Origin of the sequence: Serratia sp. Ag1 (assembly GCF_000743355.1) — a bacterium.
In the GTDB taxonomy this organism is placed as follows: Bacteria; Pseudomonadota; Gammaproteobacteria; order Enterobacterales; family Enterobacteriaceae; genus Chania.
In genome coordinates this window covers 115,344-173,014 of record NZ_JQEI01000023.1, presented here as the reverse complement: position 1 = coordinate 173,014, position 57,671 = coordinate 115,344, and the positions used below count along the sequence as shown (strand labels likewise).

Here is a 57,671-nt window from a genome sequence, read left to right as displayed (position 1 = left end):
AGGAGATGAAGCGATGAATAAGCTGGAGGCAGGGTTATCTCGTGGAGGTGTCGGATGTCTCGCACAATAAAGCTCACTGACTGGGCAAAGGAAGAGTTTGACGAGCCGGTGCCCAGTTACCCCACACTGATTAAGTTCGCTAAAAATGGCATGATATCGCCCCAGCCAGTCAAGGCTGGCAGGTACTGGCGAGTAGATAGAACGGCGCGATTTGTCGGTATGTCTGCCCGTCCAGTGGTTAAAAAAGATGATGATCCACGCTTGAGAAGGATACTTGAAGATGGCGCGGCCACGTAAGTACAACGTCACCATCCCTGGACTATCGTGCTACACCGACGCAAGAACCAAAAAGGTGTATTGGCGTTACAAGCACCCCGTAACAGGGAAGTTTCATGGCCTGGGTACCGATGAAGAGGCAGCGAGAACGATCGCCGCAGAGGCCAATTCTAGGCTGTCCGAACAGAAGATGAACCAATTACTTTTGGCTCGAGACAAGATCAGTCGAAGCTTGGGCGAAAGTATTTCGGTCAGCGGTTGGCTTGATCGTTACTGGAAAATTCAGGAAGAACGCCTGCAGCTTGGCGAAATCAAGCCTTCAACCGTGAACCAGAAAAAGAACCCGGTAAAGGTGATGCGTTCAGAAATTGGTAACAAGCAGCTCGCCGAAGTTAGCGTGCGAGATATCGCTGACATTCTGGAACCATACAAGGAGCGCGGGCAGGCTATCATGGCTCAAGTTGTACGCAGGGTGATTATTGATGTGTACAAGGAAGCGCAACACGCCGGGGAGGTTCCTCCTGGTTACAACCCTGCTCAGGCAACAAAGAACCCCAAGGCCAAGGTTCAACGTCAGCGTCTAGATCTGGATGAATGGCAATCCATTCTCGAAGCAGCGGCATTATTCCAACCTTATCTGCGTAGGTCTATGCTGCTGGCCATTGTTACCGGCCAACGTCTTTCAGATATCGCCAACATGAAATTTGCTGACGTTTGGGACGATCATTTGCATGTAGAACAGGAGAAAACAGGGGCACGCTTGGCTATCCCATTAAGCTTGCGGTGCAATGCAATAAACGTGAGCCTTCGTGAAGTCATAGCGGAATGCCGGGATCGGATTGTAAGCCCGTACTTACTTCACCACCACCATTCTATATCGACCGCAAAGAGGGGTGGCCAAATTGGCTATCAGAGCATTACGACAACATTTAGCAAGGCAAGAGATCGGTCCGGACTGAAATGGAGTAAGGGAACCCCGCCAACATTCCACGAACAGCGGTCACTCTCCGAACGCCTGTACCGCGATCAGGGTATCGATACGATGTCTTTACTGGGACATAAAAACCAGCAAATGACCGATAAATACAATGATGATAGGGGTAAAAATTGGACAGTTATCGCGGTGTGATAACGGTTATTTTTCGTACCGTTTTGCAGAAAAGTTTTGCAGGGGTTTTGCAGAAGAGTTTGTGTGAGTGGCGGAAACAGCGGTTTTCAGTCATATCACTGAAAGAAAACCGCCTTAAAATTTAATTAGTTATAAACAATCTCACCCTTAGGTTCAAACGCCGCCGCATCCAACGGTGAATGCTTCTCGATATACTGCTTCAGCACTTCTGCGTCAATAAAGCCGGTATTCACATAGCTCGGCAGAGTAGAAACCTTCGGATAACCATCACCACCCAACGCGTTAAAACTTAGCGTGGCCAAGCGATAGGTTTTATCTGCCTGCAGCGGTTCACCTTTGATTTTCACCTCACTGACGCCTTTACCGTCTGCCACCAGGCTGACGTTGGCAAGTTGGGCATAGGCACCGGAATCCACCTTCATATTCGCCACTGTCGCCAGATACTGCTGGACTTCGCTGCCTTTCATATCGACATAGGTCAGCGTATTGCCAAACGGCTGTACCTTGAGCACGTTTTTATAGGTGATCTCGCCCGCCTCGATCGAGTCCCGCACGCCTCCCCCGCTCATCACGGCAAAATCAGCGTTGGCTCTTTCGATTTGTGCAGCCAGCAGCACACGGGCCAAGTTGGTTTGCACAAAACGCACTTTGCTGCGATCCCCTTCCAGTTTGCCGTTAACACTGCCGATCTTCACGCCCAACTGTGCCTGGCCTTTTTCCTGGAACGGCGTCAGCAGCTTCATCATGCCTGGATCTTCGGCAATCGCCTGGGTGTAGTAGACACGTTCGCTGGTGCCATCGGCCTTCTCGACCTTCTTCTTTAGGTTGACCGGTATCAGTTGGTAATGCATCAGCTTCAGCTCGCCGTTGCGGAACTGGAAGTCGGCACGGCCCACGTACTTGCCCCATTCGTGCGCCTGCACAATCCAGGTACCGTTCTGACGATCCGGCGCGCACGGCGTTCCTGGCACATAATCCACCTGTTTGTGATTCTCACTGGCCATACAAACCGGATCCTGCGAATGGCCCCCCACAATCATATCGAGGTAACCGGCAGGCAGGCTGCGGGCCATTTCCACATCGCCCGGTGCGTTAGAACCGTGGTTGCCATCATCGTAGTGGCCCATATGGGTGGCGGCGATAATCACGTCCGGCTTTTCATCTTTGCGTAACTTCTCGACCACCCGTTTGGCTTCCTGCGCCGGAACGCGGAACTCAATATCGGTGAAATACTCCGGGTTGCCGATCTTGGCGGTGTCGTCGGTGGTCAAGCCAATTACCGCAATCTTGACCCCTTGCTTATCAAATAACGCATAGGGTTTGAATAAACGCTGCTGGGTGCTTTTCTGATAAATGTTGGCTGACAGCAGCGGGAAAGAGGCCCACTTTTCCTGCTGACGCAATACGCTGAGTGGGTTGTCAAATTCGTGGTTACCGATCGCCATTGCGTCGTAGCCAATCAATGTCATGCCACGGAAATCCGGTTCAGCATCCTGTAAGTCAGATTCCGGTACACCGGTATTAATGTCGCCACCGGACAACAGTAATACGCTGCCACCTTTGGCAGCCACTTCCTGACGAATGCTGTCCACCAGCGTTTTTTGCGCGCCTAAACCGTATTCACCGTGATCGTTTTGCCAGAAATGTCCATGATGATCGTTGGTGTGCAAGATGGTGATGTCGTAGGTTTTATCCTTTTCCCAGGCACTGGCCGCTCCCGCAAACAAAGTCAGGGACACGGCCAACGCACATGCGGTGGTTTTTAGTGAAAAACGCATGGCGGATCTCCATTGCTGATAACAGGTATTGTCGATGTGTGCAGAAGTGTAACGCGAATTATCAGCAAGCAATTTCAAATTTTTGTGACACAAGCTGGATTATGCCGGATAGGCTACCGACCAATCAGGCTGGAGGTATCGCCACGGTGGAATAACATCTATACCCAAAATAATTCGAGTTGCTTGTAGGCGGCAACTGAACGAATCCCTAGGAGCTTACTCAAGTAAGTGACTGGGGTGAGTGAAGGCAGCCAACACCCAAGCAACTTGAAGTATGACGGGTATAAGCAACAATATTTCATGAGCCAGATAAAGGGTATAAGATGACGACTTTGTATCCACTTATCAGGCTAATAATAATATGACTGACCGTAGCGAGGCCGCCCTGCCACCAGCCAGAAGCAGTGCGGTTAAAGGCACCGTTTTTTCGATTCTCGGTGCTATCAGCGTTTCTCACCTGCTCAATGATATGATTCAATCGCTGATCCTGGCGATTTACCCGATCCTGCGCGCCGATTTCAACCTCAGTTTTGTGCAAATCGGCATGATCACCCTGACCTATCAGCTCTCCGCATCGTTGCTGCAACCGCTGATTGGTTATTACACCGATAAACATCCGCAGCCCTACTCGCTCCCCGTCGGTATGGGGTTCACCCTTTCCGGCTTATTGCTGCTTTCGGTGGCGAATACTTTCCCGCTGGTGCTGTTGGCCGCAGCGCTGGTGGGCACCGGCTCTTCGGTTTTCCACCCGGAATCCTCACGGGTCGCGCGCATGGCCTCTGGCGGGCGGCACGGTCTGGCGCAATCCTTATTCCAGGTAGGCGGCAACTTCGGCAGCGCACTCGGCCCATTGCTGGCGGCTCTGGTGATCGCGCCATATGGCAAGGGCAATGTCGCCTGGTTTTCGCTCGCCGCCCTGCTGGCGATTGTGGTGTTGCTACAGGTCAGCAAATGGTATCAACAGCAGCACAGAGCCGCACAGAGCAGGCCCAAACCTGCGGTCCAGGGATTGGCGCTGCCTAAACGCACCGTGCTGTTCTCTCTAGGCATCCTGCTGGTACTGATTTTTTCCAAATATTTCTATCTCACCAGTATTACTAGCTATTACACCTTTTATCTGATGCATAAGTTCGGCATTTCGATACAGAATGCCCAGCTTCATCTGTTTGCCTTCCTGTTTGCCGTGGCTGCTGGAACCCTGATTGGTGGGCCTTTGGGTGACAAGATCGGGCGTAAATATGTGATTTGGGGCTCGATCCTTGGTGTGGCACCATTTACCCTGATTTTACCCTACGCATCTCTCTACTGGACCGGGGTTTTGACAGTGATTATCGGCCTGATTCTGGCTTCGGCGTTTTCGGCCATTCTGGTGTATGCGCAAGATCTTATTCCGGGGAAAGTGGGCATGGTTTCCGGGCTATTCTTCGGTTTTGCTTTCGGTATGGGCGGCGTAGGTGCGGCAGTTCTTGGTTATGTGGCCGATTTGACCAGTATCGAGCTGGTTTATCAAATCTGCGCTTTCCTGCCGTTAATCGGGATTGTCACTGCTTTTCTGCCAAATGTGAATCACAAAACGCATTAACCCTGGCAATAACCCGGTTGAAAATCATTTTCTTCCGGGTTAATCACCCTGTAAAACCGCATTATTTACCCTACCCAGCCTTAAAATAATCCATTTGGTACAAAAAATGTGAAATTCTCTGTTTTTTTACATTAATCGTAAAATTACCCCAACACGATCCCAGCAAATGCAATAAACTCTCTGTCTATTTTCGTCAAATGGCTGTGATGCGAACTAGAAGGAGTCTGGATGCATAACTCAACCCCCCTGATCACCACGATTGTCGGAGGATTAGTACTCGCCTTCCTCTTCGGAATGCTGGCAAACCGCCTGCGCATCTCCCCTCTGGTAGGGTATCTGGCTGCTGGCGTGCTCGCTGGCCCGTTTACTCCCGGTTTTGTTGCCGATATCTCTCTGGCACCCGAGCTGGCAGAAATCGGCGTGATCCTGCTGATGTTCGGTGTTGGCCTCCATTTCTCTCTGAAAGATCTTCTCGCGGTAAAATCTATCGCCATCCCCGGCGCTATTGCCCAGATAACCGTCGCCACTTTGCTGGGGATCGGGCTGTCGAAGCTGATGGGATGGGATCTGGTTTCCGGCCTGGTATTTGGCCTGTGTCTGTCTACCGCCAGTACCGTGGTGCTGCTGCGAGCGCTGGAGGAACGGCAACTGATTGACAGCCAGCGCGGGCAAATTGCCATCGGTTGGTTGATCGTCGAAGATTTAGCCATGGTGCTAACGCTGGTTCTGCTGCCAGCTTTCAGCAACATGATTAATAACGACAATGCCAGCACCACGAAGTTGCTCACCGAACTGGCGATCACCATCGGTAAGGTTATTGCCTTTATCGCGCTGATGATCGTGGTTGGCCGCCGGTTGGTGCCGTGGATCCTGGCCAGAACCGCCAGTACCGGTTCACGTGAGTTGTTTACGCTGGCGGTGCTGGCATTAGCACTGGGGATCGCTTACGGTGCCGTCGGCCTGTTTGATGTCTCATTTGCGCTGGGTGCCTTCTTTGCTGGCATGGTGTTGAACGAATCAGAACTGAGCCACCGGGCGGCACACGATACGCTACCGCTGCGCGACGCCTTCGCGGTGCTGTTCTTTGTCTCTGTCGGGATGCTGTTTGATCCGATGATTCTGCTGCATGAACCTTTAGCCGTGCTGGCCACGCTGGCGATCATCGTGTTTGGTAAGTCCCTGGCGGCATTCCTGCTGGTAAAAATGTTCGGCCATTCCAAGCGTACCGCGCTAACGATTTCTGCCAGCCTGGCGCAGATCGGTGAGTTTGCCTTTATTCTCGCCGGGCTGGGGATCACCTTGGGCATGATGGACCAGCACAGCCGCAATCTGGTGCTGGCCGGGGCGATTCTGTCAATTATGCTCAACCCGCTGCTGTTCACCCTGCTGGATCGCTATCTGGCGAAAACCGAAACTTTGGAAGACCAGATTCTGGAAGAGGCGGTAGAAGAAGAGAAGCAGATCCCGGTGGATATGTGTAACCATGCCCTGATCGTCGGTTCTGGTAACGTTGGTACCTTGCTGGGCGCCAAACTCGAACGGGCCGGTATCCCACTGGTGGTGGTTGAAAACTCACGCCCACGGGTCGAGGCTTTACGTGAACAAGGGGTTAAAGTGGTGCTGGGTAATGCAGCCAACCCAGAAGTGATGGAGCTGGCGCGCCTTGACTGCGCACGCTGGCTGCTGTTAACCATCCCCAACAGCTATGAAGCCGGTGAGATCGTGGCCTCTGCCCGCGCCAAGCGGCCTAACCTCGAGATCATTGTCCGAGCCCATTATGATGATGAAATCTCGTATCTTGCTGAACAGGGGGCGGATCAGGTGGTGATGGGCGAGCGCGAGATTGCCAACAGCATGCTGAATAATCTCAAGCTGGAGACGCTGTCGGAAGAAGAGAAAATGGGCGCTTGCCCAATCTAACGTTGATGTACCGGCAGGAGCGCTAAAACGGCGCTCCTGCTATTGCGGTTACCTTTCCCAGTAAGACTCTTCCAGACTATCTTCCCGTTCCGGCAAGCCGCGCGTCAGACGCGGTGAATGCTGGTTAAGCACCTGATAACTGACGCGGTTGGCATATTTGCACACCTGTGCCAAAGACGAATAGGTCAGATAACTGCGCACATGTTTGCTGGAGTTCGGTACGTTGTTGCGGTGATAACCATTGGCAGCAATGTCATGCAGCAAAGCCGACAGCGCAGCATCGCCAGCACCGTTGGTATTCATAATCTTTTCTGGGCCGCCCATGTAAGGAGCAATATGTGAATAGATACGCAATGGGTTTACGCAGTGGAGACGGCGCATGCCACGGCTGAATTCGTAACGGTTGAACTCGGCAATCTGACCAGGCAACAGCGGATGCTGGGTTTCACGCTTGTTGGCTTCTTCGGTATAGCCTGCCATATACAGGCCGCTTGGCCCAGCGGTACACAGCACCAAATCCACCCACTCTAATGCCATATCCGCAGCCATCAGCGGATCGCTCAGCCCGGTCAACTCCAGAGCTTCATCTTCGTTCATCGCCAGAATAGCAACGTGTTCGTTGAGAAAATCACGCCACCACTGCGGGTTGTCAGCGATCACATACTTGGTGCCCAGCGTCAGCACCACCGGCACATCGTACTTTTTGGCATATTCGATCGCCTGCATGGTGGCGGCAGGCATCGGTTCGCCCGGTTTGCAACGCACCAGATAAGAAGTCAACACCAGTGCAGAAGCCCCGGCAATCACCTCTTCAGGAATGCTCTCTGGGCGCAACTGGTTCATCTGCCCAGGGCTGATAGCGAAGGTGCGCTCACCGCTTTCACCAATCAGCGTAAAGCAGCGGCCAATCGCATTATCCACCGCTTGCAGGTAGTTGAGATCGGTACGGCTGGAAGTGTTACACAGATAGCGGTAGGCATAGCTGCCAATCTTGATATTGCTGCACATAACACCGAGCAGGATCGAACGATCGTCTGCCAGCACTGAATAATTGTGCAACGTGTTGCCGATCGTCCCACCGGCAAACTGATGAGTAATCAGGTTGTTGTCGATCAATTCCTGATACAGAGCTTCGGCAATCTCATCGTCGATCACCAGCGAATGGCCTACGCTCAGGCCATAACGTGCGACAAACGCGTCGTCCACTTTCGCTTCGATATCCACCAGGGTCTGATCGATACCGACGATATAAGAGGTGCCAATTTCATTTTCTGGCTGTGCCTGTTGCAGTAGCGGATCGCGAGCGTTAACCGGAAAATAGTGTTTGGATTTGCGTTTACCAGGAAATTTCATGTGAGTGGCAGAAGTGGCTGTGAACAGGCAGGAATATTAGCATATTCCCGCCACAATCTTGCTGTTAAAACCGCTGTGCCACCAGCTGCTGCATCATATCAATATGCGCGGGGTCGTCATTAAGCGCAGAGATATACTCGAATTTCTCACCGCCAGCCTGCAAGAAAATCTCCCGGTTCTGCTCTTTGATCTCTTCCAGCGTTTCTAAACAGTCAGCCGAAAAACCGGGGCAAATCAGTTGAATATGTTTCACCCCCTGCGCTGGCAACCCTTTCAGGGTTTCATCGGTGTAGGGCGTTAACCAGGGTTCACGGCCAAAGCGTGATTGATAAGTCAGCATCACCCGATCTGCAGCCAACGGCAGCGTAGCCGCCAGCGCCCGGTAGGTATCCTCACAACGCTGCGGGTAATCATCCCCCAAACTGGCATAACGCTTGGGAATACCGTGGAAAGACATGATCAGACGATCGGGCTGACCGTGTTCGGCAAAACAACTTTCAACGCTGTGCTGCAAAGCACGGATATAAGCGGGATGTTCAGCATAGTCACGGATAAAGCTAATCGATGGCAAACGGCGGTAACCTTTAAGCACCCGAGCCACGCCATCCCACACCGCCGCGCTAGTGGAGCAGGAATACTGTGGATAAAGCGGCAATACCACCAGATTGGTTACCCCTTGCGCCAACAGCTTATCGAGCGCCTGCGCCAGGCTCGGTGAACCATAGCTCATCCCCAACTCTATCGGCGTGTTCGGCATACGTTCCGCCAGCGCCTGCTGCTGACGGCGGCTGTAAACCAGCAAGGGTGAACCTTCATCCATCCAGACCGATTGATACAGCTTGGCCACGCGCGGCGAACGCAGCGGCAAAATGGCCCCGTTCAGAATCGGCCACCAAAGCAACGGCGAAAGATCAACCACACGGCTATCGCTGAGGAACTCTTTCAGATAGCGTTTCACCGCCTGCGGAGTCGGGGCATCAGGCGTACCCAGATTGACCAGCAATACCCCGTGTTTCTCTTGCTTCATTACAGGCCCCTTTTCCTGCCAGGCTAATACGTTGTTATTAACCGTGATTAATGGCGCCTATTGTAGCGGAAAAGTGCTTAGCCGGAACCGATATCAGCAAGAGGTGCTCCCCTGCTGCGCCAATTGCCAAACCGCAGCAACGTTGCGTGCGGTCACTTCCAGATTGCGAGCCGCACCCGCCAGCGCCTCTTCCAGCGTCATAATGCGATCCAGCACTGAGAAAGCGGCATCGATGCCGTGCTGATGTACCACCTGATAATCCGCCGCCAAGCTACCGGCGATGCCGATCACCGGCAACCGGTGGCGCTTTGCCACCCGCGCTACGCCGATCGGGGTTTTGCCGTGAATGGATTGGCTGTCGAGCCGCCCTTCGCCGGTGATCACCAGATCGGCATCGCGCAGCGCTGCTTCCAGTTGCAGCGTTTCAATGACGATCTCAATACCCGGTCGCAATTCTGCCGCCAGGAAGCCGATTAGTGCCGCCCCCATTCCCCCTGCCGCCCCGGCTCCCGGGGCATTCATTACCTGGCGCCCCGTGGCCTGCTCCAACAGCGTCCCGTAATGCTGCAGTGCCTGATCCAACTCCTGCACCATGGCTGGCGTCGCCCCTTTCTGTGGGCCAAAAACCGCCGAAGCGCCTTTTGCACCACACAACGGGTTATCCACATCGCAGGCCACCGTGATCTTGACCTGCTGTAAACGCGGATCTAACTGGCTGAGATCGAGATGGGCCAATTGTGCCAACGCGGCTCCCCCTGCAGGCAATGGCTGATGATTTTCATCCAGCAAGCGGGCTCCTAGCGCCTGCATCATGCCTGCGCCACCATCGTTGGTGGCACTGCCACCGATTCCCAGAATGATCGCTTTCGCCCCGCGATCCAGCGCCGCGAGGATTAACTCCCCGGTGCCGTAACTGGTGGTGAGGCGAGGATTACGTGCCTCGCCCACGGCCAGATGCAACCCAGAAGCGGCAGCCATCTCGATCACCGCCGTTTCCCCATCCCCCAGCCAACCATAAAACGCCTCTACCGGTTTACCCACAGGATCAGTCGCCCTGACCTTAACAATCTCACCGCTCGTGGCGGCTACCATCGAATCCACCGTGCCTTCGCCGCCATCAGCCATCGGTAGCAACACAGCCTGCACATCTGGGAATATCTGGCGAAAGCCACGCTCAATGGCCTGTGCCACTTCCAGCGCGCTCAGGCTTTCTTTAAACGAGTCTGGCGCGATCACGATTTTTTTCAGGATTGTCATTGCAGATTCCTCAGCCTACGAGATTGAATGACCGTTAACTTAACGCCAGTGCCACATTTTCGCCTGAGAGAAAACAACAAAAATAGCCGGTCAAAAAGGCTGGAAAATTGTGGGTTAATACAGTTCAGTCATTAATCAGCATACCGATATACAGCTGTAGGTTATCGCCTAAGTTATTAATTTTTAAACCTGTTATAGCTTCTATTTTTTGCAGGCGATAACGCAGCGTATTCACATGAATATGCAGTTGCAGTGCGGTTTGCGTCTGATCACAATTTTGGTAAAAATATTGGCGGAGCGTACTGCGCAGCACTCCCTTTTCGTCTTTTTCGCTCAACACCGCCCACGGCCTGGACAGTTCCTGCGCTCGCCAGCCCTCCCCCATGTCGCACAGCAGCGAAGGCAGCGGGTAGTCCTGATAGAACAACGTTTTATGCCGCAGCTTCAACCTGCGTGCCATCACCTGGGTTGCCCGCGCGGTCAGGCTCGAACGCTGTAATCCTTCCAGCCCGGCGAAATAGCCACCGATAATCAATCTGACGTTGAAGCGCCCTTGCAGTTGGTTCAACAACTGCTGCGCCTGACGGCGTTCCTGCTTGAGACTCCATTCCCCTCGCTGCAGCATGGCAGGCCGCAAAAGCACCAGCTCATTGAAACGCGTCATAGAGATCAAGGCACCGTGCTGGGTGCTTTCCAATTCGGCAAACAGCTCGCGTAATAATTGCGGCGGCTGGTCGTGGTGTTCGACAATCCAGACAATGCGTGGTTGCTGCAGATCTAGCCCCAGATAGGCCGCCATCGCCTCCAGCGAACCGGGCTCCGCTTGCGGCTGCAGCAGTTGATCCGCCAGTTCCTCACGGTAGCGTTTCTCCCACTGATTTTGATCCAACAATGCCGCCTGCTCTACCATCATTTCAGCGGCCATTTTCACCAGTTCAGCGTAGGCACGGACTTCCTGCGGTTCCCCCGAAATCCCGATCACCCCAACGTATTGCTGGCGAAAACTAAACGGCAGGTTGATGCCGGGCTTAACCCCTTTCAGATGAGCCGCTGTCGCAGTATCTATTTCTACAACCCGATTTTCCGTCAGCGCCAACAGTGCACCTTCGTGGCGCTGATACAACCGTGCCGGATCGCCCGAGGCAATAATCACCCCGTTATTGTCCATCACGTTGACCGAATGGTGAATAATGCCCATCGCGCGTTGCACAATCTGTCGGGCTGTGGCCTCTTCCAGAAAACTTGTCTGCCTGAGCATGCGTCTTTTCCTGTCAGCTAAATAGGGTGGTTCGGTAAACGCGCCAGCAAAGGGAAAAAAAACGCCGGGCGTCAGGCCCGGCGTTCGGTACAGCAACAAAACCGATCAGCCCAGAATGTTCGCCAGCTCAGCGCTCACTTCCGTCACTTTACGTGTGCCATCGATTTTATGGTAAGCGGTATTGCCCGCATCAGCTTCTTTACGATAGTAAGACACCAATGGTGCCGTCATCTGATGGTATTCCACCAGGCGCTTACGCACGGTCTCTTCCTGATCGTCTTTACGGGTGGTCAGCTCTTCGCCAGTGGCGTCGTCTTTCCCTTCCACCTTCGGCGGGTTGAATCTAATGTGATACACGCGGCCAGAAGGGGCATGCACACGGCGACCAACGATGCGATCAACGATCAATTCGTCCGGTACGTCGAACTCCAGCACATAATCCACTTTGATCCCGGCTTCTTTCATGGCATCAGCCTGCGGAATAGTGCGCGGAAAACCGTCCAGCAAGAAGCCGTTACGGCAGTCTTCCTGAGTGATGCGCTCTTTAACCAGCGCAATGACCAGTTCATCGGTAACCAGCTTGCCGGCATCCATGATCTCTTTCGCCTGCTTGCCCAGTTCAGTACCGGCCTTCACGGCTGCGCGCAACATGTCACCCGTAGAGATTTGCGGAATACCGTATTTCTCCATGATGAATTGAGCCTGAGTACCTTTACCAGCGCCCGGAGCGCCCAGCAGAATGATACGCATTGCGTAAATCCCCTTGCTATGTAGTTTTTATAAAGTTGCGAAAACACTCAACCATACCATTTACCGGGGTGCTGGCTCAAGGTTGGTACAAGAGATCAATGGCGGAAAAAGCCCGCTGAAACGAGGCAATTAGCGAAGAGAGAAAAAATACGCCCCTCACCGCTGGGTGAGGAGCGCGGGTGGGATCTATTACGCAGACAGTAACTTATTCATCCGGCGGATAAACTGGTTTGGATCTTCCAGCGTACCGCGCTCTGCCAACAGAGCCTGATCCAACAGCAGATCGATCCATTCGGCAAATTGTTCGTTATCGCCCACGTCAGAGGCGCGTTTAACCAACGCATGCTCCGGGTTCAGCTCAAAAATATACTTCACTTCTGGCGCTGCCTGGCCCGCAGCGGCAAACAGCTTCGCCATCTGGGTGGTCATTTCATCGGCATCGGTGGTGACAATCGCCGGAGTATCAGTTAAACGGTGCGTCAGGCGCACGTCTTTCACCCGCTCACCCAGCAGCGTTTTCACCCGCTCGATAAATGGCTCAAGCTGTTTCTCGGCTTCTTTCTGCTCTTCGGTTTCATCCGCCAGTTTATCCAGCGCTTCATCCGCTTTGCTGACCGACTGGAACACCTTGCCATCAAACTCGGTCAGGTAGCTCATCATCCATTCGTCAATGCGATCGGAGAGCAGCAGCACTTCAATGCCTTTCTTGCGGAACAGTTCCAGATGCGGGCTGCTCTTGGCGGCGGCGTAGCTGTCGGCAGTGATGTAGTAGATTTTGTCCTGGCCTTCGCTCATGCGGCCAACATACTCTTCCAGCGCAACGGTCTGCGCCGAGCTGTCGTTATGCGTAGAAGCAAAGCGCAGCAGTTTGGCAACCGCTTCCTTGTTGCTGTGATCTTCCGCCGGGCCCTCTTTCAGCACCAGGCCGAACTGCTGCCAGAATTTCTGGTAGCTTTCTGCGTCGTCTTTCGCCAGCTTGTCCAGCATCTGCAATACGCGCTTGGTTAACGCGCCACGCAGGTTTTGCGTGATGCGGTTATCCTGCAGAATTTCACGGGAAACGTTCAGCGGCAGATCGTTGGAATCGATCAGGCCGCGCACAAAACGCAGGTAATTCGGCATAAACTGTTCGGCGTCGTCCATGATGAACACGCGCTGCACGTACAGCTTCAAACCATGTTTGTGATCACGGTTCCACATGTCCCACGGCGCTTGCGCCGGGATATACAGCAGGCTGGTGTATTCCTGCTTGCCTTCCACACGGTTGTGGCTCCAGCTCAGCGGTTCAGTGAAGTCATGGGAAATGTGTTTGTAGAACTCTTTGTACTCTTCGTCGGTGACGTCTGATTTGCTGCGAGTCCACAGGGCTTGCGCCTTGTTGATTTTCTCCCAGGTCACCGTATCGTCTTCTTCATTCTTGGTTTCGATCTCTACCGGCAACGCAATGTGATCGGAGTATTTGCCGATCACCGAACGCAAACGCCAGGCATCAAGATATTCATCTTCGCCTTCGCGCAGGTGCAAGGTAATTTCGGTGCCGCGATCTTCTTTAGTGATGTCCGCGATGGTGTAATCGCCTTCACCGGCAGATTCCCAGAACACGCCAGCATCAGCCGCCGTACCCGCCGCGCGGGTGCGCACGGTCACTTTATCTGCCACGATAAACGCGGAATAGAAACCAACGCCAAACTGACCAATCAGCTGGCTGTCTTTCGCCTGATCGGAACCAATCGACTCCAGGAACGCCTTGGTGCCAGATTTAGCAATGGTGCCCAGGTTTTCGATCACCTCTTCACGGTTCATACCAATGCCGTTGTCAGTAATCGTCAGGGTACGTTTGTCTTTGTCGAAAGAGAGGCGCACGCGTAGCTCGCCATCACCTTCATACAGCTCAGGAGCTGAAAGCGCACGGAAGCGCAGTTTGTCAGCAGCATCGGATGCGTTGGAAATCAGCTCACGCAGAAAAATTTCTTTATTGGAGTACAGCGAATGAATCATCAAATGAAGCAGTTGTTTTACTTCAGACTGGAACCCACGGGTTTCTTGACCTTTCATACTCATTGATTACCTCAAAGACAGTAGTGAGCAAAGCGAACAATGCAGGTTAAGTGGGGTCAAGGTTGAGATTTTTCAAGCGAATGGAGAGGAATTTTTACCAAGCGATGACGGGGCAGTGGCCTGCCCCGCAGAAAGGCATCAGAACTTGATCACGTTGCGACCGGCCAAAGAGTGCGACAGCGTGGTGCCATCAACCATCTCCAGTTCACCGCCCACCGGCACACCGTGAGCGATGCGGCTGGCCAGAATGCCATACTGGCCGCACATTTCAGCAATGTAGTTGGCCGTCGCATCCCCTTCCACCGTCGGGTTGGTGGCCAGGATCACTTCGGTAATGGTTTCCTTTTCCAGCCGTTGCTCCAGCCGATCCAGGCCGATATCACCAGGCCCGATACCGTCGAGCGGCGACAGATGGCCCATCAGCACAAAGTAGCGCCCGGCAAACTGCCCGGTCTGCTCAATGGCGTGGATATCTGCCGGGCTTTCTACCACGCAGATCTGGCCGTTTTGCTGACGACGCGGATTATTGCAGATGGTGCAGGTGTCCTGTTCGGTAAAAGTGCGGCAATCGGCACAATGGCCAATCTCCGACATCGCACGGGTCAACGCCTGTGCCAGGCGCATCCCACCGCTGCGATCGCGCTGCAACAGCTGAAACGCCATGCGCTGCGCCGACTTCGGGCCAACGCCCGGCAGGCAGCGCAATGCTTCCATCAAGGATTCAAGCAGCGGACTGGTTTGCATCAGAACGGCATCTTAAAGCCAGGCGGCAGTTGCATACCGTTAGAAACCGATGCCATCTTCTCTTTCTGGGTTTCTTCAATGCGGCGCGCCGCGTCGTTGAACGCCGCAGCGATCAGATCTTCCAGCATCTCTTTATCATCTTCCATCAGGCTTTGATCGATCTCCACCCGGCGGCAGTTATGCGCCCCGTTAATGGTCACTTTCACCAGGCCTGCACCAGATTCGCCCGTCACTTCCAATTTGGCGACTTCTTCCTGCATCTGCTGCATTTTTTCCTGCATTTGCTGGGCTTGCTTCATCAAGTTACCCAGACCGCCTTTACCAAACATAGTCGTCTCTCATAGCATTGGCCGCGCACGGTGCGCCGCGTTAAATAGGGCGGATACTGTCTTCATCCAGATCCGCGTCGAAAAATCGGCGCAGCGTCTGGATATTGGTATCCGCAACGATGGACTGGCGAGCCTGCGCCAGCTTTTCTTCATATATGGCTTGCCGCCACTCCAGCGGAGTCCGCTCCACCGGATTATCGTCTTCCACAACGATGAGTTCAACCGGGTTGCCATACAGCTCGCCGAGTGCATCAGCCAGCGTCTTCTGCGCCGAAGGCGAATTCAGATGACGCTGCGAAGAACGTAAGTGGAGACAAATTCTGCCTGGTTCTGGCACTTCTTTAAAGGCGTTCAACGCCAGTTGCTGGACCAGTTTCGGTATTTGCAGCCGATCAATTTCTGCCGCCCAGGGATCACGCGCAATGGCCTCAACCACCAGCTTAGCAGACAGCTCGGGCGTTTTTTCATGCTCCAGCGCCGTGCGTAAAGCTTTTGGTGTGGTTAATGGCTCAGGAGCAGCTTCCGGTTCGGTCTGCGCACGCCAGCGATAGGCCTCTGGCTTGGCGGGCTTTTCCGCCACGACCTTTTCCGCCTGACGCTTCTGGCTACGCTCAGTCACGGAAGCTAACCGCTCCAGCGCTGAGTTTGCCGACCGCGCTGTTCCAGGCGCAGCCGGCTCATTCTTTTTTGGTGTGGATGCCCCCTGTTGCCGCAGCAACTGGGTTCGCGCTTTCAGCAGTTGCGCGGTAGCATCGGGTAAACTCGCTGGTTGATGATTCTGTGGTGGCGCCGCCTGCCCCAAAGGGGGCGGGGCGTCTTGAAATTGTGGTTGCAGCGCCGGGCTCTGCGGCTGCGCACTCGGTGCTGCTGGAGCCGGCTGCAGCATGGCGACCGGTTCAGGGATCACAGCTTTAGGGTGAAATGCCAGCGCACGCAGCAGGGTCATCTCCACGCCCATACGGCGATCCGGCGCATAAGCCAGCTCTTTACGCCCGACCAACAGAGTTTGGTAATAAAGCTGCAGTTCTGCCGGTGGCAAGGTCCGCGCCAACTCGCGCAAACGTTGTTCAATCGCGGCATAGTGATTATCCAGCGCCGCAGGCAACAGCTGAATCATCGCAATGCGGTGCAACAGTGCCAGCGTTTCCACCAGCAGGTTTTCCCAATCGACACCGCGTGAAGCCGCCTGAGCCACCTGAGCCATCACCTTTTCGCCATCGGCACCCACCAAGGCTTCAAGAATCGCCAGTGGCTGTTCGTCATCTAGCGTGCCAAGCATTTGGCTGACGGTGGCGGTGGTCACCTGGCCTTGCCCCATGGCAATGGCCTGATCGGTCAGGCTGAGGGCATCGCGCATACTGCCATCGGCAGCTCGTGCCAACAACTGCAACGCTCGGGCGTCACTGGTAATCTGCTCCGCCTGCAGGATGGTTTCCAGTTGAGTGCGGATCTGTTCAACGTCTAATGCTTTGAGATGAAATTGCAGGCAGCGCGAAAGGATTGTCACCGGCAGTTTCTGCGGATCGGTGGTTGCCAGCAGGAATTTGACGTGCGAAGGCGGCTCTTCCAGCGTTTTCAGCAACGCATTGAAGCTGTGGCGCGAGAGCATATGCACTTCATCGATCAGGTAAACTTTGAACCGGCCACGAGCAGGCGCATATTGCACGTTATCCAGCAGATCGCGGGTGTCTTCCACCTTGGTTCTGGATGCCGCATCGATCTCGATCAGATCGACAAACCGCCCCTGTTCGATCTCGCGACAGTTATCACATTGGCCGCAAGGCGTGGCAGTAATACCGGTTTCACAGTTCAGGCCTTTAGCCAACAGGCGGGCAATCGACGTTTTACCCACGCCACGCGTGCCCGAAAACAGATAGGCGTGATGGATGCGCCCCAAAGAGAGGCCGTTAGCCAGCGCCGTCAGGACATGTTCCTGTCCGACAACATCTGCAAACGTTTGAGGGCGCCACTTACGGGCTAGAACCTGATAGCTCATTGATACCGGAGAAGTCGAGTGGTCTGGAGGGCCATGCTAACACAGCCCCGCGGCGTTCCGCGAGGCCGTTATGGTCATGCCGAACGGCTGCGATGGATCAGTGCCCGGCAAAGTCGACCAGGCTGTAGCAATCGATGCCCAAGCCATTCAGGCGCGTTTCACCACCGAGATCCGGCAGGTTGATAATAAACGCCGCGTCGGTTACTGCACCACCTAACCGGCGGATCAGTTTAACCGTGGCTTCGATGGTGCCACCGGTTGCCAGCAGATCGTCCACCATCAGCACTTTGTCATCTGCAGTAATCGCATCGCTGTGAATTTCCAGCCGATCGGTGCCATATTCCAGCTCATAGCTTTCGCACAGAGTTGCACGCGGTAATTTACCCGGCTTGCGCACCGGCACAAACCCAACCCCTAACGCCAGCGCCACCGGGGCTCCAAACAGAAAACCACGCGCCTCAGTCCCCACCACTTTGGTAAAGCCTGCCTCGCGGTAACGCTCAACCAGCAGTTCGATGCTGGCAGCATAAGCCAGCGGGTTTTCCAACAGGCTGGTCACATCACGAAACAGAATGCCCGGCTTCGGATAGTCGGGGATGGTTTTGATACTGTCTTTAATAAACTGAAGCTGCTGTGCAGTCGCGGTCATAGTTATTGCCTGATAAAACTACCTGATAACTTCCACACAGGCCCCTCAGACCCTGGCCAGGCGGTGGCCTTGAGCGAGAATAATCAGAGGGAAGAAACCTGCGCACGAAAACGCCCAAATCTATGCAAAATGCGTGATAAATGCAACTGACGCAGCACAATCAGCGCGTTTTTTGTTGCTCCCGATCAATAACCGGCATCCGCAACATAAAGGCCAAAAGAATGGCCAGAATCACCAACAAAACGCCCCTGGCCCACCAGACTTTCACCAGCCAGAGCGAAACCGCAAACGTCACTATAATCAGCAGCAGCGCTTTCCATTTGGCTCCCGCTGGCAATGCACGATGTTGTTGCCAATGGCGTAAATAGGAACCAAACCATGAACGATATAGCAGCCAATGATGAAAACGTGGCGACGAACGGGCAAAGCACCACGCGGCTAATAGCAGAAATGGCGTGGTCGGCAGCAACGGCAACACCACGCCCAGCGTTGCCAACACTACGGCCAGCCAACCTAATGACATTATTAACCAACGCGTCATGCCTTTCCTTTTATCTTCATGAGGGCCTGCCTAGGATATTATCGCCAGCTTTTGTTCTGCCAGCCAGTTCCCCACGCCCTGCTTGTTTCAAATGCCGTTCACGGGCAAGCTTAACGACAAATTGTTTCCTCAAAGGACATCATGTGAGTACGCAGCGCTTGCTACAAGCCCTTGAACAGCAGATCGCCACGTTAGCCAGCGAAGTGCAACCCCGTAGCGATGAAGCAATCCCACAGGCACGCTTTGACGCCACGCTATTTTCCAACCACGGTACGCGCCTGCGTGATTATCTGGCAGAGGTTCGCAAGAATTTTGCTCAGTTACAGAACGCGGTAAAAGATAACCGAACCGCTCACGTCGCGTTTCTGGCGGAAAAACTGATTGCCCAGATCACCGCATTGCAGCGTGAGATCGCAACTCTGGGGATCAGGCGAGAAAATCAGTCAAAAGAAGGGGTTGCCGTCGATTTGTATCATAAACTGGCCGAACACCAGGATTATGAGCGCCGCTTGATTGCGATGATAGAGGATCGTGAAAACCTGTTGGGGCAGCAAACCACTTTTGCGGCGCAGAAAAAGCTTCAGCAAGAATTGGCGGCATTGGAAGGTCGCTTGATGCGTTGTCGGCAAGCATTAGCGCGCATTGAGCGTAATATTGAACGAAAAGAAAACGGTTTTTGAATAGTTATCACATTATTTGAATGATTATTCCCTGACCGACGTGATGTTCACTATACTCACCAAAACGATCTACCCGATACTCATTCACTCAACACGTTGGACCTATGTCTATAGAAAATGCTTCTCCAGAACTGCAACTGGCGGTAGATCTGATTTACCTGCTGGAGTGTAACGAAATCGATCCGGCAACGGCGCTGGCAGCATTGGACATCGTCAAAAGGGATTATCAGGAAAAAGTTCAGCGTGCGAGCGTTATGTCGCACTATCAGACCACCAGCCAACAATCATAGCGGGCCGCGCAGCCGGTCACTGCCTTTATTCCCAGCTTATGCCCGCTTTATTGCCAAATCGATTAAAGAAAAGTCAGAAGGTCAGCACCTTTTCAGCCGCTAACGTCCACTGGGCCAGTTCAACCAGCGTACCAATTTCAACGCCATCGGCCAGCTTCAGTTGGCTGATGCCTCGGGCGTCGGTGCAGGTTTTACACAATTTTACCGTGACCTGCTGTGCCGTCAGGATCTCCAGCATCTGCTGCAGGTGATACCCCTCACGTGGCTGCTGCCCGGCGAGCCCAGCAACGACAGCGTCAGACATCAGAAACAGCCTGAGATTAAGGCCAGGTTGCTGTTCTTTCAGGCTAATCGCCAAGCGCAGCGCATTGAACAATGATTCCTGACCGTAAGCCGCACCATTGGCAATCAGTAAAACAGATGACATAAAACTCTCCTTTATAAAGGGGGGCACTCTGCCTGCTCGTGCGGTTGCGTGCGCAAGCTCGGGCTGAGTTGCACCATATCGATGAAGGCATCAACCAATACGCTCGCTTCGGCTTTCAGATCAAAGCTTTCCGGCATAAATAGCCAGTTCTCCATCAACCCCGTAACGTAGGCATGTAATATGATAGCGGCACGACGCGTGTGGAGATCGGCAGGCAGTTGGCCATGATTCATCCCGTTACGCAGCACGCTTTCGATACGCTCATAACCCTCGAGATAAAGTATTTTGCGGGCATCATGAAACGGCATCATTTCACCGACAAACTCGCACTTGTGAAAAACGATCTCCATCAGATCGCGACGGCGGCTATCAATTACCGTCGCTGTCAGAATGTAAATCAGGATTTCCCTTAAAATACGCAGTGGATTATCAGGATACTTTGCCTGATACTCTACCTCCAGGTCGCCTATTTTCGACTCTGACAATTCACAGACCTCGCTGAACAGGTCTACCTTGTTTTTGAAATGCCAGTAAATTGCTCCACGTGTAACCCCCGCAGCGGTAGCAATATCTGTTAGTGACGTTGCTGAAACGCCACGCTCAGAGAATTCTCTCACAGCAGCGTCAAGGATCTGCTGCCGTGTTTCTAGCGCCTGCTGTTTGGTTTTTCGTGCCATGACATTGCTTTTTAGGGGAAGTGTGATTTACATACATTCGCGAATGTATGTACCATAGCACGCACATAAGATTAACGCAGCAATGGGTTTTAAAGCTTGTGATCCATTGATCATTTTGAAATCGGACACTTGAGGTTTTTCTATGAACAAAAACAGAGGGTTAACGCCTCTGGCGGCGGTTCTGATGCTTTCAGGCAGCTTAGTGCTTACAGGATGTAACGACACAGAAACCCAGCAACAAGGTGCCCAACATCCCGCTCCTACCGTGGGTGTCGTGACGCTAAAAGCTGAACCTCTTAACATTACTACCGACCTGCCTGGCCGCACTGCAGCATACCGCATCGCCGAAGTTCGCCCTCAGGTGAATGGTATTATCCTGAAGCGTAACTTCACCGAAGGCAGCGATATCAAGGCGGGGGTTTCACTGTATCAAATCGACCCAGCTCCTTATCAAGCCGCTTATGACAGCGCCAAAGGTGAGTTGGCAAAAGCTCAGGCCGCTGCAGAAATCGCCCGCCTGACCGTTGCTCGCTACAAACCGTTACTGGGTACCAACTACGTCAGTAAGCAGGATTATGACACTGCCGTTTCAACACAGATGCAAACCAATGCCGCCGTTGTGGCTGCCAAGGCTGCGGTAGAAGCTGCACGTATCAATCTGGCTTACACCAAAGTGACTTCACCCATCTCTGGCCGTACCGGGATCTCTACCGTCACCGAGGGTGCGCTGGTTTCCAGCGGTCAAGCCGTTGCCATGACCACCGTGCAACAGCTTGATCCGATGTACGTGGATGTGACTCAGTCCAGCAATGATTTTCTGCGCCTGAAACAGGAACTGGCTGATGGCACCCTGCAGCAGGAGAACGGCAAAGCCAAGGTGAAACTGCTGCTGGAAAACGGGCAGGAATATGCGCATGAAGGTACGTTGGAGTTTTCTGACGTCACGGTCGATCAAACCACCGGCTCTATCACTATCCGCGCGATCTTCCCTAATCCAAAGGATGCGCTGTTGCCAGGCATGTTCGTTCGTGCCCGTCTGGATGAAGGCGTCCGCAGCGAAGCCTTACTGGTTCCACAGCAAGGCATAACGCGCAACCCACGCGGTGAAGCAACGGCCTTGGTAGTTGGCGCTGACGATAAGGTAGAGTTGCGTACGCTGACCGCCACGCAGGCCATCGGCGATAAATGGCTTGTGACCGCTGGCCTGAAAGCTGGCGACCGTGTGATTGTCACTGGCTTGCAGAAGATCAGACCAGGTGCTCAGGTGAAAGCGCAAGAGGCTGACAGCCAGGCACCTGCTCAGACTCAGCCTGAATCCGCGAAGAAGTCATAAAAAAGGAGCCGGTAATACATGGCTAAGTTCTTTATAGATCGCCCCATTTTCGCATGGGTCATTGCCATCATTATTATGCTGGCAGGCATCTTGTCGATAATGAAGCTGCCTATTGCGCAATATCCCACTATTGCCCCACCGGCAGTGACGATTTCCGCTAACTACCCGGGTGCTGATGCCAAAACGGTGCAGGATACCGTAACGCAGGTTATCGAACAGAATATGAACGGTATCGATGGCCTGCTGTACATGTCCTCCAGCAGTGATTCGTCTGGTAACGTTCAGATCACGCTGACGTTCAACTCAGGCACCGATCCGGATATCGCGCAGGTACAGGTGCAGAACAAACTGCAACTGGCGATGCCACTGTTGCCGCAGGAAGTGCAGCAACAGGGCGTCAGCGTGGAGAAATCGAGCAGCAGCTTCCTGATGGTTGCCGGTTTTATTTCTGAAGACGGCAGCATGACGCAGGAAGACATCGCGGACTACGTGGGTTCCAATATCAAGGATCCTATCAGCCGTACCTCTGGTGTCGGTACCGTTCAGCTATTCGGCTCCCAATATGCGATGCGTATCTGGCTGGATCCGAACAAGTTGAACAACTTCCAGTTGACGCCGGGAGATGTGATTACTGCAATCAGAGTGCAGAACAACCAGATCGCCGCAGGCCAGCTTGGTGGGACTCCCCCGGTTAAAGGCCAGCAGTTAAATGCCTCGATCATCGCACAGACTCGCCTGACCTCACCAGAAGAATTCAGCAAAATAATGCTGAAGGTCAACAATGATGGCTCACAGGTACGCTTGCGCGACGTTGCCAAAGTTGAATTGGGCGGTGAAAGCTACAACGTGATCGCTCGCTTCAACGGCAAACCGGCTTCCGGTATTGGTATCAAACTGGCGACCGGTGCCAACGCGTTGAATACGGCAGCCGCTGTGAAGGCAGAATTGGCCAAACTCGAGCCGTTCTTCCCGTCCAGCCTGAAAGTGGTTTACCCCTATGACACCACTCCCTTCGTTAAAATCTCGATTAACGAAGTGGTGAAAACGCTGATTGAAGCGATCATTCTGGTGTTCATGGTGATGTATCTGTTCCTGCAGAACTTCCGCGCCACCTTGATCCCGACGATCGCCGTGCCGGTGGTTTTATTGGGAACGTTCGCGATTCTGGCTACCTTTGGCTATTCGATTAACACCTTGACGATGTTTGGCATGGTGCTGGCGATCGGCCTACTGGTGGATGACGCCATCGTGGTGGTGGAAAACGTCGAACGTGTGATGGCGGAAGAAGGTTTACCACCGAAAGAAGCCACCCGAAAATCCATGGATCAGATCCAGGGTGCGCTGGTGGGGATCGCTCTGGTGCTGTCGGCGGTATTTGTCCCCATGGCCTTCTTCGGCGGCTCAACCGGTGCCATCTACCGTCAGTTCTCAATCACCATTGTTTCTGCCATGGTGCTGTCAGTGCTGGTAGCCTTGATTCTGACACCTGCGCTGTGTGCCACGATGCTCAAACCCATCGAGAAAGGCAGTCATGGCGTCACTACCGGGTTCTTCGGCTGGTTTAACCGTCTGTTTGAAAAGAGTACTCACCATTACACCGACAGCGTAGCGAATATTCTGCGCAGCACTGGCCGTTATCTGGTGATTTACCTGCTGATCGTGGTCGGTATGGGCCTGCTGTTCCTGCGTCTGCCTTCTTCGTTCCTGCCGGAAGAAGACCAGGGCATGCTGTTAACCATGGTGCAAATGCCAGCGGGCGCAACGCAAGAACGTACCCAAAAAGTCCTGGATGAAGTCAACCATTACTTCCTGACCAAGGAGAAAGACAACGTTAACTCGGTGTTTACCGTTAACGGTTTCGGCTTCAGCGGCCAAGGGCAGAACACCGGCCTGGCTTTCGTCAGCCTGAAAGACTGGTCTGAACGTAGCGGCGAGCAAAACAAAGTGCCAGCTATCGTAGGCCGGGCCATGGGGGCATTTTCACAAATCAAGGATGGTTTGGTATTCGCCTTTAACCTGCCAGCGATTGTTGAACTGGGTACCGCAACCGGTTTTGACTTCCAGTTGATCGACCAGGGTAACCTGGGGCATGAAAAATTGACCCAGGCACGCAACCAACTGTTAGGCATGGTGGCACAACACCCTGACTTACTGGTCGGTGTACGCCCTAACGGCCTGGAGGATACCCCGCAGTTCAAACTGGAGATCGACCAGGAGAAAGCTTTAGCACTGGGCGTTTCCCTGAGCGATATCAATACCACCTTAAGCTCAGCGTTGGGTGGAGCTTACGTCAACGATTTCATCGATCGTGGGCGTGTGAAGAAAGTTTATCTGCAGTCCGCAGCTCCGTTCCGTATGTTGCCGGGTGATATTGATAACTGGTATGTACGTGGCAGTTCCGGCCAGATGGTGCCTTTCTCTGCGTTTTCTAGTGCGCGATGGGAGTTTGGTTCACCTCGTCTGGAACGTTATAACGGATTGCCATCCATGGAAATCCTCGGTCAGGCCGCTCCTGGCAGAAGTACCGGTGAAGCCATGAACATGATGGAAGAGTTGGCGTCCAAACTGCCAAGCGGCGTGGGTTATGACTGGACCGGTATGTCCTATCAGGAACGTCTGTCCGGCAACCAGGCTCCGTCACTGTATGCCATCTCGTTGATCGTGGTGTTCTTGTGTCTGGCGGCTCTGTACGAAAGCTGGTCGATTCCATTCTCGGTGATGCTGGTGGTGCCATTAGGGGTAGTCGGCGCTCTGTTAGCAGCAACCATGCGAGGGTTGGAAAACGACGTTTACTTCCAGGTGGGCCTGTTGACCACCATTGGGCTGTCGGCAAAGAACGCAATATTGATTGTGGAATTTGCCAAAGACCTGATGGAAAAAGAAGGTAAAGGTCTGATCGAGGGCACACTGGAAGCAGTACGCATGCGTCTGCGCCCCATCCTGATGACATCTCTGGCCTTTATCCTCGGGGTACTGCCGCTGGTTATCAGTAGCGGTGCGGGCTCTGGCGCACAGAATGCCGTAGGTACGGGTGTTATGGGTGGGATGATTGCTGCTACTGTCTTGGCGATCTTCTTTGTACCAGTGTTCTTCGTGGTGGTTCGCCGCCGCTTCGGTAGAAAGGCTGAAGACATCGAGCACAGTCATCAGGTTGAACATCACTGATACCGTTCTGTATCATAAAACCAAGGCCGCACTCTGATGCGGCCTTTTTCTTTTACCTACCATGCGATAACTACCAATCCCCCTCCTTAGATAACCTGTGATCGCATTTTCCCCTTGCTCTGTTTCTCACTGCGATTTATATTTATTGATACGTTATAACATATCAATAAAGGCGTTTATGCAAACAGGCATCCATCCAAACTATCGCACCGTGGTATTCCACGATCTCAGCGCAGATACCTATTTCAAAATAGGTTCGACCATTAAAACCGAGCGTACGATCGAGCTTGACGGCCAACACTGGCCCTATGTCACGCTCGATATCTCTTCAGCTTCGCATCCGTACTATACCGGCAAGCAAAAAGAGTTCTCAAAAGAAGGCAGCACCGCCCGCTTCCAGCAACGCTTTGGCAGCTTCCTGGCCAGAAAAAAATCATAGGGATCATTATGCAAGTTCTGAGTTCATTACGTTCGGCAAAACGCCGCCATCCAGATTGTAAAGTGGTACGTCGCCATGGCCGTATCTACGTGATCTGTAAATCCAACCCCCGATTCAAAGCAGTACAAGGGCGCAAGAAAAAACGTTAACGCCTGAAGCCTCGTTGCGGTTCAACGGGGCTTTCATATCCCCAGCGACACCTTCTCGCAGTAGCGACAATAATCTAAGAAACTTCCTCCCAACTTGTCACACCACTAATTAATCAAATTTAGGGTATACATAAGCATGAGCGGATGGTAAAAACCTATTCTCTGAAAAATTTGCCCAACAATGGGCAAAAAAGGAGTAAGATAGGAAGGTTGGTGGTGGAAAATTCAGGTATACCTGCTGCACAGAGCCTTGTTTTGTCGTTTAAGCGTAAGCACACCTTCTGTAAATACTTAAAGAATGATTATTAATAAGTAATCCTGGTTGAGATCAATGCCAAGCAGTAAGACAAACGCCTACTGAAAGAAAACAACTGGCCGAGTAAACCATTAGAGACATTTTAGATGAACCTTTTAACAGACAATAGCATTCAATAGGTTACTATAGGCGGCAGTTGATTTTTAGCACAATCCCAGACGACGGTGCTTATGAATACATTAGTGATTCCTATACATTTGTCACGATGGAAACTTGCAGGGTATTTGGCGTAATCAGTAACTTGCTACATCAGTTACCAATGAATTGTAAGTTTGAGTAATAGCGACAGGCTAGATGGCAAAAAATGATTTATATTAATTATAAGGATAGTTTATTTAGCCATGGTTAAGCAGCTATCGTCTACAATGTAAATCAATGTACTCACAGAGTGTTATCAACACCGAAATTAAGACTTACGGGGGATGATATGGATGAGTATTCGCCTAAAAGGCATGATATTGCGCAACTCAAATTCTTGTGTGAAAATTTGTCTGACGAAGGTATGCTCACCTTGGGTGACAGCAACCATGGGTGGGTAAACGATCCAACCTCCTCCGTCAATTTGCAGCTTAATGAGTTGATTGAACATATTGCTTCGTTTGTAATGAGCTTTAGAATTAAATACATGGACGAAAGTGATTTGTCAGAGTTAGTCGAAGAGTATCTCGATGATACCTACACGCTATTTAGCAGCTATGGTATTAATGACTCCGACTTGCGCCGTTGGCAAAAAACCAAGGCGCGATTATTCAGAATGTTCTCTGGAGAGGGCGTCTGTACGACGATGAAAAATTAGGGGATACTTATCCCCAGACAACTATGGTTAAAAAGATTAAAGGTTACCATGACGAAAACTGACTATCTGATGCGTCTGCGTAAATGCACTACGATTGACACTCTTGAACGCGTTATAGAAAAAAACAAGTATGAACTTTCTAACGATGAACTGGAATTGTTCTACTCAGCGGCAGATCATCGCCTTGCTGAACTGACCATGAACAAACTGTACGATAAAATCCCAGTTGCCGTCTGGAAATTTGTAAGATAATCAAAGAATCACTGCGTTGAGCCGATATTATTATCGGCTTCGCTCGCCGTTTTGATTAAGTCTTTAGCTTAAAAGTATAGGCTTTTGCTGTGCCGTAAGCAGGCTTTTTGAATTAACCGTAAACGTTTTTTCAATTAAGCATGTCCGGTATGTTTACGCTGCGCATTAACGCTACAGCGGCGTTAAGTAGTGGTTACAGCAAATGAATGGCGGTTAAATTTCCACCACCCAAATGAGTCATTATGTTACTGTGGTGAAAATAATGGTCACTAATTGCAAACAAACCAAGACCGATGCAATTTCAAGCTGACAAATCTGACGGTACACCATTAAATCATAGGTATAATTATCTACTGATGTTTCTGCCTTTAAGCACGATAATCTCTTAGCAAGCAATCCAATGCCATCTGTATGGTTTACGTTCAAAATAATTGCAGACTAAAAGTAGTCAGTATCGAACGGCGACAAACAATGATTCCATCACGCAGATAGAATAAGAGTGGTCAGCATTAGGGGGAATTAGGGGCTGAATTGGTGGGGACCCTGCCAGCTACATCCCGGCACACACGTCGTCTGCTACGGCTGCTTCCTTCCGGACCTGACCGAGTTCACAAATTAGTGTTGCGGGAGAACCAACAGGGCCCCCATTGACGGCTTCATTGACTGACGAAGCGACGGGCATTATCGGTGATGGTTACCTAAATAGCAAGCCAACCCAGGTCAACCGCTGTTTTCTTACCCACCCAGGCTGTGGCACACTTCTCTTCACTGATTTATGCAGTAGGAAGAAAAACATGCCTCTAGAAGACGCGACATTTCGTCAACGTGTATTTCACGTCATTGCCGCTATCCCTTACGGCAAGGTAACAACTTACGGTGACGTCGCTCGGCTGGCAGGTTCATCGCGCGCCGCGCGCCAGGTAGGCGGGGTTCTGAAAAAGTTGCCAGAAGGCAGTACCTTACCCTGGCATCGCGTCATCAATCGCCACGGCCAGATTTCGCTGCGTGGCGAGGATCACACCAGGCAAAAAGAAGCGCTGCTCGCAGAAGGCATTATATTCACCGAGCAAGGTGGCATCGATCTACGAATTTATAGTTGGAGCTGGTAAAAAGCATTTATATTGCCGTTTTATCGTAAAATTCCACACATTCACTGAGCACTATGATGATGAAAAGGGTTACTACTTTATGAGTCAGGCATTACAAAACCTCCTCAACCTGCTGAATTTGGAAAAAATTGAAGAAGGTTTGTATCGTGGGCAAAGCGAAGATCTGGGATTACGCCAGGTATTTGGCGGCCAAGTCGTTGGCCAAGCGCTGTATGCCGCCAAGCAGACTGCACCTGAAGAGCGCAGCATCCACTCCTTTCACAGCTATTTCCTCCGCCCCGGCGACAGTAGTCAACCGATTGTTTATGAAGTTGAAAACCTGCGCGATGGCAATAGTTTCAGTGCCCGCCGCGTCAGCGCTATTCAACATGGTAAGCCGATCTTCTACATGACCGCATCGTTCCAAACTCAGGAGCAAGGGTTTGAGCACCAAAACACGATGCCTGATGTGCCACCGCCAGAAGGGCTGATGTCAGAATCGGAAATCGCTCAAAAGCTATCACACATGCTGCCAGAAAAGGTGCGGGAAAAGTTTATCGGCCAAAAACCGATTGAGATGCGCCCGGTAAAATTTCACAACCCGATGAAAGGAAGTGTTGAGGAACCCTATCGACACGTGTGGTTCCGTTCTAACGGCACCATGCCAGATGATTTACGCATCCATCAATACCTGTTGGGTTATGCGTCAGATTTCAACTTCCTGCCAACGGCATTGCAGCCGCACGGCGTTGGGTTTCTTGAACCAGGCATGCAGGTAGCCACTATCGATCACTCTATGTGGTTCCATCGCCCATTCCGCCTGGATGACTGGTTACTGTACGTGGTAGAAAGCTCTTCAGCTTCTGGTGCCCGTGGTTTTGTGCGCGGCCAGTTTTACACCCGCACAGGGGTGTTGGTTGCCACCACGGTGCAGGAAGGCGTTATCCGTCAGCGCGACGCATAACAGAGAAGGGCGATGTCGCCATCGCCCTTCTGCATCATTACCGTTACCCATTCAGCCTATTACTGGTTGTAGGCATTCTCGCCGTGGCTGTTGACGTCCAGACCTTCACGTTCCTGCTCTTCCGGAACACGCAGCCCAACCACCATATCCGCCACCTTGAAGGCAATAAACGCCGCCACGCTTGACCACACCAGAGTAATCACCACGCTCAGCAACTGGATCCAGACCTGATGCGCCATAGTGACACCAGCAGCGTAGCCCGCACCACCAAGCGAAGAGGCGGTGAACACCCCGGTCAACAGACAACCCACGATACCGCACACGCCGTGAACGCCAAACACATCACAAGTGTCGTCCACTTTCAGCCATTTCTTCAGGCTGACCACACCCCACAGGCCAGCAATACCGCCTACCAGGCCGATAATCAGCGCACCGCCCACACCAACAGTACCCGCTGCTGGGGTAATCGCCACCAGACCCGCGATACAACCGGAACAGGCACCCAGCAGAGAAGGTTTACCACGCAGAATCCACTCAGCAAAGGTCCAAGAGAGGATCGCGCCCGCCGTGGCTATCACCGTGTTCAAGAATGCCAAGGCAGCAACGCCGTTAGCCGCACTGGCAGAACCCGCATTGAAACCAAACCAGCCGATATACAGGATAGAAGCCCCGGTAAACACCATCGGCAGGTTATGTGGTTTAAACGCTTCTTTGCCAAAACCAGCACGCTTGCCCAGCAAGTAGGCACCAATCAAACCGGCACTGGCGGCGTTGATATGCACTACTGTGCCCCCGGCAAAATCCAGTGCTCCGTCGCTGGCTAACAGACCACCGCCCCAGACCATGTGCGCAATCGGCAGGTAAGAAAGGGTGAACCAGATGGCGGCAAAAATCACAACGGCAGAGAAACGAATACGTTCTGCAACGCCCCCAACCACCAGTGCCACGGTGATACAAGCAAACGAAGCCTGGAACGCCACGTGGATCAATTGGCTAAATGTGCCAGTTACACTGTCAATGCCAATCCCTTTCAGCATCACCGTCTGGAAGCCGCCAAAGAAAGCATTACCTTCGCTGAAGGCGAAACTGTAGCCATACAGCACCCACAGCACGCACACCAGAGCGAAGGTCACGGTCACCTGGGTCAGCATTGAGAGCACGTTTTTAGCCCGCAGCAAGCCCCCGTAAAACAGCGCGACGCCGGGTAAGGTCATAAACAAGACCAACGCGGTACAAATCATCATGAAGGCATTATCAGCTTTGTCTGCTACCGCCGGAGCGGCCAGGGCCAAAGAAGGAACCAGGGTTGCCGTACTCAGGCCCAACATGGATAAAAGTTTTTTCATTATCAACCATCCCCATTTACTTTACTGAGCCCGTGATTACAGTGCCGCTTCGTCTGTTTCGCCGGTACGAATGCGAATGACACGTTGCAATTCGGCAACGAAAATTTTGCCATCGCCAATTTTGCCGGTGTAAGCCGCTTTACTGATCACCTCAATCACTTCATCTAACTGGTCGTCGGCGATGGCAATATCGATTTTGACTTTAGGCAAGAAATTGACGCTGTATTCCGCTCCGCGATAGAGCTCTGCATGCCCTTTCTGGCGACCAAACCCTTTGACTTCAGTGACAGTCAAACCCTGAATACCAATAGAGGAGAGAGCTTCACGCACGTCCTCCAACTTGAATGGTTTAATCACCACGGTAACCAGCTTCATATTGCCTCTCCACGCATTAAGCCCAAAAACTCACTCGGTGTGATTTCTGTAAAGCAAAGGCTATGCCACAAATTATTTATTATTAAAACTCATGCCATTACGGATATTGAGTAAGACCTGCAGGTCAGTAAAAGGGAGGGAGCGAATCGCTGACGGAGGAATATGCACCATAATAGTGCAACACGCGTTGAAAAAGTGCATTGAGTGGTTAGACTCCCGCCTGCAGGCGGGAGAACTTATGCCGGTTGAATTTCTTCGCGCGTGGCAGCAGCCAGAGCCAGCTCTTCACCCGCCAGCTGCAATTGGTACATCTGGTAGTAACGGCCCTGTTGCGCCAACAACTGCTGGTGATTGCCTTGCTCCACCGCATGACCACGGTGCAACACCAGGATCGAATCAGCCTCGACGATAGTAGAAAGACGATGTGCAATCACCACCAGCGTGGTGTGCTCGCGGATCAGACGCAATGCACGCTGGATCGCCTGTTCCGTACCTGAATCAATATTTGCCGTCGCTTCGTCCAGAATTAGGATCTGCGGAACCTGCACCAACACGCGTGCCATTGCCAACAACTGTTTTTGACCAACGGACAGATTATTCCCCTGCTCGCCCAACCGCGTCTGAATCCCCTGCGGGAATGAGCGCACCAGTTCAGCCAGTTGTACCGCCTCCAGCGCCTGCCACACGGCCTCTTCACTGATGTTACGGCCTAAGGTGACGTTCGCCAGTACCGACTCGGCGACCACCACCGGATCCTGTTGCACCATGGCGATGCCCTGGCGCAAAGTACGGTGCGAAAGGCTGGGCAACGGACGCCCATCCACGCGTATTTCCCCGCTATTTACCGGGTAATACCCCATCAGCAGGTTAGCCAGTGTGCTCTTGCCGCTACCGGTATGCCCCACCAGCGCGACAAAACCCCGCGACGGTACGCTCAGCGAGATATGCTGTAATACCTTTTGATCATCACGATAGGCAAAGCTCAGATCGTCGATCTCAATGCAACCACTTGCCAAACGGTGCTCGTCCGCTCCATAGCTCTGCTGGCTACGGTCCATCAATTCAAAAATGCGCTCACCGGCCACCACCGCCTGTTGCAGGATCGATTGCTGCGAAGTCAACTCAATCAAGGGTTCATTCAAGCGGCCAAGATAGTTGATAAAGGCGTATAGCACACCCACGCCGATCACCCCTTCGCCGCTGAAACCAAACAGCATCAGCAGGCCACACAGCACCAAGGCAGAGAACAGGCTGAGCAGTGGCCGTAACAGAAAGCCATCCAAGCGCAGCGTCTGCATACGCGCGCTATAATGCGCACGGCTGGCAGCACTCATGCGTTCACCAAAACGTTTCTGCTGGCGGAACTGCTGGATGACTCCCATTCCGCTGATCACTTCATTGAAGCCGTCATTGATGTCCGCCAGATAGCTGCGTACCCGGCGCACAATCGGCGTGCTGTAATATTGATAGATCCACATCACCACCAACACCGCCGGGAAGATGCAGACCGCCACCAGTGCCATACGCCAATCCAGGCTGAACATCGCCACCAGCATCGCCCCGATCAACGCGGCGCTCTTCAGCACGGTGGCCACCACCATCACATACAGATCTTTAATCACTTCGGTATCGTTGGTGACTCGCGATATCAGTTGCCCGACCGGCTGGGTATCAAACGCGCTCAACGGTTGGCGCAGCGCTGCATCCATCACATCGGTACGCAAGCGCTGTACCACACCCACCGCAGCCCGATTAAACAGCAGTGCCTGGAAATACTGCAGCGCGGCAGCCAGCAATTCGAGCAGGATATACGCTACCGCCAGTCCACTGACAATCATCAGCGGCAACTGCCCTTTAGCGACATAGTTATCGATGAAATAGCCGATCAGGATTGGCCCGGCGACTTCTGCCGCTGCCGCGATCCACAGCATCACCACCGCTAACCCCAGCGGCTTACGATAAGGTGAACCGTAAGCCAACAAGCGTTTTAACGTCGGCCACATTTTTTGCATCTTACTCATCGGCCAGCGCCTCCTCAGCGGTTTCCGGGGCTTCATCCAGCGCCGCTTCCAACTGCTGGTAGCGATACATATCACGATACCAACCGGGTTGTGCCGCCAATAACGCGTGCTGCCCACGCTGAGCAACGGTGCCCTGTTGCAGCACCAGAATCTCACTGGCTTCGGTCAGTGCCGAAAGGCGGTGTGCACTAATAATCACCGTGCGATTTTGCCCCCAACTGCGTAAGTTATGCAGGATCTGATGTTCTGTGCGGCCATCCACCGCAGAAAGTGCATCGTCGAGGATCAGGATCTCCGCCTCCAGCAGCAGCGCTCGCGCAATGGAAATACGCTGTTTCTGGCCACCGGAAAGCATCACGCCGCGTTCGCCCACTTCGGTTTCATAACCCTGCGGCAAACGCAGAATATCTTCGTGCACGCTGGCCAAACGCGCAGCCTGCTCAATTTGCTCCTGCGTTGCACTGGGGTTACCGAGAGCAATGTTATTTGCCACGCTGTCGGAAAACAGGAACGGCGTTTGGCTGACCACCGACAGGCGTGAACGCCATTGATCAAGCTTGATCTCAGTGAGTGGCAAACCGTGGTAACTGATTTGCCCATCATCAATGTCAAACTGACGCTGAATCAGGGCCAACAGGGTCGATTTCCCGGCACCGGTCGGCCCACACAGGCCAAGCATTTGCCCTGGCTGCAATTGCAGCACCACCTCATGCAGCGCGGCCCGGCTGTTTTCCGGGTAGTGGAAAGCGTGAATCTCCACCGCCAGTGGACCACGCCCGGTAGGCAGTTCCAGTTCACCGTCTTTCACCGCCGGGGCTTCTGCCAGCAGACTGCGGATGCGGCTATAGGCCGCACTGCCACGCTCCACGATATTGAACATCCACGCCAACGCCAGCATCGGCCAGATCATCAGGCCGAGATACATCACAAAACTGGTGAGTTGGCCAAGCGTAAGTGAACCGTTAACCACCATCCAACTGCCGCCGCCGATCGCCAACAGGTTGGAGGCACCAATAGCGATATAAATAGTGGGATTGAAACGCGCATCAACGCGCGCCACGTGCATATTCTTTGCACCGGTTTGCGCCGCAACCTCGGCAAACTGATGGGATTGATGATCTTCCAGGCCAAAAGCTTTGATCATGCGAATGCTGGTCATACTTTCTTGCGCCTGATCGTTCAGGCTGGAGAACGCCGCCTGCGCCGCTTTAAAACGCTGATGCAGTTGATCGCCATAGTGCTTGATGGCAATCGCCATGATCGGCATCGGGATCAGCGAAAGCAGCGTCAGTTGCCAACTGATCTGCGTACTCATCACCAACAGCACCACCAGGCCCATGACCATCGAATCCACCAGCGTCAGCACGCCCTCACCGGCAGCAAACACCACGCGATCCACATCGTTGGTAGCCCGCGCCATCAGATCGCCGGTACGGTGACGCAGATAAAAAGCTGGATTCTGGCGGCTGAGCTGACGGTAAAAATTTTCCCGCAGTTCTACCGCCAGCTGATAGGACGCACCAAACAGCAGCACCCGCCACACATAGCGCAGCAGGTAAACCAAAACCGCAGTACCAAGCATCAGCCCCAGCCATGCCAACAGTTCGCGGGTAGCCATCTGTTGGCTGGTCACGCCATCCACAATGATCCCCACCAGCTTAGGTGGCAACAGTTGCAGCAGAGCAATGATGATCAGTAACAGTACCGCGCCAAGATAGCGACGCCATTCGCGGCGGAAATACCAGCCGATTTGAGCAAATAATCTCACGCAGTTTTACTCCGGTACAGGCAGCGCGGTGGTGTATTTAATTTTTTCCATGGCGAAACTGGAAGTCACATCGATTAACCCTGGAACACCGGTCACCAGGCGCTTATAGAAGTTGTCGTAACTTTTCATGTCGGCCACTTCGACCTGCATCAGGTAATCGTATTCACCCGCCATGCGGTAAAATGCCAGCACTTCAGGCATCTGTGCTGTCAGCTCTACAAATTTCTGATACCACTCGCTGCTGTGCTGCTGAGTTTTAATCAAAACAAACGCCGTCAACCCAAGCCCGAGCTTTTCATTATCCAGCAGCGCGACGCGTGCGCGAATGTAGCCTTCATCCTCCAGCCTTTTCAGCCGTTTCCAGCACGGGGTCGAGGTCAGGTTCACCGCATCCGCCAGAACCTGCAGCGATTGTGTACAGTCTTGTTGCAACATACACAGCAGTTTGCGGTCTGTTTTGTCTAACATAGCTCAATCCGGAGAAAAATTTTCTCCCATTAGGCGATTAAACAGTAAAAATGGCAATCCTTTTTTCTTGATGAAACGCTATGCTACACCATCAATAAGCCCCCTATTCTGAGACCTGATGATGACTAATGCTTGGGTAAAATATGCTATCGGTGAAATAGAAGCGGATTTTCAGCGCTCCGCCGACACGCACTTGATACGCCTGAATCTGCCGGAGTTCCCTGGCATCTGCCTTTATCTGAAAGATGAGAGCACGCATCCGACGGGCAGCCTGAAACACCGTCTGGCCCGTTCGTTGTTCCTTTACGGGCTGTGTAACGGTTGGATCAACGAAAACACCACCATTATTGAGGCCTCATCCGGCAGTACTGCGGTGTCAGAAGCCTATTTTGCTCGGTTGCTCGGCCTGCCGTTCATCGCCGTAATGCCTTCCTGTACCGCACGCCGCAAAGTGGAGCAGATCGCGTTCTACGGTGGGCGCAGCCATTTTGTCGATCATGCGGCACAGATTTATGCCGTTTCAGAAGAGTTGGCAAAAGAGTTGAACGGCCATTATATGGATCAGTTCACCTTCGCCGAGCGGGCCACCGACTGGCGCGGTAATAACAATATTGCCGACAGCATTTTCCGCCAGATGGCGCGTGAGCCTTACCCGATTCCTAAACATATCGTGATGAGCGCTGGCACTGGCGGCACCTCCGCCACGCTGGGGCGCTATATCCGTTATCAGGGGCACGATACTCAGCTCACCGTGGTCGATCCGGAAAACTCAGTGTTCTACGACTGTTTCCACCATGGCGATCGCACCATTATCGGCAGTTGTGGCAGCCGTATCGAAGGCATTGGCCGCCCACGTGCCGAGCCTTCGTTCATCCCTTCAGTGATCGATAGCATGTTACGCGTGCCGGATGCAGCCAGCGTAGCCACCATTCATTGGCTGGAAAAAGTGCTGGGCCGTAAGGTCGGTGCTTCGACCGGTACCAACGTTTGGGGTGCACTGCAACGGGCAAAACAGATGCGCGAAAAAGGCGAGCAGGGCTCGATCGTCACTTTGCTGTGTGACAGCGGGGAACGCTATCTGGATACTTACTACAATCCAGAATGGGTGAGCAATAATATTGGCGACCTGACGCCATATTCAGCACAGTTGGCACACCTTTAAACCAAGAAAACAAAAAAGCCGGGTAGTCCCACTCAAACTACTTGAAATTACAAAGTAATAAGAGTGACCCGGCTGGCTGCAAGAAACTCCTTTATACGGGGGTATAGGGGGAGCGTGGTGAACACAGCCAATGTTGTAAATAGTGAGCCACAGCCTGTTTTTCACAGTGGCCGATAACCGGTAGATGAGGAAGCAGCGATTTCAACTGTGGTAAGGCGTTCCCCATCACCACACCATGCCCTACCCCTTCTAACATTTCTTTGTCATTCATCGCATCGCCAAACGCCATGCAATCCGCCAATGTCAGCCCCAGGTGACCGCATAGTTTTTCCAACGCCGCCCCTTTGTTACAGCCCTGCGGTAACACTTCAAGACATTCGTAAGCCGAGAAACACAAGTCAACGCGCGTACCAAAATGCGCCAACAACTGTGCCTGCAATGCAATTAAATCCTCATGAGGGCCGCAGAAACAGACTTTGCTGTTACCAAAGGCGGGTAAAGCTTGCAAGTCGGTCAATTGGAAACCAAAACCGCTCAGATGGTGCGCTGCCAACATCTCTGGCACAGCGTGGTTGGTCAACCAACCTTCATCGCGGAATACATGCATACTGGCTGACGTCTGCCATTGAGTATGCAGCACCTCCTCCGCAACGTCGGCAGGCAGGTCGACAGCATGTAATTGCCGCCCCTGTTTGTCATAAACGCGAGTGCCATTGCCGGTAATCAGATACCCTTGCAGGCCAAGCTGCCTCATGATCGGTTGTGCATCAAGATAATGTCGCCCGGTGGCAAACGTCACCACCATGTCCCTGTCGATAAGCTGATTCAACGCCGCCAGCGTTTCCGGCCCAACATGATGATCGGGCGTCAGCAAAGTGCCATCCATGTCGAAAGCAGCCAGACGATACATATAAACCTCTCAAGGATTGTCACCGCTAGAGGGTTAACGGTGAACACTGTAACAATCGCTACAGTATGGGATGGTATTTGCGGAAGTAATAGTGAACAATTCAGGAAAATGCTTCCGGATTTATAGCCTAGGCTTTTCAAGTGGCGGCGGGAAAGATAAAGGATATCGCTATGCGCCTGGTTCATCGTCTCAGCCAGTATCAACGTCTGTATCAACAGCTCGGTAGCACGCCGGTTAGTCTCACCGTCGCGGAGCTGGCAGCGATGTTTTATTGCAGCGAGCGCCATGCTCGCACCTTGGTGCAACAGCTGCATCAGCAGGGCTGGCTCAGTTGGCACTCCCAGGCTGGGCGCGGTAAACGTGCGCAATTGCAGTGTTTGAAAACGCCGGATGAATTACGTGCCACCCATTTGCAACGCCTATTACAACAGGGCGATCATCAGGGCGCGCTGGAAATGGCCCAGCTTGCCCCGCAGCATCTGCAAGAGCTGCTGAACCCACATCTGGGGGGACAATGGCAGGAGGGGAGCCCTACGCTGCGTATCCCCTATTACCGCACCTTGGAAAAACTTGATCCGCTCACGCTTAGCGGCAGGGCCGAACAACATCTGGTCGCAACCCTGTATGCAGGCTTGACCCGCTTCAACACGGGCAGCCCGCAGCCGCAACCAGATCTGGCTCATCACTGGCAAATCAGCGACGACGGTTTGCACTGGCAATTCTTTCTGCGCAACCAATTACGTTGGCATAACGGCGAACCGCTGACTGGCCAACAATTGCTACAAACCTTGAATAAACTGCATCGGCATCCTCGCAGCCAACCGCTGTTGAGTAGCGTCAATACCATCAGTTTGCCACATGCGTTGTGTATTCAATTCGATCTGCATACGCCAGATTACTGGCTGGCACACCGACTAGCAGAATTGCCCTGCCTGCTTACCCATCCAGAATATCCGGAGCTCGGAGCTGGGCCGTTCAAACTGGCTTTGAACGATCCGCAAATGGTTCGTCTGGAGCAGCATCCTTACTACCATCTGCAACACCCTTACCTGCAGAGCATTGAATACTGGATCACACCCGAGATGCTCACCAACGGTAATGACGCCAGTTGTCAGCATCCGGTGCGGATCACCATTGGCCAGCAGGAAGAGCTGGCGCAGGCGCGGCCCGTTCAACGCAGCATGAGCCTGGGTTGGTGCTATCTGGCCATTAACCAGCGACGCGGAGGGCTCAGTGAAGCCCAAGGGCAAAAGCTATTGATGTTAATCCAGCGCTCGGGGCTACTGGCCAATTTACCCATCCCCAATAGTGTGATCACCCCAAGCCATGAAATGCTGCCAGGATGGACAATCCCTCAGCATCAGGTGGCGGAAATCACGCTGCCTGCCAAGCTAACTCTGCTTTATCGCCCGCCGGTTGAACTTGAAACGTTGACCCTGGCTTTGCAACAGCTCTTGTCTGAACAGGGCTGTACGCTGGAAGTGCATTATTCCTCAGATAAACGCTGGCAAAGCGCGGAACAATTGGCGCAGGCCGATCTGTTGCTGGCGGATAATCTGATTGGCGAAGCACCAGAAGCCACGCTGGAAAGCTGGTTACGCCGTGATGTACTCTGGCAGGGCATTCTGACTGAGGAAAGCTGGCAGCATCAACAACAGGTCCTGCGCCATATTCAGCAGTTTCCGGAACAGCAACAACGCTACGATCGGCTAAAAACCTATTACCAGCAGTTAATGAGCGCAGCGATCCTGACACCGTTGTTCCATTATCAATATCAAGTCAGCGCACCACCCCGCATTCAGGGGGTAACGCTTACCGCTCACGGCTGGTTTGATTTTTGCCAAGCCTGGTTGCCACCGCCGTTGATAAATAATACGGGCTAGCCCCACGCTAGGGCCGCAGACACCGTTCTGCTACCATGAGTACCGCAACTACATTCCCTTGCTGTGAAAATTGACCACAGCGAGGATAAACCAGCCGCCCGAATGTGCATCGGGAATGGCTCTTCGACAAAAGGTTGATTCTATGAAACGCGCAGTCGTCGTTTTTAGCGGTGGACAAGACTCCACGACCTGCTTAATTCAGGCATTGCAACAGTACGATGAAGTTCACTGCATTACATTCGATTACGGCCAACGCCACCGCGCTGAAATCGACATCGCCAAAGACTTGGCCCAGAGATTGGGGGCCAAAGCGCATAAAGTGCTGGATGTCGGATTGCTCAATGAGTTGGCGATCAGCAGCCTGACTCGCGATAACATTCCGGTGCCTGCCTTCGACACGGCCCAGGAAAACGCCCTGCCCAGCACCTTTGTACCCGGGCGTAACATCCTGTTCCTGACTCTGGCTGCGATCTATGCCTATCAGGTCGAAGCCGAAGCCGTAATCACCGGGGTGTGTGAGACCGATTTCTCTGGTTATCCAGACTGCCGTGACGAATTCGTTAAGGCTTTGAATAAAGCGGTCACTTTAGGCATCGCACGCGATATCCGTTTTGAGACACCATTAATGTGGCTCAACAAGGCAGAAACCTGGGCGTTAGCCGACTATTACCAGCAGTTGGAACTTGTACGCCAGGGTACGCTAACCTGCTATAACGGTGTGCCAGGCGACGGTTGTGGTAAATGCGCGGCTTGTCATCTGCGGGCCAACGGTTTGCAGCAATACCTGCAGGATAAAACCGGCGTCATGGCTAGCCTGAAACAAAAAGCCGGGCTGGCTTAAAGGCGGGCTTGTGGGCAGCAGGTTTGCTGCCCATACAAATTACGGCTGCATGTCTTTTTGCTGCAACGCCATCAGATGCTCACGCAGTTCCCCTTCGATCGGCAACGCCTTTTGGGTTTTTAGATCAACACAGACAAACGTCAGTGTCGCATCCGCTACCGGAGTCCCTTCAGGCTCCAACGTCACCTGCTGGCTCAATACCCCACTTTTGCCGTTTAGTTGCTGCATTTGGCTGTCAATGCGCAGTTTGTCACCCAATACCGCTGGCCTGCGGTAATTGATATTGATGTTCACCACAATGAAAGCGATGTTGTTTTGTGTCATCCAGTGAAACGCATCCAGATTCTCTAACCACTCCCAACGGGCCTCTTCCAGAAACTCCAGATAGCGAGCATTATTAACGTGTTGATAAACATCAAGATGGTAACCACGAACTTTAATATGGGTATACATAGTGAAACGCTCGCTCCTGCTTCTGGTCATCATGGGTTAAAACGGGCGTATCAACCTTGAACGGTTCGAATGCGCCCTTCATCTGTGATGAAACTGGTATGACCTGAAGAATGTAGCAGAGGAAAGCGGCTGCCTGCGCACTTTGCCACGCAGCCGCGATCGGGATCACATTTTCAGCCGAGCACGATTCCTTTCTATTAACGTTGGTCCGATTCCTGGTACCTCCTGCAGTTGTTCAACCTGAGTGAAAGGCCCGTTCTGTTCGCGATACCGCACAATAGCCTCTGCTTTCTTCATGCCAACACCATTCAGTATGCTGGCAAGCTCTTCGGCATCCGCCTCATTGATATTGACCGTTGTCTCACCTTCGGAGGGTGCTTCAACGGTAGCCTGCCGCTCTACTTTAGTCGGGCTTTGAACCACCGGTTGCGCCTCTGTTGATGCTTTATCGGCAGCGATTGCCGATGCCCCGATCAGGCTGAACAATGCCGCCGTCAGCAGAAGCTTTATGGAACAAGAGAAACGGAAAATCGGTTTATTTTTGCTGAGTTGCATGCTGTATCCTCCTTATGTTTAACAGCGAAGCTACCTTGCCGTAGCGGCAAATATTCAGCAAATGGCAGATGTTAAATGTGGAAAAGGCCGCGAAAGCGGCCTTGGGGAATTACATTCTGTTGCAGAGAAATGCGGCGTTTACTGAGGTTGTTGCTCTGCCGCACCCATGGTGATTTTGGCTTCTTTACGCAGGTTTGACAGCAGGGAATCCAGAGCAATATTGACCGTGCTTTCTTGCATTTTGCTGACGAAGTCTTTCATTTCATCCGCAGACAACGTGCCAGGCCGCACAGTATCCAACGCGATCAGTACTACGTTGTCCTGACGATCCTGTGACATGCCGTAAACAGGTTTACCATCCTGCGGATGAGGCAGTGAGAATACGGTTTCTACCAGTTGGCGCTCTTCCGAATTCCGCGTCATTTTCTGCACGCTGCCAAAACTCAGGCCAGCCGCTTTCATCGCTTCTTCGCCTTTGCCCTGCTTCAGCTCAACCAACAGCTTCTCACCCTGCAGTTTCGCTTCCTGCAACGCCTTGTTGCGTTTCACCATCTCGGTGACGCGATCTTTCACCTTGTCAAACGGCTCAATACCTTCCGGTTGATGGGCGGTGACGCGGATAACAAACGCGCGGTCGCCATCGACGGTGATCACATCAGAGTTACTGCCCGCTCCGTTCTCGCCGATCAGTGAACCGTCAAAGATTGACTGCACAACCGGTTTGAAATTCAAAGCTGCCGGAACATTGTCACGAGTAAACCAGTCGGTTTGCGCTGCTTTAACGCCAGCAGCTTCTTCCGCAGAGGCCAGTGATTCATTATCGCTGGTCGCGGCTTCGCTCACCTTCTGCTGCAATGCATAGTAGGCATCAACCGCTTTTTCCTGCTTCACCTGTTTAGTGATGGCATCATGCACTTCACTTAATGGCTTCACTACCGCCGGTTTGATGTCATTAAGGCGGACAATCAGGTACCCCACTGAAGATTTCACCACACCAGACAATTGGCCTTTTTCGGTCAGATTGGCCTGTTTCAGTTCCTCAGCGGTAGTTTCTGGCTCCAGCCAGCCCAGATCACCACCGTCACGGCGTGAGATAATGTCGGTAGACTTCTCTTTCGCCAGCGTGGCAAAGTCAGCGCCTTTTTGCAGCTCATCCAGAACAGCCTTGGCATCCGCTTCGGTTTTCAGCTGGATCACGCTGTAATTTCTGCGCTCAGGCTGGCCGTAACTGCTCTGATGCTGATCGTAATAGGCAGCGATCTCTGCTTCGTTGACGGTGACCTTATCCTGCAATGCCGCAGCATCCAACGCGATAAAGCTCACTTTCACTTTCTCTGGCGAGATAAAGCTGTTCTGGTTTTGTTCGTAATAAGCTTTCAGTTCTTCGTCTGTCACCGTCTGCTTAGCCTGCAGCGCTTTCAGTTCGATAGTCGCCAAACGGACGTCACGCTCCTGTAACATCAGGGCCGACATGGCTTGGGACTCGGAAGGCAGCACAAAACCGGAGCCACCAAACCCCTGAAGCATTTGCTGGTTGATCAGTTGCTGGCGCAGAGATTGCGCATAGTTATCGGCGCTGTATCCCATGCGGTTAATCAGATCGAGATATTTGGCGTTATCAAACTGGCCATCGGTCTGAAAGTAAGGTGCCTTACGGATAGCATCCTTCACCTGCTCGTCACTCGCGTTCAGGCCTAGCTTTTTGGCGTACTGATCGAGCAGCGTGTTGTCAATCAGCTGTGACAAAACCTGTTGGCGCATCTGCTGCATGTAACCTTCGTTACCTGCCAGTGCAGAAAACTGGTCGCCCAATTGCTGCTGCATACGACTGCGCTCGCTCTGGAAAGCCTGTTCCAATTGAGCACGCTCAATGACCTGCCCATTAACTTTCGCCGCATAATCGCCGGAACCACCGGTCAGGTAGCCGCCCACACCTGTCAGAACAAATGACAAAATGATCAGGCCCAGGATGATTTTTAGCACGATGTTGTTAGCAGCCGCGCGTAAATTGTCCATCATAGTGTGACAACACTCCGCTGTGATGTGGATTAAAAACCCTTGTGCAGGCGCGTTCCCTGCGACAAAAATAAAAAAGCGCACCAATCTGATGCGCCTTGTATCTTACCTCACCAGCATCGCTGCGTCAGGTGATTGTTTCTATTGGTTTAGACGCGGTAATCAGTTTACTGCGTCTTTCAACGCTTTCCCTGCACGGAAAGCCGGAACCTTGGCTGCCGCAATTTTGATTTCTTTGCCGGTTTGTGGGTTACGGCCAGTACGAGCAGAACGCTCACGCACGGTGAAAGAACCGAAACCAACCAGAGCTACATCGTCCCCTTCTTTCAAGGACTCGGTAACGGATGCAATAATTGCATCTAAAGCACGTCCTGCTGCCGCTTTAGAAATATCAGCGCCTGCGGCAATTTTGTCGATCAGTTGTGACTTATTCACTCTATCATCCCCTCTAGAATTCAAACGTCGCACCGGAAAATCCCTACGGCTGCGACAGCGCAGCTGTTATATCAATCCTGTCGAACCTTGGCAAGCCACCAAACAGCGGCCAAACGTGGCACGACAGGGATCTAACTTAGCGGCACAAAAAAATGCTGGCAAGTCCGAAATGGCTTGCCAGCATAAGTTTTATCGGTGGTTTTTGCGATCCATCACTATTTTACTGCGACAGGCTGCGCACCGAAGGCCGGATTCTGCAATGCGATGTCCAAAACTTCATCAATCTTCTGCACCGGATGAATTTCCAGATCGGCGATGACGTTGTCCGGAATCTCTTCCAGATCGCGCTTATTCTCGTAAGGAATCAGCACGGTTTTGATCCCGCCACGGTGTGCCGCCAGCAGCTTCTCTTTCAGGCCACCAATCGGCAATACCTGCCCACGCAGTGTGATCTCACCGGTCATTGCCACATCAGCACGTACCGGGTTACCCGTCAGACAGGAAACCAGGGCTGTACACATCGCAATGCCCGCGCTTGGGCCATCTTTCGGCGTAGCCCCTTCCGGAACGTGCACATGGATGTCGCGTTTTTCGTAGAAATCCGCATTAATGCCCAGTTTCTCGGCACGTGCGCGCACTACGGTTAATGCAGCCTGGATTGACTCCTGCATCACTTCACCTAAAGAGCCGGTGTAAGTCAGCTTGCCTTTGCCCGGCACACAGGCGGTTTCGATGGTCAGCAGATCGCCGCCCACTTCCGTCCACGCCAGCCCGGTAACCTGACCAACGCGGTTTTCGGTATCAGCACGCCCGTAGTCGACACGTTGAACACCCAGATAATCTTTCAGATTATCGCCATTGATCTCAATGTGCTTGAGCGTTTTATCCATCAGCAACGATTTCACCGCTTTACGGCACAACTTGGAGATTTCACGCTCCAGGCTACGCACCCCGGCTTCGCGGGTGTAATAACGGATAATGCCGATGATGGCGCTGTCTTCCACCTTCAACTCGCCTTTTTTCAGCGCATTACGCTCAATTTGCTTCGGCAACAGGTGCTGTTTGGCGATGTTCAGTTTTTCATCTTCGGTGTAACCGGAAAGACGGATCACTTCCATACGATCCAGCAACGGTGCCGGGATGTTCATCGAGTTCGAGGTCGCAACGAACATCACGTCAGACAGATCGTAATCCACTTCCAGATAGTGATCGTTAAACGCCACGTTCTGTTCCGGATCCAGCACTTCCAGCAGTGCCGACGCCGGATCGCCGCGCATATCGGATGACATTTTGTCGATCTCATCCAGCAGGAACAGCGGGTTTTTCACCCCAACCTTGGCCATTTTCTGAATAAGCTTACCCGGCATAGAGCCGATGTAAGTCCGGCGGTGGCCGCGGATTTCGGCTTCGTCACGCACACCACCCAAGGCCATACGCACGTACTGGCGGCCAGTGGCACGGGCAATCGACTGCCCCAGCGAGGTTTTACCCACACCCGGAGGCCCCACCAGGCACAGAATCGGGCCCTTGATTTTGCTGACACGGCTCTGTACTGCGAGATACTCAAGAATGCGATCTTTGACACGCTCCAGGCCATAGTGATCGGTATCGAGCACTTCCTGCGCCTTGACCAGGTCTTTTTTCACCTTGCTACGCGCGTTCCACGGCACCTGCAGCATCCAGTCGATATAGCCGCGCACCACGGTCGCTTCCGCTGACATCGGCGACATCATTTTCAGCTTCTGCAGTTCTGCTTCGGTCTTCTCACGCGCTTCTTTCGGCATTTTTGCCGCTTCGATCTTACGCCTCAGCGCTTCATGCTCGTCTGGCGTATCATCCATTTCGCCCAATTCTTTCTGAATGGCCTTCATCTGCTCATTCAGATAGTATTCGCGCTGGCTTTTTTCCATCTGTTTCTTGACGCGGTTACGGATACGCTTCTCAACCTGCAGCAGATCGATTTCCGACTCCATCATCGCCATCAGATACTCAAGACGTTCAGTAATGTCGAACATCTCCAGCACCGACTGCTTGTCGCTGAGCTTCAGCGGCATATGTGCAGCAATGGTATCCGCCAGGCGTGCAGCGTCGTCGATGCTGTTTAATGACGTCAGCACCTCCGGTGGAATTTTTTTATTCAGCTTGATGTAACCTTCAAACTGATTGATCGCAGTACGCACCAAAACTTCTTGTTCACGCTCATCGATCGCAGGTGACTCAAGGTATTCTGCCTTGGCGGCAAAGTGCTCACCGCTGTCGGAAAGCGTGGTGATGCGCGCGCGCTGCAGGCCTTCGACCAGCACTTTCACTGTGCCGTCAGGCAGTTTCAGCATCTGCAAAATCGACGCGACGGTACCGACAGAAAATAAATCGTTAATGCCAGGTTCATCCGTTGAGGCCTCTTTCTGTGCCACCAGCATGATCTTTTTATCGTGATCCATTGCGGCTTCGAGGCACCGAATCGATTTTTCCCGGCCAACAAATAACGGGATCACCATGTGCGGATAAACCACCACGTCGCGCAATGGCAGAACGGGGATTTCAATGCGTTCGGAACGCTCAGGGTTCATAGAGCTCTCTCTTAGTTTAATTTCCGCCAGGTTGAGGGGGAATCTCATGAGACGCCAGCATCAAACGTTTCACAAAATCTGGATTATGAGTATATGGGGATGAATATCTTACATTCAACGGCAAGAATGATGGAAAAAGAAATGGGGGATAAAATCCCCCATTTGGCTATTAACTTTCTGGATTTCCGGTTAATTATTCACCAGAAGCCTGAGCTTCCGGCTTGCCGTAAATCAACAACGGCTTGGAATGACCAGAGATCACCGACTCATCAATCACCACTTTGTCCACACTTTCCAGTGAAGGCAGATCATACATGGTATCCAGCAATGCACCTTCAACAATGGAACGCAGACCACGAGCCCCGGTCTTGCGCGTCATGGCTTTCTTGGCGATGGCATTCAGCGCTTCATCACGGAACTCCAGCTCCACGCCTTCCAGATTGAACAATGCCTGATACTGTTTGGTCAGGGCATTTTTCGGCTCTTTCAGGATCTGGATCAACGCGTCTTCGCTCAGTTCGCTCAGCGTTGCCACCACCGGTAAGCGGCCAATAAATTCCGGGATCAGACCAAACTTAATCAAATCCTCTGGCTCAGCCTGCAGTAACAGTTCACCTTCGGTTGCTTTTTCAGCCTCACCTTTGACGGTGGCACCAAAGCCGATCCCGGTGCCGGTATTCACCCGCTGACCGATCACTTTATCCAGGCCAGCAAAAGCACCGCCACAGATAAACAGGATCTTGGAAGTGTCAACCTGCAGAAACTCCTGCTGCGGATGCTTACGCCCACCTTGCGGAGGCACTGCTGCAATCGTGCCCTCGATCAGCTTCAGCAGAGCCTGCTGTACACCTTCACCCGAGACGTCACGGGTAATCGAAGGGTTGTCTGACTTACGAGAAATCTTATCGATCTCATCAATGTAGACAATACCACGCTGGGCTTTCTGCACGTCATAGTCACATTTCTGCAACAGTTTCTGGATAATATTCTCCACGTCCTCCCCCACATAACCAGCTTCGGTCAACGTGGTTGCATCGGCCATGGTGAAAGGCACATCCAGGAAACGCGCCAGAGTTTCTGCCAGCAGGGTTTTACCGCTACCGGTCGGGCCAATCAGCAGAATATTGCTTTTACCCAACTCGATACCGTTACTGCTATCGCCATTACGCAGGCGCTTGTAGTGGTTATAGACTGCTACCGCCAAGACTTTTTTCGCCTGCTCCTGGCCGATCACATAGTCGTCCAAGTGATGGCGGATTTCGTGTGGCGTTGGCAATGAGCTGCGCTCGCGATGCGGGGCAACTTCTTTAATCTCTTCGCGAATAATGTCGTTACACAGATCAACACATTCATCGCAGATATACACTGACGGCCCGGCAATCAGCTTACGCACTTCATGCTGGCTTTTGCCGCAGAAAGAGCAATACAGCAACTTTCCTGAACCGTCTTTGCGCTTATCTGTCATGAGTCAAACCTCTTATTTTGTCTTTGTCCCGCAGGAATTTACGGCGGCAGTGCAAACAAACGTTACTTTGTATACCGGGAACGCCGATAAAACGGCTTAGAGCGAGCGTAGCTCACTCTAAGTACTATAGTCTATCAGCTTGCACTTATTCAGCCGCCTAGTTCTAGCTGCGGTGCGTAAGAATGCCGTCAACCAGGCCGTATTCTACCGATTCTTCAGCGGTCATAAAGCGGTCGCGTTCAGTATCGCGCTCGATCTGCTCCAGTGATTGGCCTGTATGCTGCGCCATCAGCTCATTCATACGGGCTTTCACTTTGAGGATTTCGCGCGCGTGGATTTCAATGTCCGTCGCCTGCCCTTGATAGCCACCCAGCGGCTGGTGGATCATGACTCTGGAGTTTGGCAGGCAGAAACGCTTGCCTTTGGTCCCGGCGGTCAACAGGAACGAGCCCATTGAGCACGCCTGGCCCATACAGATAGTGCTAACATCCGGTTTGATAAACTGCATGGTGTCATAAATTGACATCCCTGCAGTGATCACACCACCCGGTGAGTTGATGTACAGGAAAATGTCTTTCTCAGGGCTTTCTGCTTCGAGGAACAACATCTGCGCCACGATCAGATTAGCCATATGGTCTTCTACCTGACCGGTCAGGAAGATAATACGCTCTTTCAGCAGGCGGGAATAAATATCGTAAGAACGTTCCCCACGTGAAGTCTGCTCTACCACCATCGGCACCAGAGCCATGTTAGGTGCAAATTGATCTCGTTCGCCACTGTATGACATTACCGTCTCCTAATAGAAATTGCCTTGGCGCCATTGTCTGCCGATTCTACTTGAGAACGCTCATCATGACTACGTTCAAGCACAATACAGACTCCACGCCAACCTGACGGCGTGATGATTAAAACAGCCCATGCTGCAGAAATTGGAAAGCCACAGACAGATTTCCAGCCCGGTGAACAATCCTCACCGGCATCCCTGTGTGGCCAAGCTGCGATGGCAAGCTTTCCGCCACCATCGGCAACTCATAACAGAATAATAGTGCATATTGCCACAATGAACCTGAGATTAATCAGTCACGTGGCAAAAGAAAAGCCCGTAACCGAAGTTACGGGCTTTTCACAACGTAGGGTGCCAACATGCTGACACCATAGGCACAACGGGTTGCGCGCCCTACGCCCAACCGGCATTACGCCTGTTGCGGCTGGTTCATCAGTTCGCTGAAAGTAGTCGCTTTTTCAGACACTTTTGCTTTCGCCAGCAGGGCTTCAACCGCTTGTTCTTCCAGAGCCACGTTACGCATGTTGTTCATCAGCTCTTTATTCTTGCTGTAGAACTCGATAACTTCACTTGGATCTTCGTAGGCGGAAGCCATTTCTTCGATCAGCGCTTTCACGCGATCTTCGTCAGCTTTCAACTCGTTGGTGCTGATCACTTCGCCCAGCAGCAGGCCGACAACTACGCGACGCTTAGCCTGCTCTTCGAACAGCTCACGTGGCAGTTCCAGCGCTTGCTTCTCGTTACCACCGAAACGCTGTGCAGCCTGACGGCGCAGAACGTCGATTTCGCCGTCGATCAGCGCTACCGGTACGTCGATTTCATTAGCGTTGACCAAGCCGTCGATAGCCTGAGACTTGATGCGGTTACGCACGGCGCCTTTCAGTTCACGCTCCATGTTTTTACGCACTTCAGCACGCAGACCTTCGATAGAACCATCAGCCACACCGAAACGCTTGATGAATTCTTCAGTCAGTTCTGGCAGTTCGCGCTCTTCAACTTTCTTCAGCACAATCGCAAACTTGGCCGCTTTACCTTTCAGATTCTCTGCGTGGTAATCTTCTGGGAAGTTGACATCGATGGTGAATTCTTCACCGGCTTTGTGCCCAACCAGACCCTCTTCAAAACCTGGGATCATACGGCCTTGGCCCATCGCCAGTACGAAGTCAGACGCTTTACCGCCTTCAAACTCTTCGCCATCAATAGAACCAGAGAAATCTACGGTCACGCGGTCTTCAGCAGCCACTGCACGATCGGTGTCTTTCCAGGTTGCCTGCTGCTTACGCAGGGTATCCAGCATGGTGTCAACATCGGCATCGTTAACTTCAACGACAGGTTTCTCAACTTCGATGTTTTCCAGGCCTTTCAGCTCAACTTCTGGGTACACTTCGAACTCAACTGCGAACGCGAAATCTTCGCCTTCTTTATACTCGCCTGGGACGTAGTTTGGTGCGCCAGCCGGGTTAATTTTTTCTTTGATGATGGCATCAACAAAGTTACGCTGCATCAGATCGCCCAGCACGTCCTGACGAACAGATGCACCATAACGCTGTTCAACGATGTTCATCGGCACTTTGCCTTTACGGAAGCCATCGATGCGTACATTTTTTGCTGCGTTGATCAGTTCTTTCTTCACCGCTTGCTTGATAACATCAGCGGGTACAGTAATAGCGAGACGGCGCCCAAGGCCTTGAGTGGTTTCTACTGAAACTTGCATCTTGTTACCTCAAAAAAATCACAGTGCTCGGTCAACTCCGTTCCGAAAACCAGGACGGCTATATTACAGAACCGAGTTTCCTGATGTCAGAAGTGTCCCGAAACCATTCCGGAAAAATAAGACGCGACATTATAGCGGCGCATGCGTAGCGAGTCGAGGATGGCAAGGCGGCACGGGTGCGTTAAAAATCACACTTTTGCCGGTTTTATCGACAAATACCATCGAACTAAGGCTACCAGAGCTGCATTCCGCCTCGACTTTGTCGTCATCAAAAACAGCAACGGCCCGCAGGCCGTCGCAAAATTCGTCTGTAGTAATACCTTAAATCAAGGTGAAAGTTCCACTGATACCGTAAATTTTAGCCATCAGGCTAGGGTCCCGGCCCCGTGGCAAGGTGGCGATGCCGGTACCTTATCCTGTAATTCTGCCCATTCTTCTGGGGCATAGGTATGCAATGCCAACGCATGTACACCGCCCGCCAGCTCCTGCGCCAGCACGGCATAAATAGACCGATGGCGCTTCAGTGAACGCTCACCGACAAAGCGTTCACTGACGATGACAACTTTGAAATGACTCTCTGAACCTGCGGGAACATTATGGCGATGGCTTTCATTCACCACGTCCAGATACGCGGGCTCAAATGCCGCTCTTAATTTTGTTTCTATCTGCTCGCGAATCATAGGTTCTCCTTACAACACGAGTGCTCTGTAACACCCTTCAGTTCAATATTAGCCATTACCGCTACCGCCTGGAGTTTATCTGATTGAGCGAGTCGAAAAAGCCTGTTTTTATCAACACCGGGTAAAAATTTATCACTCGACTACGTTCAACGCTTCCCCCCGTTGGCGACGATGCTATGATATCGACAATTTATTGAGTCTAGCACGTTGATAATTCAGTGCCGATATATTGATAACCATGATGGATGAGACAGTAATATGTTAAAAAAATTATTCTTCCCGCTGCTGGCTGCATTGATGCTTGCCGGTTGTGTCAATAGTACCAATACCTTAAACGTGAACCCGAAAATCGTTCTGCCGCAACAGGATCCGACGCTGCAAGGCATCACGATCAGTATCAACGGTGCCGATCAGCGTCAAGATCAGGCATTGGCAAAAGTCAACCGTGATGGCCAACTGATCACCTTGCTCCCTTCGCGCGATCTGCGTTTCCTGTTGCAAGAAGTGCTGGAAAAACAAATGGGTGCGCGCGGCTATATGATTGGCCCAGCTGGTGCAGTGGAACTGCAGATCGTGGTGAACAATCTTTTTGCTGACGTCTCCGAAGGCAATCTGCGTTACAACATCACGACAAAAGCCGACATTTCTATCATCGCTCAGGCCAAGAACGGCAATAAGCAGGTGAAAAACTACCGCTCTACCTATAATGTCCAAGGCGCTTTCACCGCCTCTAACGAGAAAATCACCAATGCGGTTAACACCGTGCTGGGTGATGTCATTGCCGATATGGCACAAGACACCAGCGTCAACGACTTTATCAAGCAGAACGCACGTTAATCAGATAATGCTTTGTGCTGCCCGAACGCCCCGGCAGCACAAACAGGAATCTCATGTCTAAACAGTATCTGAATATCTTTACCCAGCGTAACTCCATTATGCTGCTGGTGTTGGGTTTTGCGTCCGGGCTGCCGCTGGCATTGACCTCCGGTACACTGCAAGCCTGGATGACCGTCGAGAATATCGATCTGAAAACCATCGGGATTTTTTCCTTGGTGGGGCAAGCCTATGTTTTCAAATTCCTGTGGTCACCCTTTATGGATCGCTATACCCCGCCATTTCTCGGGCGGCGGCGTGGCTGGCTGTTAATCAGCCAGTTATTACTGGTAGTCGCGATTATCGCCATGGGGTTTATGAACCCAACACAGCATTTATGGTGGTTGGCTGCTCTGGCAGTGTTAGTGGCCTTTTGCTCGGCCTCACAGGATATTGTTTTTGACGCCTATAAAACGGACCTGCTGTCGGCTGAAGAACGCGGTGCCGGTGCTGCTGTTTCGGTGTTGGGCTACAGATTGGCAATGCTGGTGTCTGGCGGCCTGGCGCTGTGGCTTGCCGATCGTTATCTCGGTTGGCAGGCGACCTACTGGCTGATGGCTGGGCTGATGCTGATCGGCGTCGCCGCAACGCTGATGGCACCAGAACCGGATGACAGCATCCCGGCACCACGCACCATGGAACAAGCGGTAGTCGCGCCGCTACGAGATTTCTTCGCCCGTAATAATGCCTGGCTGATTCTACTGCTGATTGTGATGTATAAATTGGGCGACGCCTTCGCTGGCAGCCTGAGTACCACTTTCCTGATCCGTGGCGTGGGGTTTGATGCCGGGGAAGTTGGGTTGGTCAACAAGACGCTGGGGCTGTTTGCCACCATCGTCGGGGCTCTGTTTGGCGGCGTTTTGATGCAGCGCCTGACGCTGTTCCGGGCTCTGATGCTGTTTGGTATTTTACAGGCAGTTTCTAATATCGGTTACTGGTTACTGGCCGTTACTGATAAGAATATTATCACCATGGGCAGCGCCATTTTCCTGGAGAACCTGTGTGGCGGCATGGGCACTGCGGCGTTTGTCGCCCTGCTGATGACGCTGTGTAACAAATCGTTTTCCGCGACCCAATTTGCCTTGCTTTCGGCACTTGCCGCGGTCGGGCGCGTCTACGTCGGCCCGATTGCTGGCTGGTTTGTCGAAGCCCACGGCTGGCCGCTGTTCTATCTGTTCTCCATCGCCGCCGCGCTGCCCGGTTTACTGTTGCTGGCAATTTGCCGCCAAACGCTGGAATACACCCAGCAGACAGGCAATTTCATGCCACGCACCGAGTTCCGCCAAAGTTATCGTTGGGCACTGCGCCTACTGATTGGCGGTTGTTCACTGCTCGGCCTGTGGTTGCTCTTGCTGATCACCAACGCACTTGATCTGACCCAATGGCCTCTTCTTGCCATTCAGCTACTACAAACGGGCGCGCTGTTGAGCCTCTTGGGTATCATGATGGGCAGTGCGCTGGACTACCTGGCTCTACGCCGTACAAGGTTAGTCTGATTTTTTCGGCGGATAAAAATATCGGTCGACAAAAATGCATCAGATAAATGAATTTATTTCGGATAAAAAATAATATTGTCGTAGAAATTATTTTTTATCCGAGTGCTTTACTCGGAAATACAAATAAATTCACTTTTTAAATACAATTATTTTACATTAAATATACTTTTCGCTCTTATTTGACCTGACTGCTTTTGTCAATATCTCCAAGCATAACGTTGGTTTTCCTTGATATACCGCGGCCCCAACACGATTCAGCCCGCCAACGCCTTGTTGCCATTAGTAAATTGTCACCAGACGTGACATATGTGACCCCCTTAACAGAAAGGGGCAACAAGGCACTGACACTCCTTTAAGCATGTTTACAGTACTGCAACCTTCCCGTAAAATGCCTGCACACATGAAACGACAATAGAGCCTTTGTAATTGGGGTCGTTAGATGAGACTTAAGAAATACAATAAAAGTATTGGGATGCTGTCATTAATTGCAGCCACAGTAATGCTCAGTGGTTGTGATATGGTTTTGATGAATCCCAAAGGAGCAATAGGTGTTGAACAACGGACACTGATCCTCACTGCTATCGGCTTGATGTTGATCGTAGTAGTTCCAGTGATTTTCATGGCGTTCGCTTTTGCCTGGAAGTTCCGTGCCTCCAATAAAGAGGCAAAGTACACACCGAATTGGTCACACTCCAACAAGATTGAAGCGGTCGTCTGGACCATTCCGATCATTATCATTGCCATCCTTGGCACCATTACCTGGAAAACCACCCACGCACTGGATCCGTTCCGGCCAATTGTCGCTGACAAAAAGCCAATGACCATTGAAGTGGTGTCGTTAGACTGGAAATGGATGTTCATCTATCCAGAACAAGGTATCGCAACCGTTAATGAGGTGGCGTTCCCGAAAGATGTTCCCGTCGAATTTAAAGTCACCTCCAACTCGGTAATGAACTCGTTCTTTATTCCTCAGTTAGGTGGGCAGATTTATGCGATGGCCGGGATGCAGACCAAACTGCACCTGATTGGCAACGAAGCCGGGGAATACAAAGGTATTTCCAGTAGCTACAGTGGTCACGGGTTCTCCGGTATGAAATTCACCGCCATTGTCACCCCAACCGAAGGCGACTTCGATCAGTGGGTAGCCAAGGTGAAGGAATCGCCTAATACCCTTAACGCAATCAGCGATTTTAATAAACTGGCAGAGCCGAGTGAAAACAACCCGGTTGAGTACTTCTCCAGTGTCAAACCGAATTTGTTCAAAGAAATCATTGGCAAATTCATGGGTGATATGCACATGCACAAAGGCGCAGAGACTAACGCGCACCAAGGTATGGACATGAGCCAGGGTATGGACATGGGTGAACATGCTCACGCCGGAGCCGAGGAATAATCTGATGTTGGGAAAATTAACACTTGATGCGGTTCCTGTTCATGAACCGATCGTCATGGTCACCGTTGCTGCAATTCTCGTTGGCGGCCTGGCTCTGCTGGCGCTGATAACGTATTTGGGCAAGTGGAAATGGCTGTGGAGCGAATGGCTGACTTCTGTCGACCATAAAAAAATCGGTATCATGTATATCATTGTCGCGATGGTCATGCTGGTACGTGGTTTTGCTGATGCCATCATGATGCGCGGCCAACAGGCGCTCGCGTCTGCTGGCGAGGCCGGGTTCCTGCCACCGCACCACTACGACCAGATCTTTACCGCTCACGGCGTAATCATGATCTTCTTCATGGCTATGCCTTTGGTCGTTGGCCTGATGAACATTGCGGTGCCGTTGCAAATCGGTGCGCGCGACGTAGCCTTCCCGTTCCTGAACTCACTGAGCTTCTGGCTTTTTGTTGTCGGCGTTGTGCTGATCAACCTCTCTCTGGGGCTGGGTGAATTTGCACAGACCGGTTGGTTGGCCTACCCACCGCTTTCGGGTAAGGAATACAGCCCCGGTGTCGGTGTCGATTACTGGATCTGGAGCCTGCAGATATCCGGCCTCGGTACATTGCTGACCGGTGTGAACTTCTTTGCCACCATTCTGAAGATGCGTGCCCCAGGCATGCCGCTGATGAAGATGCCAGTGTTCACGTGGGCAGCTCTGTGTACCAACGTCCTGATCATCGTTTCATTCCCAATTCTGACCGTCACCATCGCATTGCTGACCCTGGATCGTTATCTGGGCACCCATTTCTTTACCAATGATATGGGCGGCAACATGATGATGTACATCAACCTGATTTGGGCCTGGGGTCACCCAGAGGTGTATATCCTGGTTCTGCCAGTGTTCGGTGTGTTCTCCGAAGTCACTGCAACCTTCTCCAGAAAGCGTCTGTTCGGCTATACCTCACTGGTATGGGCAACCATCGCGATTACCATTCTGTCGTTTATCGTCTGGCTGCACCACTTCTTCACCATGGGGTCCGGAGCTAACGTTAACGCCTTCTTTGGTATCGCCACTATGATTATTTCCATCCCGACCGGGGTGAAAATCTTCAACTGGCTGTTCACCATGTACCAGGGCCGTATCCAGTTCAACTCTGCGATGCTGTGGACCGTTGGCTTCATCATCACCTTCTCCATCGGTGGTATGACCGGCGTGCTTCTGGCAGTACCGGGGGCTAACTTCGTGCTGCACAACAGCCTGTTCCTGATTGCCCACTTCCATAACGTGATTATCGGTGGTGTGGTATTCGGTTGCTTCGCTGGCCTGACCTACTGGTTCCCGAAAGCTTTCGGCTTTACGCTGAATGAAAAATGGGGTATCCGTGCGTTCTGGTTCTGGATCATCGGTTTCTTCGTTGCCTTTATGCCGCTGTATGTATTGGGCTTTATGGGGATGACCCGCCGTCTCAGCCAGAATATCAACCCTGAATTCCACACTCTGCTGCTGGTTGCTGCCAGCGGTGCTGCACTGATTGCCTGTGGTGTACTGTGTCAGGTGATTCAGATTCTGGTCAGTGTGCGCGATCGCGAGAAAAATCGTGATCTCACAGGGGATCCATGGGATGCCCGTACACTGGAGTGGTCAACCTCCTCTCCTCCTCCGTTCTACAACTTCGCGGTGTTGCCAGAGATTCACGATCGTGATGCTTTCTGGGACATGAAGGAGAAAGGCGAGGCATACAAGAAACCAGCGCAATACGCGCCAATTCATATGCCGAGAAATACCGGTGCTGGCGTAATTATTTCTGCCTTCAGTCTGGTATTTGGTTTCGCGATGATCTGGGAGATCTGGTGGATGGCGCTCGCTGGCTTTGCCGGCATGATCGTTACCTGGATTGCCAAGAGCTTCGATGAAGATGTTGATTATTATGTGCCGGTAGAGGAAATCGAACGCATTGAAAATCAACGCTATGAACAAATCAGCAAAGCAGGCGTGAAACATGTCAACTGATATCCTGACTAAGCATAACGCAGCCCATGCGGAGCATGGGCACCACGACACAGGCGGGACCAAAGTCTTTGGATTCTGGATCTACCTGATGAGCGACTGTATTTTGTTTGCGAGTCTGTTCGCAACTTATGCAGTCTTGGTGAATGGGACCGCTGGCGGCCCTTCTGGCAAGGACATCTTCGATCTGAAGCTGGTCCTGGTTGAAACCTTCTTACTGCTGTTCAGCTCCATCACCTACGGGATGGCGATGATCGGTATGAACAAAGGCCAGGCAAGCAGTGTTAACAAGTGGTTGATGTTAACCTTCCTGTTCGGTCTTGCTTTCGTGGCGATCGAAATCTATGAGTTCCATCACCTGATCGCTGAAGGTTTTGGTCCCGATCGCAGTGCATTCCTGTCCAGCTATTTTGCGTTGGTAGGCACTCACGGTCTGCACGTCACTGCTGGTTTGATCTGGTTGGTGGTACTGATGATTCAGGTAAGCAAACGCGGCCTGAACTCAATGAACAAAACCCGTCTGATGTGCTTGAGCCTGTTCTGGCACTTCCTGGACGTGGTCTGGATCTGCGTATTTACCGTTGTCTACCTGCTGGGGGTTATGCCATGAGCCATCCATCCCATGAAACCTCTCACGGTGGCGCAAGCCACGGTAGCGTGAAGTCATACCTGACCGGCTTTATTCTGTCGATCATCCTGACGGTAATTCCGTTTGCCATGGTAATGAGCGGTACTGCTTCTCATTCTACTATCTTGGCGGTCGTGGTCGGTATGGCAGTTATCCAGGTGATTGTTCACCTGGTTTACTTCCTGCACATGAATACCTCATCGGAAGAACGCTGGAACCTGGTGGCATTACTGTTTACCGCCATGATCATCGGTATCGTTGTTGTGGGTTCACTCTGGATTATGTACAACCTCAACATCAATATGATGGTCGATTAAGAGCCGAGCCGTACGCGATGATTAAGCAATACCTGCAAGTCACTAAACCAGGAATTATTTTCGGCAATTTAATTTCTGTCGTTGGGGGATTCCTGCTTGCTTCCAAAGGGAGCATCAATTATCCCCTGTTTCTCGCCACCCTTGTGGGTGTCTCGTTAGTCGTGGCATCAGGTTGTGTATTTAACAACTTTATCGACCGTGACATCGACAAGAAGATGGAGAGAACGAAGAATCGGGTGTTGGTAAAAGGCCTGATTGCGCCGAGTGTGACCCTGGTTTACGCCACCCTGCTGGGTATTGCT

At 52.3% G+C, this 57,671-nt stretch carries 54 protein-coding genes, 1 other RNA gene and 1 other annotated feature (2 of these 56 cut by a window edge); of the genes, 25 read left to right on the top strand and 30 right to left on the bottom strand.

The features are described from left to right. The 3 genes in view from IV04_RS14110 to IV04_RS14100 are tightly spaced (at most 37 nt apart) and all read left to right on the top strand, a layout consistent with a single transcriptional unit that may run on beyond the window. A protein-coding gene (locus IV04_RS14110; protein ID WP_037440928.1) for a hypothetical protein crosses the window boundary here: on the top strand, nt 1-17 show its 3' portion. 205 nt of this gene lie to the left of the window's left edge; 17 of the gene's 222 nt are visible here — the last part of the coding sequence; the start codon falls outside the window, past its left edge; its stop codon occupies nt 15-17. Between the two features lie 37 nt (nt 18-54). Next, complete coding sequence (locus IV04_RS14105) at nt 55-297, top strand: excisionase (protein ID WP_037440926.1); 243 nt, start codon at nt 55-57, stop codon at nt 295-297. Further along, nucleotides 281-1,405 carry a site-specific integrase gene (locus IV04_RS14100; RefSeq protein ID WP_037440924.1) on the top strand — a complete coding sequence of 375 codons (1,125 nt, stop codon included), beginning with the start codon at nt 281-283 and terminating at the stop codon, nt 1,403-1,405. Before IV04_RS14105 ends, IV04_RS14100 begins: the two co-directional genes overlap by 17 nt. 125 nt (nt 1,406-1,530) lie before the next feature. Here the strand turns inward: IV04_RS14100 and ushA are convergent, their stop codons facing one another. Further along, on the bottom strand, nt 1,531-3,183 hold the full coding sequence (gene ushA, locus IV04_RS14095; protein WP_037440921.1) for a bifunctional UDP-sugar hydrolase/5'-nucleotidase UshA: 1,653 nt from the start codon (nt 3,181-3,183) through the stop codon (nt 1,531-1,533). Nucleotides 3,184-3,544: 361 nt separating this feature from the next. On the opposite strand from ushA, the gene IV04_RS14090 reads away from it, so the two are divergent. Further along, a complete protein-coding gene (locus IV04_RS14090) occupies nt 3,545-4,765 on the top strand; it encodes an MFS transporter (protein WP_037394529.1) in 1,221 nt (406 codons plus the stop codon). A gap of 228 nt (nt 4,766-4,993) precedes the next feature. Further along, nucleotides 4,994-6,685: a YbaL family putative K(+) efflux transporter gene (gene ybaL, locus IV04_RS14085; RefSeq protein WP_037394532.1), complete on the top strand. Its 1,692-nt coding sequence runs from the start codon at nt 4,994-4,996 to the stop codon at nt 6,683-6,685. 48 nt (nt 6,686-6,733) lie between these two features. Here ybaL and IV04_RS14080 read toward each other — a convergent pair whose 3' ends face one another. From IV04_RS14080 to IV04_RS14030, 11 genes are all read right to left on the bottom strand, one after another. Then, nucleotides 6,734-8,038, bottom strand: a complete 1,305-nt coding sequence (locus IV04_RS14080) for an inosine/guanosine kinase (protein WP_037394535.1) — start codon at nt 8,036-8,038, stop codon at nt 6,734-6,736. 64 nt (nt 8,039-8,102) lie between these two features. Further along, complete coding sequence (gene hemH / locus IV04_RS14075; protein WP_037394538.1) at nt 8,103-9,065, bottom strand: ferrochelatase; 963 nt, start codon at nt 9,063-9,065, stop codon at nt 8,103-8,105. A gap of 93 nt (nt 9,066-9,158) precedes the next feature. Then, nucleotides 9,159-10,322, bottom strand: coding sequence for a glycerate kinase (locus IV04_RS14070; RefSeq protein ID WP_037394541.1), 1,164 nt, complete (start codon nt 10,320-10,322; stop codon nt 9,159-9,161). A 124-nt stretch (nt 10,323-10,446) separates the two neighbouring features. Then, the gene (locus IV04_RS14065) at nt 10,447-11,580 is read right to left on the bottom strand and encodes a sugar diacid recognition domain-containing protein (RefSeq protein ID WP_037394544.1); all 1,134 of its coding nucleotides are present in this window, start codon (nt 11,578-11,580) and stop codon (nt 10,447-10,449) included. Between the two features lie 105 nt (nt 11,581-11,685). Beyond that, the gene (gene adk / locus IV04_RS14060) at nt 11,686-12,330 is read right to left on the bottom strand and encodes an adenylate kinase (RefSeq protein WP_037394547.1); all 645 of its coding nucleotides are present in this window, start codon (nt 12,328-12,330) and stop codon (nt 11,686-11,688) included. A gap of 189 nt (nt 12,331-12,519) precedes the next feature. After that, nucleotides 12,520-14,385 carry a molecular chaperone HtpG gene (htpG, locus tag IV04_RS14055; RefSeq protein ID WP_037394549.1) on the bottom strand — a complete coding sequence of 622 codons (1,866 nt, stop codon included), beginning with the start codon at nt 14,383-14,385 and terminating at the stop codon, nt 12,520-12,522. 141 nt (nt 14,386-14,526) lie between these two features. Next, the gene (gene recR / locus IV04_RS14050) at nt 14,527-15,132 is read right to left on the bottom strand and encodes a recombination mediator RecR (protein WP_037394551.1); all 606 of its coding nucleotides are present in this window, start codon (nt 15,130-15,132) and stop codon (nt 14,527-14,529) included. Continuing rightward, the gene (locus IV04_RS14045; RefSeq protein WP_037394553.1) at nt 15,132-15,461 is read right to left on the bottom strand and encodes a YbaB/EbfC family nucleoid-associated protein; all 330 of its coding nucleotides are present in this window, start codon (nt 15,459-15,461) and stop codon (nt 15,132-15,134) included. The genes recR and IV04_RS14045 overlap by 1 nt, the downstream gene beginning before the upstream one ends. Before the next feature lie 40 nt (nt 15,462-15,501). Further along, a complete protein-coding gene (gene dnaX / locus IV04_RS14040) occupies nt 15,502-17,457 on the bottom strand; it encodes a DNA polymerase III subunit gamma/tau (RefSeq protein WP_037394554.1) in 1,956 nt (651 codons plus the stop codon). Next, nucleotides 16,105-16,169: a sequence feature (DnaX frameshifting element), on the bottom strand. (Overlaps the previous gene by 65 nt.) A gap of 97 nt (nt 17,458-17,554) precedes the next feature. Beyond that, entirely contained in the window at nt 17,555-18,106 is a 552-nt protein-coding gene (gene apt, locus IV04_RS14035) for an adenine phosphoribosyltransferase (RefSeq protein WP_037394557.1), read from the bottom strand. Between the two features lie 160 nt (nt 18,107-18,266). Further along, nucleotides 18,267-18,647 (bottom strand): DUF454 family protein, encoded by a 381-nt coding sequence (locus IV04_RS14030; protein ID WP_037394560.1) that lies wholly within the window; start codon nt 18,645-18,647, stop codon nt 18,267-18,269. A 143-nt stretch (nt 18,648-18,790) separates the two neighbouring features. On the opposite strand from IV04_RS14030, the gene priC reads away from it, so the two are divergent. Together priC and rsmS are read left to right on the top strand one after the other, a co-directional pair. Further along, the gene (gene priC, locus IV04_RS14025) at nt 18,791-19,327 is read left to right on the top strand and encodes a primosomal replication protein PriC (RefSeq protein ID WP_037394563.1); all 537 of its coding nucleotides are present in this window, start codon (nt 18,791-18,793) and stop codon (nt 19,325-19,327) included. 104 nt (nt 19,328-19,431) lie between these two features. After that, on the top strand, nt 19,432-19,617 hold the full coding sequence (gene rsmS / locus IV04_RS14020; RefSeq protein WP_037394567.1) for a pleiotropic regulatory protein RsmS: 186 nt from the start codon (nt 19,432-19,434) through the stop codon (nt 19,615-19,617). 73 nt (nt 19,618-19,690) lie between these two features. On the opposite strand, the gene IV04_RS14015 is transcribed toward rsmS, so the two are convergent. Beyond that, entirely contained in the window at nt 19,691-20,044 is a 354-nt protein-coding gene (locus tag IV04_RS14015) for a DsrE/DsrF/TusD sulfur relay family protein (RefSeq protein WP_037394570.1), read from the bottom strand. 11 nt (nt 20,045-20,055) lie between these two features. Continuing rightward, nucleotides 20,056-20,721 (bottom strand): multidrug efflux transporter transcriptional repressor AcrR, encoded by a 666-nt coding sequence (gene acrR, locus IV04_RS14010; protein ID WP_037394573.1) that lies wholly within the window; start codon nt 20,719-20,721, stop codon nt 20,056-20,058. A 142-nt stretch (nt 20,722-20,863) separates the two neighbouring features. Between acrR and IV04_RS14005 the strand changes: the two genes are divergently transcribed. The 6 genes from IV04_RS14005 (at nt 20,864) to IV04_RS13985 (ending at nt 27,171) form a co-directional block, all read left to right on the top strand. Then, nucleotides 20,864-22,054 carry an efflux RND transporter periplasmic adaptor subunit gene (locus tag IV04_RS14005; protein WP_037394576.1) on the top strand — a complete coding sequence of 397 codons (1,191 nt, stop codon included), beginning with the start codon at nt 20,864-20,866 and terminating at the stop codon, nt 22,052-22,054. A gap of 18 nt (nt 22,055-22,072) precedes the next feature. Further along, nucleotides 22,073-25,219 (top strand): multidrug efflux RND transporter permease subunit AcrB, encoded by a 3,147-nt coding sequence (gene acrB, locus IV04_RS14000; RefSeq protein WP_037394579.1) that lies wholly within the window; start codon nt 22,073-22,075, stop codon nt 25,217-25,219. 178 nt (nt 25,220-25,397) lie between these two features. Continuing rightward, complete coding sequence (locus IV04_RS13995) at nt 25,398-25,658, top strand: type B 50S ribosomal protein L31 (protein ID WP_037394580.1); 261 nt, start codon at nt 25,398-25,400, stop codon at nt 25,656-25,658. A gap of 8 nt (nt 25,659-25,666) precedes the next feature. Then, nucleotides 25,667-25,807: a type B 50S ribosomal protein L36 gene (gene ykgO / locus IV04_RS25270; protein WP_072010890.1), complete on the top strand. Its 141-nt coding sequence runs from the start codon at nt 25,667-25,669 to the stop codon at nt 25,805-25,807. A 743-nt stretch (nt 25,808-26,550) separates the two neighbouring features. Next, the gene (gene tomB, locus IV04_RS13990) at nt 26,551-26,919 is read left to right on the top strand and encodes an Hha toxicity modulator TomB (protein WP_037394581.1); all 369 of its coding nucleotides are present in this window, start codon (nt 26,551-26,553) and stop codon (nt 26,917-26,919) included. Between the two features lie 48 nt (nt 26,920-26,967). After that, the gene (locus IV04_RS13985) at nt 26,968-27,171 is read left to right on the top strand and encodes an HHA domain-containing protein (RefSeq protein WP_037394583.1); all 204 of its coding nucleotides are present in this window, start codon (nt 26,968-26,970) and stop codon (nt 27,169-27,171) included. A gap of 541 nt (nt 27,172-27,712) precedes the next feature. Here IV04_RS13985 and ffs read toward each other — a convergent pair. Continuing rightward, an RNA gene (gene ffs, locus IV04_RS25265) (signal recognition particle sRNA small type) lies at nt 27,713-27,809 on the bottom strand. A gap of 156 nt (nt 27,810-27,965) precedes the next feature. On the opposite strand from ffs, the gene IV04_RS13980 reads away from it, so the two are divergent. Beyond that, nucleotides 27,966-28,280 carry an MGMT family protein gene (locus IV04_RS13980; protein WP_037394584.1) on the top strand — a complete coding sequence of 105 codons (315 nt, stop codon included), beginning with the start codon at nt 27,966-27,968 and terminating at the stop codon, nt 28,278-28,280. A 79-nt stretch (nt 28,281-28,359) separates the two neighbouring features. Beyond that, nucleotides 28,360-29,223 (top strand): acyl-CoA thioesterase II, encoded by an 864-nt coding sequence (tesB, locus tag IV04_RS13975; protein WP_037394586.1) that lies wholly within the window; start codon nt 28,360-28,362, stop codon nt 29,221-29,223. A gap of 59 nt (nt 29,224-29,282) precedes the next feature. On the opposite strand, the gene amtB is transcribed toward tesB, so the two are convergent. The 5 genes from amtB to IV04_RS13950 form a co-directional block, all read right to left on the bottom strand. Further along, entirely contained in the window at nt 29,283-30,569 is a 1,287-nt protein-coding gene (amtB, locus tag IV04_RS13970) for an ammonium transporter AmtB (protein ID WP_037394588.1), read from the bottom strand. A 36-nt stretch (nt 30,570-30,605) separates the two neighbouring features. Next, the gene (glnK, locus tag IV04_RS13965; RefSeq protein ID WP_037394591.1) at nt 30,606-30,944 is read right to left on the bottom strand and encodes a P-II family nitrogen regulator; all 339 of its coding nucleotides are present in this window, start codon (nt 30,942-30,944) and stop codon (nt 30,606-30,608) included. 236 nt (nt 30,945-31,180) lie between these two features. After that, nucleotides 31,181-32,965, bottom strand: a complete 1,785-nt coding sequence (locus IV04_RS13960) for a SmdB family multidrug efflux ABC transporter permease/ATP-binding protein (RefSeq protein WP_037394593.1) — start codon at nt 32,963-32,965, stop codon at nt 31,181-31,183. Further along, nucleotides 32,958-34,733 (bottom strand): SmdA family multidrug ABC transporter permease/ATP-binding protein, encoded by a 1,776-nt coding sequence (locus IV04_RS13955; RefSeq protein ID WP_037394596.1) that lies wholly within the window; start codon nt 34,731-34,733, stop codon nt 32,958-32,960. The genes IV04_RS13960 and IV04_RS13955 overlap by 8 nt, the downstream gene beginning before the upstream one ends. Before the next feature lie 6 nt (nt 34,734-34,739). After that, nucleotides 34,740-35,201 (bottom strand): Lrp/AsnC family transcriptional regulator, encoded by a 462-nt coding sequence (locus tag IV04_RS13950; protein WP_037394599.1) that lies wholly within the window; start codon nt 35,199-35,201, stop codon nt 34,740-34,742. A gap of 121 nt (nt 35,202-35,322) precedes the next feature. Here IV04_RS13950 and IV04_RS13945 point away from each other — a divergent pair, with 121 nt between their 5' ends. Further along, on the top strand, nt 35,323-36,363 hold the full coding sequence (locus IV04_RS13945; RefSeq protein WP_037394948.1) for a PLP-dependent cysteine synthase family protein: 1,041 nt from the start codon (nt 35,323-35,325) through the stop codon (nt 36,361-36,363). Between the two features lie 91 nt (nt 36,364-36,454). On the opposite strand, the gene cof is transcribed toward IV04_RS13945, so the two are convergent. After that, nucleotides 36,455-37,273 carry an HMP-PP phosphatase gene (gene cof / locus IV04_RS13940; RefSeq protein WP_037394601.1) on the bottom strand — a complete coding sequence of 273 codons (819 nt, stop codon included), beginning with the start codon at nt 37,271-37,273 and terminating at the stop codon, nt 36,455-36,457. Nucleotides 37,274-37,443: 170 nt separating this feature from the next. Between cof and IV04_RS13935 the strand changes: the two genes are divergently transcribed. Together IV04_RS13935 and queC are read left to right on the top strand one after the other, a co-directional pair. Continuing rightward, on the top strand, nt 37,444-39,156 hold the full coding sequence (locus IV04_RS13935) for an SgrR family transcriptional regulator (protein ID WP_037394603.1): 1,713 nt from the start codon (nt 37,444-37,446) through the stop codon (nt 39,154-39,156). A 115-nt stretch (nt 39,157-39,271) separates the two neighbouring features. After that, entirely contained in the window at nt 39,272-39,997 is a 726-nt protein-coding gene (queC, locus tag IV04_RS13930) for a 7-cyano-7-deazaguanine synthase QueC (protein WP_369794918.1), read from the top strand. Nucleotides 39,998-40,036: 39 nt separating this feature from the next. Here the strand turns inward: queC and IV04_RS13925 are convergent, their stop codons facing one another. The 9 genes from IV04_RS13925 to bolA all read right to left on the bottom strand — a co-directional run bounded on the left by IV04_RS13925 (nt 40,037) and on the right by bolA (nt 50,669). Beyond that, nucleotides 40,037-40,450 (bottom strand): YbgC/FadM family acyl-CoA thioesterase, encoded by a 414-nt coding sequence (locus IV04_RS13925; RefSeq protein WP_037394608.1) that lies wholly within the window; start codon nt 40,448-40,450, stop codon nt 40,037-40,039. A 165-nt stretch (nt 40,451-40,615) separates the two neighbouring features. Continuing rightward, nucleotides 40,616-41,005, bottom strand: a complete 390-nt coding sequence (locus IV04_RS13915; RefSeq protein WP_037394613.1) for a ComEA family DNA-binding protein — start codon at nt 41,003-41,005, stop codon at nt 40,616-40,618. A gap of 138 nt (nt 41,006-41,143) precedes the next feature. After that, complete coding sequence (gene ppiD / locus IV04_RS13910; RefSeq protein WP_037394616.1) at nt 41,144-43,024, bottom strand: peptidylprolyl isomerase; 1,881 nt, start codon at nt 43,022-43,024, stop codon at nt 41,144-41,146. Between the two features lie 159 nt (nt 43,025-43,183). Then, nucleotides 43,184-43,456, bottom strand: coding sequence for a nucleoid-associated protein HU-beta (hupB, locus tag IV04_RS13905; protein ID WP_024913884.1), 273 nt, complete (start codon nt 43,454-43,456; stop codon nt 43,184-43,186). Nucleotides 43,457-43,671: 215 nt separating this feature from the next. After that, entirely contained in the window at nt 43,672-46,026 is a 2,355-nt protein-coding gene (gene lon, locus IV04_RS13900) for an endopeptidase La (protein WP_037394623.1), read from the bottom strand. A gap of 193 nt (nt 46,027-46,219) precedes the next feature. Continuing rightward, nucleotides 46,220-47,491, bottom strand: a complete 1,272-nt coding sequence (clpX, locus tag IV04_RS13895) for an ATP-dependent protease ATP-binding subunit ClpX (RefSeq protein WP_037394626.1) — start codon at nt 47,489-47,491, stop codon at nt 46,220-46,222. 163 nt (nt 47,492-47,654) lie between these two features. Next, nucleotides 47,655-48,278 carry an ATP-dependent Clp endopeptidase proteolytic subunit ClpP gene (clpP, locus tag IV04_RS13890; RefSeq protein WP_037394628.1) on the bottom strand — a complete coding sequence of 208 codons (624 nt, stop codon included), beginning with the start codon at nt 48,276-48,278 and terminating at the stop codon, nt 47,655-47,657. A gap of 406 nt (nt 48,279-48,684) precedes the next feature. After that, the gene (gene tig, locus IV04_RS13885; RefSeq protein WP_037394630.1) at nt 48,685-49,989 is read right to left on the bottom strand and encodes a trigger factor; all 1,305 of its coding nucleotides are present in this window, start codon (nt 49,987-49,989) and stop codon (nt 48,685-48,687) included. Nucleotides 49,990-50,354: 365 nt separating this feature from the next. Continuing rightward, nucleotides 50,355-50,669, bottom strand: coding sequence for a transcriptional regulator BolA (bolA, locus tag IV04_RS13880; protein WP_037394632.1), 315 nt, complete (start codon nt 50,667-50,669; stop codon nt 50,355-50,357). Nucleotides 50,670-50,927: 258 nt separating this feature from the next. Here bolA and IV04_RS13875 point away from each other — a divergent pair, with 258 nt between their 5' ends. The 7 genes from IV04_RS13875 to cyoE all read left to right on the top strand — a co-directional run. Continuing rightward, on the top strand, nt 50,928-51,506 hold the full coding sequence (locus IV04_RS13875; RefSeq protein WP_037394634.1) for a lipoprotein: 579 nt from the start codon (nt 50,928-50,930) through the stop codon (nt 51,504-51,506). Nucleotides 51,507-51,559: 53 nt separating this feature from the next. Then, entirely contained in the window at nt 51,560-53,038 is a 1,479-nt protein-coding gene (gene ampG / locus IV04_RS13870) for a muropeptide MFS transporter AmpG (RefSeq protein WP_037394637.1), read from the top strand. Nucleotides 53,039-53,477: 439 nt separating this feature from the next. After that, nucleotides 53,478-54,431 (top strand): cytochrome o ubiquinol oxidase subunit II, encoded by a 954-nt coding sequence (cyoA, locus tag IV04_RS13865; protein ID WP_037394641.1) that lies wholly within the window; start codon nt 53,478-53,480, stop codon nt 54,429-54,431. Nucleotides 54,432-54,435: 4 nt separating this feature from the next. Then, complete coding sequence (gene cyoB / locus IV04_RS13860; protein WP_037394643.1) at nt 54,436-56,427, top strand: cytochrome o ubiquinol oxidase subunit I; 1,992 nt, start codon at nt 54,436-54,438, stop codon at nt 56,425-56,427. Continuing rightward, complete coding sequence (locus tag IV04_RS13855; protein WP_037394646.1) at nt 56,417-57,034, top strand: cytochrome o ubiquinol oxidase subunit III; 618 nt, start codon at nt 56,417-56,419, stop codon at nt 57,032-57,034. The genes cyoB and IV04_RS13855 overlap by 11 nt, the downstream gene beginning before the upstream one ends. Continuing rightward, complete coding sequence (locus IV04_RS13850) at nt 57,031-57,369, top strand: cytochrome o ubiquinol oxidase subunit IV (protein ID WP_037394649.1); 339 nt, start codon at nt 57,031-57,033, stop codon at nt 57,367-57,369. Before IV04_RS13855 ends, IV04_RS13850 begins: the two co-directional genes overlap by 4 nt. A 17-nt stretch (nt 57,370-57,386) precedes the next feature. Beyond that, nucleotides 57,387-57,671, top strand: partial view of a heme o synthase gene (cyoE, locus tag IV04_RS13845; RefSeq protein ID WP_037394652.1) — the 5' portion only. The gene runs 606 nt beyond the window's last position; only the first 285 of its 891 coding nucleotides appear in the window; it begins with the start codon at nt 57,387-57,389; its stop codon lies off the right edge, out of view.

What these genes read in the sequence shown, in the direction of transcription:
- IV04_RS14105 (WP_037440926.1), top strand. Translation starts at nt 55, where the DNA reads ATGTCTCGCACAATAAAGCTCACTGACTGGGCAAAGGAAGAGTTTGAC.
- IV04_RS14100 (WP_037440924.1), top strand. Translation starts at nt 281, where the DNA reads ATGGCGCGGCCACGTAAGTACAACGTCACCATCCCTGGACTATCGTGC.
- ushA (WP_037440921.1), bottom strand. Translation starts at nt 3,183, where the DNA reads ATGCGTTTTTCACTAAAAACCACCGCATGTGCGTTGGCCGTGTCCCTG.
- IV04_RS14090 (WP_037394529.1), top strand. Translation starts at nt 3,545, where the DNA reads ATGACTGACCGTAGCGAGGCCGCCCTGCCACCAGCCAGAAGCAGTGCG.
- ybaL (WP_037394532.1), top strand. Translation starts at nt 4,994, where the DNA reads ATGCATAACTCAACCCCCCTGATCACCACGATTGTCGGAGGATTAGTA.
- IV04_RS14080 (WP_037394535.1), bottom strand. Translation starts at nt 8,038, where the DNA reads ATGAAATTTCCTGGTAAACGCAAATCCAAACACTATTTTCCGGTTAAC.
- hemH (WP_037394538.1), bottom strand. Translation starts at nt 9,065, where the DNA reads ATGAAGCAAGAGAAACACGGGGTATTGCTGGTCAATCTGGGTACGCCT.
- IV04_RS14070 (WP_037394541.1), bottom strand. Translation starts at nt 10,322, where the DNA reads ATGACAATCCTGAAAAAAATCGTGATCGCGCCAGACTCGTTTAAAGAA.
- IV04_RS14065 (WP_037394544.1), bottom strand. Translation starts at nt 11,580, where the DNA reads ATGCTCAGGCAGACAAGTTTTCTGGAAGAGGCCACAGCCCGACAGATT.
- adk (WP_037394547.1), bottom strand. Translation starts at nt 12,330, where the DNA reads ATGCGTATCATTCTGCTGGGCGCTCCGGGCGCTGGTAAAGGTACTCAG.
- htpG (WP_037394549.1), bottom strand. Translation starts at nt 14,385, where the DNA reads ATGAAAGGTCAAGAAACCCGTGGGTTCCAGTCTGAAGTAAAACAACTG.
- recR (WP_037394551.1), bottom strand. Translation starts at nt 15,132, where the DNA reads ATGCAAACCAGTCCGCTGCTTGAATCCTTGATGGAAGCATTGCGCTGC.
- IV04_RS14045 (WP_037394553.1), bottom strand. Translation starts at nt 15,461, where the DNA reads ATGTTTGGTAAAGGCGGTCTGGGTAACTTGATGAAGCAAGCCCAGCAA.
- dnaX (WP_037394554.1), bottom strand. Translation starts at nt 17,457, where the DNA reads ATGAGCTATCAGGTTCTAGCCCGTAAGTGGCGCCCTCAAACGTTTGCA.
- apt (WP_037394557.1), bottom strand. Translation starts at nt 18,106, where the DNA reads ATGACCGCGACTGCACAGCAGCTTCAGTTTATTAAAGACAGTATCAAA.
- IV04_RS14030 (WP_037394560.1), bottom strand. Translation starts at nt 18,647, where the DNA reads ATGACGCGTTGGTTAATAATGTCATTAGGTTGGCTGGCCGTAGTGTTG.
- rsmS (WP_037394567.1), top strand. Translation starts at nt 19,432, where the DNA reads ATGTCTATAGAAAATGCTTCTCCAGAACTGCAACTGGCGGTAGATCTG.
- IV04_RS14015 (WP_037394570.1), bottom strand. Translation starts at nt 20,044, where the DNA reads ATGTCATCTGTTTTACTGATTGCCAATGGTGCGGCTTACGGTCAGGAA.
- acrR (WP_037394573.1), bottom strand. Translation starts at nt 20,721, where the DNA reads ATGGCACGAAAAACCAAACAGCAGGCGCTAGAAACACGGCAGCAGATC.
- IV04_RS14005 (WP_037394576.1), top strand. Translation starts at nt 20,864, where the DNA reads ATGAACAAAAACAGAGGGTTAACGCCTCTGGCGGCGGTTCTGATGCTT.
- acrB (WP_037394579.1), top strand. Translation starts at nt 22,073, where the DNA reads ATGGCTAAGTTCTTTATAGATCGCCCCATTTTCGCATGGGTCATTGCC.
- IV04_RS13995 (WP_037394580.1), top strand. Translation starts at nt 25,398, where the DNA reads ATGCAAACAGGCATCCATCCAAACTATCGCACCGTGGTATTCCACGAT.
- ykgO (WP_072010890.1), top strand. Translation starts at nt 25,667, where the DNA reads ATGCAAGTTCTGAGTTCATTACGTTCGGCAAAACGCCGCCATCCAGAT.
- tomB (WP_037394581.1), top strand. Translation starts at nt 26,551, where the DNA reads ATGGATGAGTATTCGCCTAAAAGGCATGATATTGCGCAACTCAAATTC.
- IV04_RS13985 (WP_037394583.1), top strand. Translation starts at nt 26,968, where the DNA reads ATGACGAAAACTGACTATCTGATGCGTCTGCGTAAATGCACTACGATT.
- IV04_RS13980 (WP_037394584.1), top strand. Translation starts at nt 27,966, where the DNA reads ATGCCTCTAGAAGACGCGACATTTCGTCAACGTGTATTTCACGTCATT.
- tesB (WP_037394586.1), top strand. Translation starts at nt 28,360, where the DNA reads ATGAGTCAGGCATTACAAAACCTCCTCAACCTGCTGAATTTGGAAAAA.
- amtB (WP_037394588.1), bottom strand. Translation starts at nt 30,569, where the DNA reads ATGAAAAAACTTTTATCCATGTTGGGCCTGAGTACGGCAACCCTGGTT.
- glnK (WP_037394591.1), bottom strand. Translation starts at nt 30,944, where the DNA reads ATGAAGCTGGTTACCGTGGTGATTAAACCATTCAAGTTGGAGGACGTG.
- IV04_RS13960 (WP_037394593.1), bottom strand. Translation starts at nt 32,965, where the DNA reads ATGAGTAAGATGCAAAAAATGTGGCCGACGTTAAAACGCTTGTTGGCT.
- IV04_RS13950 (WP_037394599.1), bottom strand. Translation starts at nt 35,201, where the DNA reads ATGTTAGACAAAACAGACCGCAAACTGCTGTGTATGTTGCAACAAGAC.
- IV04_RS13945 (WP_037394948.1), top strand. Translation starts at nt 35,323, where the DNA reads ATGACTAATGCTTGGGTAAAATATGCTATCGGTGAAATAGAAGCGGAT.
- cof (WP_037394601.1), bottom strand. Translation starts at nt 37,273, where the DNA reads ATGTATCGTCTGGCTGCTTTCGACATGGATGGCACTTTGCTGACGCCC.
- IV04_RS13935 (WP_037394603.1), top strand. Translation starts at nt 37,444, where the DNA reads ATGCGCCTGGTTCATCGTCTCAGCCAGTATCAACGTCTGTATCAACAG.
- queC (WP_369794918.1), top strand. Translation starts at nt 39,272, where the DNA reads ATGGCTCTTCGACAAAAGGTTGATTCTATGAAACGCGCAGTCGTCGTT.
- IV04_RS13925 (WP_037394608.1), bottom strand. Translation starts at nt 40,450, where the DNA reads ATGTATACCCATATTAAAGTTCGTGGTTACCATCTTGATGTTTATCAA.
- IV04_RS13915 (WP_037394613.1), bottom strand. Translation starts at nt 41,005, where the DNA reads ATGCAACTCAGCAAAAATAAACCGATTTTCCGTTTCTCTTGTTCCATA.
- ppiD (WP_037394616.1), bottom strand. Translation starts at nt 43,024, where the DNA reads ATGATGGACAATTTACGCGCGGCTGCTAACAACATCGTGCTAAAAATC.
- lon (WP_037394623.1), bottom strand. Translation starts at nt 46,026, where the DNA reads ATGAACCCTGAGCGTTCCGAACGCATTGAAATCCCCGTTCTGCCATTG.
- clpX (WP_037394626.1), bottom strand. Translation starts at nt 47,491, where the DNA reads ATGACAGATAAGCGCAAAGACGGTTCAGGAAAGTTGCTGTATTGCTCT.
- clpP (WP_037394628.1), bottom strand. Translation starts at nt 48,278, where the DNA reads ATGTCATACAGTGGCGAACGAGATCAATTTGCACCTAACATGGCTCTG.
- tig (WP_037394630.1), bottom strand. Translation starts at nt 49,989, where the DNA reads ATGCAAGTTTCAGTAGAAACCACTCAAGGCCTTGGGCGCCGTCTCGCT.
- bolA (WP_037394632.1), bottom strand. Translation starts at nt 50,669, where the DNA reads ATGATTCGCGAGCAGATAGAAACAAAATTAAGAGCGGCATTTGAGCCC.
- IV04_RS13875 (WP_037394634.1), top strand. Translation starts at nt 50,928, where the DNA reads ATGTTAAAAAAATTATTCTTCCCGCTGCTGGCTGCATTGATGCTTGCC.
- ampG (WP_037394637.1), top strand. Translation starts at nt 51,560, where the DNA reads ATGTCTAAACAGTATCTGAATATCTTTACCCAGCGTAACTCCATTATG.
- cyoA (WP_037394641.1), top strand. Translation starts at nt 53,478, where the DNA reads ATGAGACTTAAGAAATACAATAAAAGTATTGGGATGCTGTCATTAATT.
- cyoB (WP_037394643.1), top strand. Translation starts at nt 54,436, where the DNA reads ATGTTGGGAAAATTAACACTTGATGCGGTTCCTGTTCATGAACCGATC.
- IV04_RS13855 (WP_037394646.1), top strand. Translation starts at nt 56,417, where the DNA reads ATGTCAACTGATATCCTGACTAAGCATAACGCAGCCCATGCGGAGCAT.
- IV04_RS13850 (WP_037394649.1), top strand. Translation starts at nt 57,031, where the DNA reads ATGAGCCATCCATCCCATGAAACCTCTCACGGTGGCGCAAGCCACGGT.